General features: G+C 67.6%; 49 protein-coding genes (2 of these 49 cut by a window edge). 25 read left to right on the top strand and 24 right to left on the bottom strand.

The window, feature by feature from the left end; all coding sequences use genetic code 11:
• Positions 1 to 523, top strand: the 3' portion of a protein-coding gene (locus AC07PZ_RS22520; protein ID WP_495297369.1) for a zinc-binding alcohol dehydrogenase family protein. It extends 488 nt beyond the left edge of the window; 523 of the gene's 1,011 nt are visible here — the last part of the coding sequence; its start codon lies off the left edge, out of view; its stop codon occupies positions 521 to 523.
• Between the two features lie 16 nt (positions 524 to 539).
• On the opposite strand, the gene AC07PZ_RS22515 is transcribed toward AC07PZ_RS22520, so the two are convergent.
• The 4 genes from AC07PZ_RS22515 to AC07PZ_RS22500 all read right to left on the bottom strand — a co-directional run bounded on the left by AC07PZ_RS22515 (position 540) and on the right by AC07PZ_RS22500 (position 7,978).
• Positions 540 to 2,126, bottom strand: coding sequence for a sensor domain-containing diguanylate cyclase (locus AC07PZ_RS22515; RefSeq protein ID WP_495297368.1), 1,587 nt, complete (start codon positions 2,124 to 2,126; stop codon positions 540 to 542).
• Between the two features lie 69 nt (positions 2,127 to 2,195).
• Positions 2,196 to 5,231 carry a bifunctional diguanylate cyclase/phosphodiesterase gene (locus AC07PZ_RS22510; protein ID WP_495297367.1) on the bottom strand — a complete coding sequence of 1,012 codons (3,036 nt, stop codon included), beginning with the start codon at positions 5,229 to 5,231 and terminating at the stop codon, positions 2,196 to 2,198.
• Positions 5,228 to 6,262, bottom strand: a complete 1,035-nt coding sequence (locus AC07PZ_RS22505; RefSeq protein WP_495297385.1) for a TRAP transporter substrate-binding protein — start codon at positions 6,260 to 6,262, stop codon at positions 5,228 to 5,230. The genes AC07PZ_RS22510 and AC07PZ_RS22505 overlap by 4 nt, the downstream gene beginning before the upstream one ends.
• 135 nt (positions 6,263 to 6,397) lie before the next feature.
• Complete coding sequence (locus AC07PZ_RS22500) at positions 6,398 to 7,978, bottom strand: phospholipase D family protein (protein ID WP_495297366.1); 1,581 nt, start codon at positions 7,976 to 7,978, stop codon at positions 6,398 to 6,400.
• A 255-nt stretch (positions 7,979 to 8,233) separates the two neighbouring features.
• On the opposite strand from AC07PZ_RS22500, the gene AC07PZ_RS22495 reads away from it, so the two are divergent.
• The 3 genes from AC07PZ_RS22495 to AC07PZ_RS22485 are packed head-to-tail and all read left to right on the top strand — an operon-like array spanning position 8,234 to position 11,820.
• On the top strand, positions 8,234 to 9,412 hold the full coding sequence (locus AC07PZ_RS22495) for a PepSY-associated TM helix domain-containing protein (RefSeq protein WP_495297365.1): 1,179 nt from the start codon (positions 8,234 to 8,236) through the stop codon (positions 9,410 to 9,412).
• On the top strand, positions 9,409 to 9,603 hold the full coding sequence (locus tag AC07PZ_RS22490; protein WP_495297364.1) for a hypothetical protein: 195 nt from the start codon (positions 9,409 to 9,411) through the stop codon (positions 9,601 to 9,603). Before AC07PZ_RS22495 ends, AC07PZ_RS22490 begins: the two co-directional genes overlap by 4 nt.
• Before the next feature lie 48 nt (positions 9,604 to 9,651).
• Positions 9,652 to 11,820, top strand: a complete 2,169-nt coding sequence (locus tag AC07PZ_RS22485) for a TonB-dependent receptor domain-containing protein (protein ID WP_495297363.1) — start codon at positions 9,652 to 9,654, stop codon at positions 11,818 to 11,820.
• A 21-nt stretch (positions 11,821 to 11,841) separates the two neighbouring features.
• Here the strand turns inward: AC07PZ_RS22485 and AC07PZ_RS22480 are convergent, their stop codons facing one another.
• From AC07PZ_RS22480 to AC07PZ_RS22435, 10 genes are all read right to left on the bottom strand, one after another.
• Entirely contained in the window at positions 11,842 to 12,561 is a 720-nt protein-coding gene (locus AC07PZ_RS22480; protein ID WP_495297362.1) for a type 1 glutamine amidotransferase, read from the bottom strand.
• Complete coding sequence (locus tag AC07PZ_RS22475; protein WP_495297361.1) at positions 12,558 to 13,295, bottom strand: ABC transporter ATP-binding protein; 738 nt, start codon at positions 13,293 to 13,295, stop codon at positions 12,558 to 12,560. Before AC07PZ_RS22475 ends, AC07PZ_RS22480 begins: the two co-directional genes overlap by 4 nt.
• The gene (locus AC07PZ_RS22470) at positions 13,285 to 14,103 is read right to left on the bottom strand and encodes an ABC transporter ATP-binding protein (protein ID WP_495297360.1); all 819 of its coding nucleotides are present in this window, start codon (positions 14,101 to 14,103) and stop codon (positions 13,285 to 13,287) included. Before AC07PZ_RS22470 ends, AC07PZ_RS22475 begins: the two co-directional genes overlap by 11 nt.
• Positions 14,100 to 15,080 (bottom strand): branched-chain amino acid ABC transporter permease, encoded by a 981-nt coding sequence (locus AC07PZ_RS22465; protein WP_495297359.1) that lies wholly within the window; start codon positions 15,078 to 15,080, stop codon positions 14,100 to 14,102. The genes AC07PZ_RS22470 and AC07PZ_RS22465 overlap by 4 nt, the downstream gene beginning before the upstream one ends.
• Positions 15,077 to 15,940 carry a branched-chain amino acid ABC transporter permease gene (locus AC07PZ_RS22460; protein ID WP_495297358.1) on the bottom strand — a complete coding sequence of 288 codons (864 nt, stop codon included), beginning with the start codon at positions 15,938 to 15,940 and terminating at the stop codon, positions 15,077 to 15,079. The genes AC07PZ_RS22465 and AC07PZ_RS22460 overlap by 4 nt, the downstream gene beginning before the upstream one ends.
• Before the next feature lie 13 nt (positions 15,941 to 15,953).
• A complete protein-coding gene (locus tag AC07PZ_RS22455; RefSeq protein WP_495297357.1) occupies positions 15,954 to 17,153 on the bottom strand; it encodes an ABC transporter substrate-binding protein in 1,200 nt (399 codons plus the stop codon).
• 62 nt (positions 17,154 to 17,215) lie between these two features.
• On the bottom strand, positions 17,216 to 18,478 hold the full coding sequence (locus AC07PZ_RS22450) for an NAD(P)/FAD-dependent oxidoreductase (protein ID WP_495297356.1): 1,263 nt from the start codon (positions 18,476 to 18,478) through the stop codon (positions 17,216 to 17,218).
• Positions 18,478 to 18,801, bottom strand: coding sequence for a 2Fe-2S iron-sulfur cluster-binding protein (locus tag AC07PZ_RS22445; RefSeq protein ID WP_495297355.1), 324 nt, complete (start codon positions 18,799 to 18,801; stop codon positions 18,478 to 18,480). The genes AC07PZ_RS22450 and AC07PZ_RS22445 overlap by 1 nt, the downstream gene beginning before the upstream one ends.
• Before the next feature lie 11 nt (positions 18,802 to 18,812).
• The gene (locus AC07PZ_RS22440) at positions 18,813 to 20,252 is read right to left on the bottom strand and encodes a glutamine synthetase family protein (protein ID WP_495297354.1); all 1,440 of its coding nucleotides are present in this window, start codon (positions 20,250 to 20,252) and stop codon (positions 18,813 to 18,815) included.
• A 17-nt stretch (positions 20,253 to 20,269) separates the two neighbouring features.
• Positions 20,270 to 21,601: an aromatic ring-hydroxylating dioxygenase subunit alpha gene (locus AC07PZ_RS22435; RefSeq protein WP_495297353.1), complete on the bottom strand. Its 1,332-nt coding sequence runs from the start codon at positions 21,599 to 21,601 to the stop codon at positions 20,270 to 20,272.
• Between the two features lie 297 nt (positions 21,602 to 21,898).
• Between AC07PZ_RS22435 and AC07PZ_RS22430 the strand changes: the two genes are divergently transcribed.
• Complete coding sequence (locus AC07PZ_RS22430; protein ID WP_495297352.1) at positions 21,899 to 22,630, top strand: GntR family transcriptional regulator; 732 nt, start codon at positions 21,899 to 21,901, stop codon at positions 22,628 to 22,630.
• A gap of 734 nt (positions 22,631 to 23,364) precedes the next feature.
• On the opposite strand, the gene AC07PZ_RS22425 is transcribed toward AC07PZ_RS22430, so the two are convergent.
• Positions 23,365 to 24,279 (bottom strand): LysR family transcriptional regulator, encoded by a 915-nt coding sequence (locus tag AC07PZ_RS22425; RefSeq protein ID WP_495297351.1) that lies wholly within the window; start codon positions 24,277 to 24,279, stop codon positions 23,365 to 23,367.
• 118 nt (positions 24,280 to 24,397) lie between these two features.
• Between AC07PZ_RS22425 and AC07PZ_RS22420 the strand changes: the two genes are divergently transcribed.
• Genes AC07PZ_RS22420 through AC07PZ_RS22400 form a run of 5 tightly spaced genes read left to right on the top strand, consistent with a single transcriptional unit; the run spans position 24,398 to position 30,696 of the window.
• The gene (locus AC07PZ_RS22420; RefSeq protein WP_495297350.1) at positions 24,398 to 25,636 is read left to right on the top strand and encodes an NAD(P)/FAD-dependent oxidoreductase; all 1,239 of its coding nucleotides are present in this window, start codon (positions 24,398 to 24,400) and stop codon (positions 25,634 to 25,636) included.
• Entirely contained in the window at positions 25,633 to 27,639 is a 2,007-nt protein-coding gene (locus AC07PZ_RS22415; protein ID WP_495297349.1) for a hydantoinase/oxoprolinase family protein, read from the top strand. The genes AC07PZ_RS22420 and AC07PZ_RS22415 overlap by 4 nt, the downstream gene beginning before the upstream one ends.
• Entirely contained in the window at positions 27,636 to 29,240 is a 1,605-nt protein-coding gene (locus AC07PZ_RS22410) for a hydantoinase B/oxoprolinase family protein (RefSeq protein WP_495297348.1), read from the top strand. Before AC07PZ_RS22415 ends, AC07PZ_RS22410 begins: the two co-directional genes overlap by 4 nt.
• Positions 29,241 to 29,282: 42 nt before the next feature.
• Positions 29,283 to 30,296: a tripartite tricarboxylate transporter substrate binding protein gene (locus AC07PZ_RS22405; protein ID WP_495297347.1), complete on the top strand. Its 1,014-nt coding sequence runs from the start codon at positions 29,283 to 29,285 to the stop codon at positions 30,294 to 30,296.
• Positions 30,297 to 30,300: 4 nt separating this feature from the next.
• On the top strand, positions 30,301 to 30,696 hold the full coding sequence (locus tag AC07PZ_RS22400) for a RidA family protein (protein WP_495297346.1): 396 nt from the start codon (positions 30,301 to 30,303) through the stop codon (positions 30,694 to 30,696).
• A 365-nt stretch (positions 30,697 to 31,061) separates the two neighbouring features.
• On the opposite strand, the gene AC07PZ_RS22395 is transcribed toward AC07PZ_RS22400, so the two are convergent.
• The 3 genes from AC07PZ_RS22395 to AC07PZ_RS22385 are packed head-to-tail and all read right to left on the bottom strand — an operon-like array spanning position 31,062 to position 33,807.
• Entirely contained in the window at positions 31,062 to 31,931 is an 870-nt protein-coding gene (locus AC07PZ_RS22395; RefSeq protein WP_495297345.1) for an ABC transporter permease, read from the bottom strand.
• 23 nt (positions 31,932 to 31,954) lie between these two features.
• Entirely contained in the window at positions 31,955 to 32,761 is an 807-nt protein-coding gene (locus AC07PZ_RS22390) for an ABC transporter ATP-binding protein (RefSeq protein WP_495297344.1), read from the bottom strand.
• 2 nt (positions 32,762 to 32,763) lie between these two features.
• Positions 32,764 to 33,807 (bottom strand): ABC transporter substrate-binding protein, encoded by a 1,044-nt coding sequence (locus AC07PZ_RS22385; protein ID WP_495297343.1) that lies wholly within the window; start codon positions 33,805 to 33,807, stop codon positions 32,764 to 32,766.
• A gap of 183 nt (positions 33,808 to 33,990) precedes the next feature.
• Between AC07PZ_RS22385 and AC07PZ_RS22380 the strand changes: the two genes are divergently transcribed.
• Positions 33,991 to 34,665 carry a response regulator gene (locus tag AC07PZ_RS22380; protein ID WP_495297342.1) on the top strand — a complete coding sequence of 225 codons (675 nt, stop codon included), beginning with the start codon at positions 33,991 to 33,993 and terminating at the stop codon, positions 34,663 to 34,665.
• Between the two features lies 1 nt (position 34,666).
• Positions 34,667 to 36,082: a sensor histidine kinase gene (locus tag AC07PZ_RS22375; protein WP_495297341.1), complete on the top strand. Its 1,416-nt coding sequence runs from the start codon at positions 34,667 to 34,669 to the stop codon at positions 36,080 to 36,082.
• Between the two features lie 192 nt (positions 36,083 to 36,274).
• Here the strand turns inward: AC07PZ_RS22375 and metK are convergent, their stop codons facing one another.
• Positions 36,275 to 37,456: a methionine adenosyltransferase gene (gene metK, locus AC07PZ_RS22370; protein ID WP_495297340.1), complete on the bottom strand. Its 1,182-nt coding sequence runs from the start codon at positions 37,454 to 37,456 to the stop codon at positions 36,275 to 36,277.
• A gap of 216 nt (positions 37,457 to 37,672) precedes the next feature.
• On the opposite strand from metK, the gene AC07PZ_RS22365 reads away from it, so the two are divergent.
• Entirely contained in the window at positions 37,673 to 38,563 is an 891-nt protein-coding gene (locus tag AC07PZ_RS22365) for a lysophospholipid acyltransferase family protein (protein ID WP_495297339.1), read from the top strand.
• A complete protein-coding gene (locus AC07PZ_RS22360; RefSeq protein WP_495297338.1) occupies positions 38,560 to 39,444 on the top strand; it encodes an LpxL/LpxP family acyltransferase in 885 nt (294 codons plus the stop codon). The genes AC07PZ_RS22365 and AC07PZ_RS22360 overlap by 4 nt, the downstream gene beginning before the upstream one ends.
• A 14-nt stretch (positions 39,445 to 39,458) precedes the next feature.
• On the opposite strand, the gene AC07PZ_RS22355 is transcribed toward AC07PZ_RS22360, so the two are convergent.
• Both AC07PZ_RS22355 and yihA read right to left on the bottom strand, forming a co-directional pair.
• Positions 39,459 to 40,370 (bottom strand): alpha/beta fold hydrolase, encoded by a 912-nt coding sequence (locus AC07PZ_RS22355; RefSeq protein WP_495297337.1) that lies wholly within the window; start codon positions 40,368 to 40,370, stop codon positions 39,459 to 39,461.
• A 70-nt stretch (positions 40,371 to 40,440) separates the two neighbouring features.
• The gene (gene yihA / locus AC07PZ_RS22350; RefSeq protein ID WP_495297336.1) at positions 40,441 to 41,133 is read right to left on the bottom strand and encodes a ribosome biogenesis GTP-binding protein YihA/YsxC; all 693 of its coding nucleotides are present in this window, start codon (positions 41,131 to 41,133) and stop codon (positions 40,441 to 40,443) included.
• Between the two features lie 93 nt (positions 41,134 to 41,226).
• On the opposite strand from yihA, the gene AC07PZ_RS22345 reads away from it, so the two are divergent.
• The 5 genes from AC07PZ_RS22345 to msrQ all read left to right on the top strand — a co-directional run bounded on the left by AC07PZ_RS22345 (position 41,227) and on the right by msrQ (position 47,246).
• Entirely contained in the window at positions 41,227 to 41,901 is a 675-nt protein-coding gene (locus AC07PZ_RS22345) for a c-type cytochrome (protein WP_495297335.1), read from the top strand.
• A 137-nt stretch (positions 41,902 to 42,038) separates the two neighbouring features.
• Positions 42,039 to 44,177: a cytochrome c biogenesis protein ResB gene (locus AC07PZ_RS22340; RefSeq protein ID WP_495297334.1), complete on the top strand. Its 2,139-nt coding sequence runs from the start codon at positions 42,039 to 42,041 to the stop codon at positions 44,175 to 44,177.
• The gene (gene ccsB, locus AC07PZ_RS22335; protein WP_495297333.1) at positions 44,174 to 45,490 is read left to right on the top strand and encodes a c-type cytochrome biogenesis protein CcsB; all 1,317 of its coding nucleotides are present in this window, start codon (positions 44,174 to 44,176) and stop codon (positions 45,488 to 45,490) included. The genes AC07PZ_RS22340 and ccsB overlap by 4 nt, the downstream gene beginning before the upstream one ends.
• Positions 45,491 to 45,573: 83 nt before the next feature.
• Positions 45,574 to 46,569, top strand: a complete 996-nt coding sequence (gene msrP / locus AC07PZ_RS22330) for a protein-methionine-sulfoxide reductase catalytic subunit MsrP (RefSeq protein WP_495297332.1) — start codon at positions 45,574 to 45,576, stop codon at positions 46,567 to 46,569.
• A 14-nt stretch (positions 46,570 to 46,583) separates the two neighbouring features.
• On the top strand, positions 46,584 to 47,246 hold the full coding sequence (msrQ, locus tag AC07PZ_RS22325) for a protein-methionine-sulfoxide reductase heme-binding subunit MsrQ (protein WP_495297331.1): 663 nt from the start codon (positions 46,584 to 46,586) through the stop codon (positions 47,244 to 47,246).
• On the opposite strand, the gene lysA is transcribed toward msrQ, so the two are convergent.
• Positions 47,224 to 48,507, bottom strand: a complete 1,284-nt coding sequence (gene lysA, locus AC07PZ_RS22320) for a diaminopimelate decarboxylase (RefSeq protein WP_495297330.1) — start codon at positions 48,505 to 48,507, stop codon at positions 47,224 to 47,226. The genes msrQ and lysA overlap by 23 nt on opposite strands.
• Positions 48,504 to 48,728: an LPS translocon maturation chaperone LptM gene (gene lptM / locus AC07PZ_RS22315; protein WP_495297329.1), complete on the bottom strand. Its 225-nt coding sequence runs from the start codon at positions 48,726 to 48,728 to the stop codon at positions 48,504 to 48,506. Before lptM ends, lysA begins: the two co-directional genes overlap by 4 nt.
• Positions 48,729 to 48,744: 16 nt before the next feature.
• Between lptM and cyaY the strand changes: the two genes are divergently transcribed.
• Positions 48,745 to 49,074, top strand: a complete 330-nt coding sequence (cyaY, locus tag AC07PZ_RS22310; protein WP_495297328.1) for an iron donor protein CyaY — start codon at positions 48,745 to 48,747, stop codon at positions 49,072 to 49,074.
• Between the two features lie 34 nt (positions 49,075 to 49,108).
• Here the strand turns inward: cyaY and AC07PZ_RS22305 are convergent, their stop codons facing one another.
• Positions 49,109 to 51,517 carry a penicillin-binding protein 1A gene (locus AC07PZ_RS22305; RefSeq protein WP_495297327.1) on the bottom strand — a complete coding sequence of 803 codons (2,409 nt, stop codon included), beginning with the start codon at positions 51,515 to 51,517 and terminating at the stop codon, positions 49,109 to 49,111.
• Between the two features lie 235 nt (positions 51,518 to 51,752).
• Here AC07PZ_RS22305 and AC07PZ_RS22300 point away from each other — a divergent pair, with 235 nt between their 5' ends.
• The 5 genes in view from AC07PZ_RS22300 to AC07PZ_RS22280 are tightly spaced (at most 4 nt apart) and all read left to right on the top strand, a layout consistent with a single transcriptional unit that may run on beyond the window.
• A complete protein-coding gene (locus AC07PZ_RS22300; protein WP_495297326.1) occupies positions 51,753 to 52,832 on the top strand; it encodes a pilus assembly protein PilM in 1,080 nt (359 codons plus the stop codon).
• Positions 52,829 to 53,443 (top strand): PilN domain-containing protein, encoded by a 615-nt coding sequence (locus AC07PZ_RS22295; protein ID WP_495297325.1) that lies wholly within the window; start codon positions 52,829 to 52,831, stop codon positions 53,441 to 53,443. Before AC07PZ_RS22300 ends, AC07PZ_RS22295 begins: the two co-directional genes overlap by 4 nt.
• A gap of 4 nt (positions 53,444 to 53,447) precedes the next feature.
• Positions 53,448 to 54,131 (top strand): type IV pilus inner membrane component PilO, encoded by a 684-nt coding sequence (locus AC07PZ_RS22290; protein WP_495297324.1) that lies wholly within the window; start codon positions 53,448 to 53,450, stop codon positions 54,129 to 54,131.
• On the top strand, positions 54,128 to 54,667 hold the full coding sequence (locus AC07PZ_RS22285) for a pilus assembly protein PilP (protein ID WP_495297323.1): 540 nt from the start codon (positions 54,128 to 54,130) through the stop codon (positions 54,665 to 54,667). The genes AC07PZ_RS22290 and AC07PZ_RS22285 overlap by 4 nt, the downstream gene beginning before the upstream one ends.
• Positions 54,664 to 56,510: the 5' portion of a type IV pilus secretin PilQ gene (locus tag AC07PZ_RS22280; protein ID WP_495297322.1), read on the top strand. The gene runs 304 nt beyond the window's last position; only the first 1,847 of its 2,151 coding nucleotides appear in the window; its start codon is at positions 54,664 to 54,666; the stop codon falls past the right edge of the window. Before AC07PZ_RS22285 ends, AC07PZ_RS22280 begins: the two co-directional genes overlap by 4 nt.

Here is a 56,510-nt window from a genome sequence, read left to right as displayed (position 1 = left end):
GCTCACGCAGCTGGCGCGCCAGCTCACCCGGCTCACGGTGATCGGGACCGCCTCACGGCCGGAAACCGTCGAATGGGTGCGCGCGCTGGGCGCGCATCACGTGCTGGACCACAGCCGGCCGCTGGCGGCCGAACTCGCGCAAGCCGGCCTGCCGCCCGTCGACATGGTCGCGAGCCTCACGCAGACCGATCGGCACTATGCGCAACTGATCGAGGCGCTCAAGCCGCAAGGCCGGTTCGCGCTGATCGACGACCCGGCGGTGCTCGATGCGCGGCCGTTGAAGTCCAAGAGCCTGTCGCTGCACTGGGAACTGATGTTCACGCGTTCGAGCTTCGAGACACCCGACATGCAGCGCCAGCACGAGCTGCTCGAGCGGGTGTCGGCGCTGGTCGACCAGGGTGTGCTGAAGACCACGCTGGGCGAGGACTTCGGCACGATCAACGCGGCCAATCTGCGGCGTGCCCATGCGCTGGTCGAGAGCGGCCGTGCGCGGGGCAAGGCGGTGCTGGCGGGTTTCGCCTGAGCTGGCTTCAGGGACCTCAGGGCGTTTCGGCTTCGTCGAGCGCCAGGCTCACGCGGTAGTCGACCCAGCCCCAGTAGTGGTCGAGCGTGCGGCGCTCGGCCAGCGCCCTAGCCCACATCTCGCGGGTGATCGTGGGGTGTTCGCCGGGCCCGTTCTCGTACTTCGCGCGCAGTTCCGCGGCGTCGAGACCGCTGTCCTCCTGCAGCGCTGCAACCAGTTCGATGCCGATGTCCTGCTCCTCGGGGGCATCGGGCTGGGCTGCGGCTTCCGGAGAACGTTCGGCCAGGACACGGTTGCGGCCGGCGTTCTTGGCTTCGTAGAGCGCCATGTCGGCCTGTCGCAGCGAGACCGTCGGCTCGCGCAGCACGGTGAGCGCGGCCAGGCCGATCGAGCAGGTCAGCGTGACCGAGGAACTCCCGACCGCAAAGGCCTGCATGCTGAGCGCCGCGTTGAGCTTGTGGGCCGCAGTGGTCGCCTCCGGCAGCGTGGCGCGCCGGAAGATGATGCCGAACTCCTCGCCGCCGAGCCGCGCCAGCACGTCGCCGGGCTCCATCGCCACATTGAGCCGCTTCGCCATCTCGACCAGCACGGCATCGCCGGCCTCGTGCCCGAATCGGTCGTTCACCGACTTGAAGTGGTCGAGGTCGAGCAGCCCGACCGCGCACGGCGCGCCGTTGCGCACCAGGGCTTGCGCCTCGGCCAGTGCCGCATTGAAACGGCGCCGGTTGGGCATGCCGGTGAGCGCATCGTGTTCCGCCATGTCCAGCAGGCGGTTGTTCAGCACCATCAGCTCGGCGTGCGCTGACTTGAGCGCGTTCTCGCGCATCATCAGCTCGGTCACGTTGGTCCAGACCGAGGCGATGCCTTCGTTCCACAGCTGTTCCTGGATGCGATAGAACTTGCCGGTCCTGGCGCGCAGGATCACCGGCGTCTTCAGGGGGCCGTAGCCGCTGTCGGTGCGCAGTGCGCTGTATTCGGGGCTCTCCTCGAAGATTTCTTCGAACCGGCGCCAATAGTCGCCGCGTTCGTGGCGCAGCTTGATGTCGGGGACGGCGGTGATCAGTCCCAGGAAGTTTTCCGAGAAGAACCGGGAGTTGATGTAGAGCAGCTTGCCGTCCGCGTCGTGCAGCGTCAGCCCGACGTTCACCACGGTCATCAGGCCGAGCAGCTGGCTGCCGTCGGTGCCGGGTGCGAGTTCGGCGCTGACGTCCTGCCACAGCTTGATGCGCGAGCCATCGGGCTGGGGGAACATCCTCAGCTCGACCCAGCGGCCGTCGGCGCGCTGGTACTGCAGCGGCCCTTCGTCCGTTCGGTGCCGGTGAACGGCACTGTCGATCGCGGCCGGAAACTCGTGCGCCGGCGCCTGCGGATGCTGGATCGCCAGAAACGGCTTCACCGTGTCGACGAAGGGCAGGCCGACCCGGATGATCGGTTTCACTTCCGGAAAGAACTCGAGGTAGCGGGCGTTCCAGCGGACCACACGGTCCTCCGCGTCGTAGACACAGACGGCGGAGGCGCCGTGCTGCATCAGGAGCGCCGCAAGCGCCGTGTCCAGCGGGGCCGGATGCTGCAGGTCGGCAGCGAAGTCTTGCGTGGATTCCATGGTGTGGTGTGTGGCGTCAGCGGGCTCGTCACCCGCATTGTCATCGCGCGATGCCACTCCGGCCTGACGTCATCCCACCGTTTCGCCATTCAATTGCGCTTCGAAGGCGGACAGGGGCATCGGCCGGCCGAACAGGTAACCCTGGCACAGCGAGCAGCCGTGCCGTTCCAGGAATTCGCGCTGGGCATGCGTCTCGACGCCCTCGGCGACGATTTCCAGCTCGAGGTTGTGCGCCATGCCGATGATGGTCTGGATGATGAGCTCGACCTTCGGGTTGAAGCCGATGCTGTGCACGAAGAACTTGTCGACCTTGATCTGGTCGAGCGGCAACTGGGTCATGTAGGAGAGCGAGGAGTAGCCCGTCCCGAAGTCGTCCATCGAGAAACGGATGCCGGTGGCCGCGAGTTCGTTCATCTTGACGATCGTGTCGGCCACCTTGTCCTGCAGCAGGCTCTCGGTGAGTTCGAGCTTGAGCTTGGTCGGGTCCGCGCCGGTCCGCTCGAGCACGTCCCGGATCTGGTCGACGAAATCGTCCCGGCGGAACTGGCGGGCGCTCACGTTGACCGACAACTGCAGGTCGCGCCGCTGGGGATGGCGGCTCCACTGCGCGAGCTGGCGGCAAGCGGTTTCCAGCACCCAGAGCCCGATCGGCGTGATGAGACCGGTCTCCTCGGCCAGGTCGATGAAACCCACCGGCTGCACCAGCCCGCGCTTCGGATGCTGCCAGCGGATCAGCACCTCGGCGCCGACGATGACGCCGTCGGCGCGCACCTGGCTCTGGTAGTACAGCGTGAACTGTTCGTTGGCCAGCGCGGCGTGCAGTTCGTTCTCCAGCGTCGCGCGTGCCGTGATGGTGGTCTGCATGCCCGCTTCGAAGAAGCGCATCGCATTGCCGCCCGCCGTCTTGGCGTAGTACATGGCGATGTCGGCCTGCTTGAGCACTTCCTCCATCGAGCGCTGCTCGGCGTTGAAGAGCGCCGCACCGATGCTGCAGGTGTTGTGGTACTGCTGGCCGGCCAGCATGTAAGGCCGGTTCAGGCGCGCGAGGATCGCTTCGCCCATGGCCTCCGTCTGCATCGCCGCCAGCGCCGTCTCGATGCTGAGCTCTTCCAGCATCACCACGAACTCGTCGCCGCCGAGCCGCGCCACGGTGTCGCCTTCGCGCAGGCAGGACTTGAGCCGTTCCGCCACCTGCTTGAGCAGCACGTCGCCCATGTCGTGGCCGAGCGCGTCGTTCAGCGTCTTGAAATTGTCGAGGTCGAGGAACAGCACCGCGCCCTGGCGCGAGCGCCGCACGTTGGCGTTGATCGCCTGCTGGAGCCGGTCGAGCAGCAGCCGCCGGTTCGGCAGGCCGGTGAGGATGTCGTAGAAAGCCAGGTTCTCGATCTCGCGTGCCGCCAGCTTGCTTTCGGTGATGTTGCGCAGGATCACGATGAAGCGCGCGTCCATGCCGCGGGAGCCGCTCTTGCGGGAGATCGATATCTCGAACCACGCCTTGTCGCGCGAACCGCGGCGTTCGAACTGGCGGCCCTTCGAATAGCCGGTCGCATAGGCCTCGCGCAGCGCGGCCATCACTTCGGCCGCCGCATCGGCCGGCAGCAGGTCGGCGAGCAGCCGCCCGACCGGGTCTTCGACCTCGATGGCGGGCAGCGGGATGCGCGGCGAGTGGTAGCCATGGCATCGGCCATCGAGCCCGACCTCCAGCAGCAGGTCGGGCAGGGCGTCCAGCGTCGCCTGCAACTGCGCGGTGCTCTCGACGATGTCGGCGACATAGCGCTTCTTCTCGGTCACGTCCTGGTAGACGCAGACCAGGCCGCCGTCGGGCGTGCGGTTCTTGGTGCTGCGGATCACCTGGCCGCCCGGCAACGGCAGCTCCTGCTCGCCCTGCGGCGCTTCGTGCAACGCCAGGTGATTCGCCATCCACGCCGTGCGCTCCGCGTCGCCGCCTTCGACCGCCACGTGCTGTCCGGTCATGTCGAGGATGTGGTCGAAGGGCAGTTGCGGCCGGATGTCGGCGGCGGCCCACGGAAAGATGTCCAGGAAGCGGCGGTTCCAGGTGACGACCCTGTCGTCAGGGTCGAGCAGCACGAAGCCGTCGACCATGGATTCGAGCGCCTGGTCGAGCGTGGCCTTGGAGCGCACGAGTTCGGCGCGTGCCCGCCATTGGCGCAGCAGCTGCAGATAGGTGAAGCGCGCGACCGCGATGATCAGCAGCGAGAAGGCCAGCGTCACGCCGAGGATGGAATTGCGGCCGCGCCGCCAGTCCTCCAGCGCTGCGTCCAGGGGAATGCTCGCCACGATCAACAGGTTGCGATGCAGGGTGGGCCGAGCCACGACGATGGCCGGCTGGCCGCTGAGCCGCGCCGCCATGTACAGCGGCCGGCCGTCGCTGGTGGTCTCGCTGAGCGCCGGCATGATCGGCGCGCCGGCCAGGTCGTCGCGTGGCGGCATGCTCGTCAGCATCGGCCCGTTGTCGCGCTCCAGCGTGATTTCCAGGCCCTTGATGTCGGCGCTCTGCGTGAGGATCGTGGTGAGCAGCGACAGCTGCACTTCGGCGACGGCGACGATCCGGCTGCCGTCCGGCATCTGCAGCGTCCGTGCAAAGTAGAGCACCTTCTGCGAAGTCGACAGGCTGGTTGCCGGCGGGCTGATGGCGAGCGAGGACACCGGCTGCGCGAGCACCGCGCCGAGAAATCCTTCCGGCAGCAGAACCTCGAGTTGTGGCCCGCGCCGGTCGGACGATGCCAGCACGCGGCCGTCGGGCGTGAGAAATGCGACATAGCGCACCAGCAGGCTCTGGCGCACCACGTTGTCCATCACCAGCGCGGTCTGCGGCCGGCGGGCGACGCTTTCGGCCGTCTCGCCTTCGCCGGGCAGCAGCAGGTCGCCCATGCCGGCCAGCAGCATGTCGATGCCCAGCAGGCTGCGGTTGAGCGCGGCCTCGGAACCGCTGACGAAGCGCACGGCCTGCTGTTCGCTGTCGGTGATCGAGCGGTCGCGCATTTCCCAGACGATCAGGGCCGCGATGGCCCAGACCGCGACCAGGAACAGAAGAGCGATCCCGTAGACGGAGGCGGTGATCCGCCGGGGCAGGGCGTTCGTCACTTCGTCGCCGGTGCCCGGGTTCCGACCACGGGGCCGACCGTCTGGTTCCAGACGTCGGCGCAGATCGGGCCGCAGCGCTGCACCCAGCCGGTGAGCACCCGTGTGGTGAGGATCTCCTGCCGGCGGCGCTGGTCTTCGGCCGACGGCAGGACTTCGATCATCGTGCCCTTGCTGCCGCGTCCGCAGCTGTCGGCACCGGTGTTGCAGGCGACGCCTTCGCCGGTCTCGCGTTCGGACTCGGCCCACACGGCGGTCTCCAGCTTGGGGAGCTCGCTGTGCAGCAGCGTGCGCAGGTCGGCGGGCAGTGCGTTCCAGGTGTCGCGGTTGGCGGCGAAGGCGGCCAGGCCCCAGCTCAACGGCATGCTGTAGATGTAGTGGGTCACGGTATGGAGACCCAGCGTGTTGCCCGACATCGTGCCGGTCACCGCGCACTCGGTATTGCCCGATTTCATGTTCGACATCAGTTCCGAGAATTCGGTGAAGACCGGCGTGCCGTTGAGCGCGCGGATGAAGTCGCCCTGCGTCGACCCCGACACGCGCACCCGCCGGCCGGCGATGTCGGTCAGGCGCGTCATCGGTTTCTGGCAGAACAGGACCTGCGCCGGATACACGTAGATCGCGAGCAGCTCGACGCCATGGCGTTCGCGCAGCGTCTTTTCGAGGTACGGCCGGAACGAGGCCACCACGCGGCGCAGCGTGCCCATGTCGGGGCTCAGGCCGGCCATGTCCGGCGTGCCGAGTTCGGGATATTGCGTGGAGACCTGGCTCAGCAGTGCGGTGCCGAAGGGCACCACGCCGAGCTTCAGGAGGTTCAGCATTTCCTGGCCCGGCACGCCCGCGCGGTCGAAGGGAACGATGCTCGCGGTATAGCGGCCACCGCTCAGGCGGGCGAGCTCCTTGGTCCAGAACTGTTCCTCGTGCCGCGTGTACTGGTTGATCGCGGCCAGACCGCCGACGATGCGCAGCCGCTCCACCGGCGCGGCTTGCGCGCCGGCCTGCATGGGCAGTCCGAACAGGACCGCGATGTACATCAGCAGGATGTAAGTCCGAACCATGACGACCTTGCAGATTTCAGCAACCCCACATCATCGTGTCGATGTGTGGTGCATGTGTCAATTTCGCACGAAAGGTTGCAATCAGTGACATTTGAGGGGCGGCCATGCTCGTCAGAGTTGATCGGTCGGTACAAACCATGAGAAGAGAAGCAGCTGCAGGCGCGTCAGGAGGCTCGAGTCGGGCTCGTCGTCCAGCACCTCGTTCTCGACATCGCCCGTTCCCACCCATTCGACGGTGCGGCCATCGGGCTTGAGCCGCACGCGGTAGACGCCTTCGACGTGGTCCATCTGGAAAGCGTAGATCAGCGCCTGGGCCAGTTCGTAACTGGCGACCCGCACGCCGATCTCGGTATTGAGCCGTTCCGAGCGTGGGTCGAGATTCATCGAGCCGAGCAGCACCATGCGCCGGTCGATCAGCGCGAGCTTCGCGTGCAGCCGCCCGCGCGCCTGGCGCAGCAGCCGGCGCATCTCGCCGCTGCGCTTGAGCTGGGTGGTACTGACCTCGAGCAGTTCCACGCCGATCTGCAGCAGCGCGACGCGGTAGCGGTTGTAGTTGATGTTGACCAGCGGCTCGTCGCTGTCGGCCAGCGAGTTGGTCGCGACCGTGACGTGGATGCCGCGCTCGCGCGCCACCCGCAACCGCTCCATGCCGGCTTCGCCTGGAATGAAGTAGGGCGAGACGACGGCGATCTCCCTGCGTGCTTCGCCGATGATCTCCCGCACGTGTTCGGCCAGTGACAGGTTCGAATCGACGCCGCCGGCGCTGCCGCCACCCAGCGCCTTGTCGGGGCTGTCGGCCATGGCCTCGGCCTCGGCGCGGATCCACGGCAGGTTGCCGCTGCGCAACTGCTCGCCCAGGGGCGGGTCACCGAACAGGTCGTTGCCGACCGGCGTTTCGGGCACCGGGGTGCCGCTGGCCGAGGTCGCCGCCTCGAAATCGGCACGCAGGCTCTCGGGCGAGGCGATCGGCAGGACCAGGCGAGCCAGCGGATAGACGATGTCGCTGTTCCAGTAGGCGTCGAAGATGTGGGCCAGCTCGGGCACCACGGGGCCGGCCATCAGCAATTCGAAATCGATGAAGTTGGCGCCCTCGGCCCGCAGGAAGTACTCGTCGGCCAGATTGCGGCCACCGGCGATCGCCATGGCGCCGTCCGCCACGAAGAGCTTGTTGTGCATGCGGTGATTGAGCCGCCGGAAGTCCGTGAAGAAATCGAGCCAGCGCGTGGCCGTGTGCTCGCGGCCGTTGACGAACGGGTTGAACAGGCGCACCTGCACGTTGGGCTCGGTCGAGAGCGCGAGCAGCAGGCGTTCGACAGGGGCGGTATAGAAATCGTCCAGCAGCAGCCGAACGCGCACGCCCCGGCGGGCGGCGTCGCGCAGTTCCCGCAGGATCAGCCGGCCGGTCTTGTCGTTGCCGAGCAGGTAGGTCTGGACGTCGAGCGACACCTGCGCCCGGCGCATCAGTTCGAGTCGCGCATCGAGTGCGAAATCGGCCTGCGTGAGGGGGCGCAGCGCCGAGAGGCCGTCGTGTACGGAGTCGAGGCTGGCGGCCGCGCGGCCCAGCGCCGTCGACTCGGACGGCGCGATTCCGCGCTGCGGCGGTTCCGGCTGGCGCGGCGGCAGGCCCGCGCAGGCGCCCAGCAGGCAGGCCAGGACCAGCATCACGCAGCGCAGCAGGGTGGTCGCAGCCAAGGGTCGGTCGTGGGACATGGAGGTTGGAACCGCAAAAGTACCGGGCCGGCGCCGATGCTAGCGGCGATGGCGTCCGGGCCGCGTCCGCCAACAGCGCTTCCAGGCGTTTGTCGGGAAAAAGCCGCACGCGCCGCCCGGATGCCGCATCGGACCCGGCAGGCGGCACCTTTAAAATGAAACTGATTCTCAATTGCGGCCCATGACACGTGGCCGCGCACCCATATTCCAGCCTCGCCAGTCCAGAACCTCCGCACCATGAACAGCCGACAGATCAAGACCTGGGCCTGGGTCCACAAATGGAGCAGCCTGGTCTGCACCGTGTTCATGCTGCTGCTGTGCCTGACCGGGCTGCCGCTGATCTTCCATCACGAGATCGGCCATCTGCTGGGCACCGAGATCGAGTCGAAGCCGATGCCCGCCGGCACGCCGCGTGCCAGCCTCGACCGGGTGCTGGAGGCCGCGAAAGCACGCTTCCCCGACCGCATGGTGCAGTTCGTTTCGCAGCCGGAAGACGACGACGGGCTCTGGTTCGTCACCCTCACGCACACACCGGACCCGACGGACGACTACAAGTCGATCGCGGTCGACGCGCGCACCGCCGAGGTGGTGGGCCAGCCGCCGACCGACGAAGGCTTCATGAACCTGATGTTCCGCCTGCACATTGACCTGTTCGCCGGCCTCCCGGGCAAGTTGTTCCTTGGCTTCATGGGTCTCCTGCTGCTGGTGGCCATCGTCACCGGCGTGGTGCTCTACGCGCCCTTCATGCGCAAGCTCGACTTCGGCACGGTGCGGCGCGACAAGCGGCCGCGCCTGAAGTGGCTCGACCTGCACAACCTCCTGGGCATCGTCACGCTGGTGTGGGCCTTCGTGGTCGGCGGCACCGGGATGATCAACACCTGGGCCGACCTGATCGTGCAGTACTGGCGCTACGACCAGCTCGGCGCGCTGCTGGCGCCCTACAAGGGCCAGCCTATCGTGCCGGCCGCCGAGCGCGCGCCGCTGCAGGCGTCGCTCGATGCAGCGCTGGCGCGCGCGCCGGGCATGAAGCTGAGCTTCATCGCCTTCCCCGGCACGTCCTTCTCGAGTCCGCATCACAACACCGTGTTCCTGCGCGGCAACGAGCCGATGACCTCGCGCCTGTTGAAGCCGGTGCTGGTCGACGCCAAGACCTCCGAGGTCACGGCCAGCCCGCAGCTGCCGTGGTACCTCACCGGGCTGCTGGTCTCGCAGCCGCTGCACTTCGGCGACTACGGCGGCATGCCGATGCAGATCATCTGGGCGCTGCTCGACATCGCGACCATCGTGGTGCTGGGCAGCGGTCTCTACCTGTGGCTCAAGAAGGCGAAAGGCGCGCCGGCCGCTGCCGCGGCGCCGGCGGCGCATGAGACGCACGGCCTGTCGGAACCGGCGCCTGCCGCGAAGGTGCAAGCATGAAGCCCTCGAAGACGAAGCATGCCTTCTGGCATCTCTGGGGCTGGCCGATCGCGCTGGGCGTGATGACGGCAGTCGGTCTGGTCTCTGCGCTGTTCAGCGACGGCGGCTTCGGCGATGCGCTGGCCTGGGTCACGCTCGGCATACCGGTCGGCGTCTGCGTCTGGTACGGCTGGCTTCGCCGCACGCGCTGAGCCCGGTGGCGGGACGGGGCTAAGGACGGCCGTCGACAATCGGCGGCAATGAATGTCCTGAATCCGATAGCTTCCGCCTGCCTGTTGTGCGCCGCATTCGCTGCGCAGGCCCAGAATTCCAGCCCCGCCACCGACACGGCCGGCACGCCCGGCACGGCGGTCGTAGCGCCGACCGTCGCCGGCACCTTGCGCGAGGTCACCGTTTCCACGCCGCGCGGCGACGTCGTCCCGTTCGAGGCCGCCGGCTCGGTCGACCGCGTCGAGGGCGCCGACATGCGCGACGGCCGCATGCAGGCGCAACTGTCCGAGAGCCTGGGTGGCGTGCCGGGCCTGCAGGTGCAGAACCGGCAGAACCTCGCGCAGGACCTGCAACTGTCGGTGCGCGGCTTCGGCGCGCGTTCGACCTTCGGCGTGCGCGGCGTACGGCTCTACGTCGACGGCATTCCGGCCACGTTGCCCGACGGGCAGGGCCAGACATCGAACATCGACATCGGGTCGGTCGACCACGTCGAACTGCTGCGCGGGCCGTTTTCCGCGCTGTACGGCAATTCGTCGGGCGGCGTGCTGCAGGCCTTCACGGAGACGGGCGAGGGCAAGCCGCAGCTGAGCTATTCGGTCGCGGGCGGGAGCTATGGCACCTGGCGCCAGGGCCTGAAGCTCACCGGCTCGCAGGGCGCGGTCGATTACGTGCTGAGCACCAGCCGCTTCCAGACCGACGGCTACCGCGAGCACAGCGCCGCACGGCGCGACCTGGCCAACGGCAAGCTCGGCATCGCGCTGGACAACGGCGACCGGCTCACGCTGGTCTTCAACAGCGTGCACCTCGACGCGCAGGACCCGCTCGGCCTCACGGCCAGCCAGTACGCGTTGTCGCCGCGCAGCGCGCCGCTCGCCACGCAGTACGACACGCGCAAGTCGGTCGACCAGAACCAGGCCGGCGCGCTGTACGAGCACCGCATCGACGCGAACAACGCGCTGCGCGTGATGGTCTATGGCGGCGAGCGCAAGACCACGCAGTTCCAGTCGATACCGCCGGCCTCGCAGGTGAGCGCGACCAGCGCCGGCGCGGTGATCGGCCTGAAGCGCGACTACGCCGGCATCGACCTGCGCTGGACCTCGTCGCTCGAATTCGCGCAACGGCCCTTCGAGATCGTCGCGGGCCTCGGCTACGACACCCTGAAGGAAGACCGCACCGGCTACGAGAACTACACCGGCAGCCTGGCCGCACCGGTGCTCGGCGTGCAGGGCCGCCTGCGCCGCAACGAGCAGAACGAGGTCTGGAACCTCGATCCGTATGCGCAGGCGAGCTGGCGCTTCGCCGACCAGTGGACGCTCGAGGCCGGCGTGCGCCGCAGCAGCGTGCATTTCGACTCGCAGGACCGCTACATCGTCGGCGCCAATGGCGACGACAGCGGCAGCGCGACCTACAGCAAGGTGCTGCCGGTCGCGTCGCTGCGCTACCAGGCGACGCGCGATCTCGCGTTCTATGGCTCGATCGGCCGCGGCTTCGAGACCCCGACGCTCAACGAGCTGTCGTACCGCCCCGATGGCCTGGCCGGGCTGAACTTCGCGCTGCAGCCGTCGGTGAACGACAGCGTCGAGCTCGGCGCCAAGGCACGGCTCGCGGGCGGCCTGCTGACTGCGGCCGTGTTCCAGACGCGCACCGACGACGAGATCGTCACCGCCACCAGCAGCGGCGGCCGCACGACCTACCAGAACGCCGGCCGCACGCGCCGCGAGGGTGTCGAGATCGGCTGGCAGCACGAGAGCGCCGGCCACTGGCGCACCGAGGTCGCCTACACCTGGCTCGACGCGCGCTACCGCGACGGCTTCTGCTCGCCGTCGCCGTGCGCCGCGGGCAATGCCGTGGCGTCGGGCAACCGCATTCCGGGCATTGCCGAGAACGCGCTGTTCCTGGCCTACGGATGGGCGCCGCCCGAGGGCTGGCGCGCGGGCGCCGAGCTGCGCGCGCTGAGCCGCATCCAGGCGAACGACCTGAACACCGCCAGCGCGCCGGGCTATGCGGTCGCCGCACTGCACGCGGGCTACGTCAAGCGCTGGCAAGGCTGGGAGCTGAACGCCTTCGCGCGTGTCGACAACCTGTTCGACCGCACCTATGCGGGCTCGGTGATCGTCAACGAGAGCAACAGCCGGTACTACGAGCCCGCGCCCGGCCGCAACTGGACGGTGGGCTTCGGCGGGGCGTATCGGTTCTAAGGCCTGACGGGATGGTCACCCTCAACCGCAGCGCTGCACCCAGCGCACGTAGAGCTGCCGCAGCAGCGCATGCATGCGCTGCGTGCGTGCCGGCAGGTCGTTCAACGCGTCGTCGAAGGCGCTGACCGCCGGGTTGGTGAGCCCGTTCTGGCGTTGCATCTGATGGCCGTTGCGTGCCAGCGAGAGCTCGACCAGCGCGGGCGTCATCTCCAGATGCGATTGCACCATCAGGTGCATGCCGTGCAGCACGAAGACCTGGTTGCCGCAGAAGGGCGCGTCGGCGATCTGCACCGCGCCGACCGGCGGCTCGAAGGTGTCGCCGTGCCACTGGAAGGTCTGCAGCACCTGGCCGGCGTAGGGGCCCCACCAGTCGTCGGCTTCCGGGCCGGCGTGCGACGCGATCTCGCACCAGCCGATCTCCGGACGCGTGTGCGCATGCACCTGGCCGCCGAGCGCCAGCGCGACCAGCTGGCTGCCCAGGCAATGGCCGGCGACCGGTATGCCGCGCGCGTCGGCGTCTCGGATCAGCGCGAGCTCCTGCGCGATCCAGGGCAGCGGGTCGTGCACGCTCATGTAGCCGCCCATGAACACCAGCCCGCCGAAGGCCGCGGCGCTCTGGGGTACCGGCTCGCCGTCGACGATGCGGATCGTCACCACCTCGCGGCCGAGCGATTGCAGGATGGGCACGACCGCGCCGGGCGCGCCGACCTCGGTGTGCTGGAAGACGGCGATCGGCTTCATGCGCTTTCCGTGCTGTCCGCACTCTCCGAGATACCGACGCCGAGCAGCCCGTCGAGCAGCGACGGATCGTCCGCCAGGTCGGCGCTCGGCCCCGCGTGCACGACGGTGCCGCGCTCCAGCACGATGGCCCGGTGCGTCATCTCGAGCGCCAGCACCGGATGCTGTTCCACCACGATCGACGCCAGGCCTTCCTGCTCGCAGAGCCGGCGGATCGAGGCGGCCAGTTCCTCCACGATGATCGGCGCCAGGCCTTCCATCGGCTCGTCCAGGAGCAGCAGCTTCGGGTTGGTCATCAGCGCACGGCCGATGGCCAGCATCTGCTGTTCGCCACCGGAGAGCTGGTTGCCGTAGTTGCCGCGGCGCTCGCGCAGCCGCGGAAAGAAGGTGTAGACACGCGCCAGGTTCCAGCTCCCGGGCCGTGCGATCACCGTGAGGTTCTCTTCCACCGTCAGCGAAGGGAACACCTCGCGCTCCTGCGGCACCCAGCCGAGGCCCGCGCCCACGCGGCGGTGCGACGGCGAGCGCGTGATGTCCGCACCTTGCCAGCGCACGGCGCCGCGCATCACGCGGGTGTTGCCCATCAGCGTTTCGAGCAGCGTGGTCTTGCCCACGCCATTGCGTCCGAGCACCGCCAGGCTCTCGCCCTGCGCGAGCGAGAAGCTCAGGCGGTCGAGCACCACGGCATTGCCGTAGCCTGCGACCACGCTGTCGAAGGCCAGCATCTCAGACGGCATGGACGGCTCCTGAAGTGCGGCCTTCGATGTGGCGTTGCGCCTGCCGCTGTGCATGGCCGTGGCCCAGATAGACCTCGCGCACGCGCGGGTCGGCGCCGATCTCGGCGGGCGTGCCCTCGGTCAGGATCTGCCCGGCCACCAGCACCGAGATGCGGCGCGAGAAGCGGAACACCAGGTTCATGTCGTGCTCGATGAAAAGAATGCTGATGTCCTGCGGCAGCGTGTCGATCACCTCGAACAGCTCGCCGCTTTCGTCCTCCGGCACGCCGGCCGCGGGCTCGTCGAGCAGCAGGATGCGCGGCCTGGCGGCCATCGCCAGCGCGATCTCCAGCAGCCGCTGCTTGCCATAGGGCAGCTCGCCGACCGGCACGTCGGCCAGCGCGTCGAGCTTCAGCCGGCCGAGCAGCGCGTGCGCCTCGTCGAACACCGCGGTCTGGCCCGCCAGCGGCCGCCAGAAGACCTTGCCCAGGCCTTCGCGCTCGCTGATCGCGAGCACCACCGACAGCAGCGGTGTGAGGCTCGGAAACAGCGTGTTGATCTGGAAGGTGCGCGCCAGGCCGAGCCGTGCGCGCTTGTCCGCGGAGAGCCCGGTGAGGTCACGCTCGCCCAGGTGGATGGTGCCGGCCGTGGGCTTGAACACGCCCGTCAGCAGGTTGATCAGCGTCGTCTTGCCGGCGCCGTTCGGTCCGATCAAGGCCTGGCGTGCGCCGGGCTCCAGCGTCAGGTCGACGCCGCTGACGGCACGGAACGCGCCGAACGAGATGCCGAGGCCGCGCGTGCGCAGCGTGTGATTCGTCGAAACGCTCATGCCCGCCCCCCGGTCTTTCCGGTCTTCCCGGTCTTCACCAGGCGCGCCAGCGCGCCCATGATGCCGCCGCGGCCGACCATCACGGCCGCGATCAGGAAGATGCCGAGCCAGAACATCCAGTACTGCGGGTTCATGTCGGCGAACCAGTCGTGCACCAGCATGTAGACGATCGCGCCGATCAGCCCGCCATAGAGCCGGCCGGTGCCGCCGAGCACCAGGATGATCAGCACTTCGGCCGAACGGTTGAAGCCGATCGACTCGATGCCGACGAACTGCGTGGTCTGCGCCAGCAGCGCGCCCGCCACGCCCGCGACGCCGGCCGACAGCGCGTAGGCCATGCGCAGGCGCGACGCCACCGGCGAACCGATCGCGAGCATGCGCTTGCGGCTGTCGTGGATGCCGCGCAGCGCCAGCCCGAAGGGCGAACGCAGCACCAGCCGCACGCCCAGGAACACCAGCAGCACCATCGCATAGGCATAGATGAAGGCCGTCTTGCCGAACAGGTCGAAGTCGAACAGGCCGAGCACCGGCGCGATGACCACGCCCTGCAGGCCGTCGGAGCCGCCGGTGATCGGCGCGAGCCGGTTCGCCAGCTCGGCCAGCAGCACGCAGACGCCGATGGTGATCATCAGCCGCGTGAGGTCGGCACCGCGCACCACCAGGTAGCTCAGCGCGTAGCCGAGCGCCACGCACACCAGCAGCGCGAACAGCAGGCCGCTGAAGGGCTCGCTCCAGCCGTACTTGGCCAGCAGCCCGGCCGCGTAGGCGCCGGCGCCGAAGAAGGCCGCATGCCCGACCGTGAGGATGCCCGCGTAGCCGAGCGCCATGTCGAGCGACACCGCGAACAGCCCGAAGATCATGATCTGGCTCATCAGCGTGAGCTGGTCGGGCAGCAGGAAGAAGCTCGCGGCCAGCGCGAGCCAGAAGGCGATTTCCGCGCCGCGCAGTTGCGCGGGCGAGAGCGTGATCGGCTTCATGACGTGAGGCCCTTTCGCGGAATGATCCCGTTGGGGCGGAACAGCAGCATGACGATCATCACGACGTAGATCAGGAAGGCGCCGGCCTCGGGCAGGTAGTACTTGCCCGCCATGTCGACGATGCCGACCAGCAGCGCCGCGACGAAGGGCCCGGTGACGGTGCCGGCACCGCCGACACACACCACGATCAGGAAGTACACCAGGTACTTGAGCGGAAAGGACGGCTCGAGCCCGAGCATGCCCAGGCTCAGCGCGCCGCCCAGGCCCGCAAGGCCGCAGCCCAGCGAGAAGGTCAGGAAGAACAGGCGCTGCACATGGATGCCGGTGCCGCGCGCCACGCGCTGGTTGTCGACGGCTGCGCGCACCATCGCGCCGTAGCGCGTCTTGCCCAGCACCAGCAGCAGGGTCACGAGGACGGCCACACCGCAGAGGATCAGGAACAGCCGGTAGCGGCCGACCTCGAGCCCGAGCAGCGACACCCGGCCGTCGAGCAGCGGCGGCAGCGCGAAGGGCTGCATCGTCGGGCCGAAGAACCAGGTGAAGACCGCGATCGACACGAACACGATGCCGATCGACAGCAGCACCTGGTCGAGCGGATGGGCCTTGTACAGCCGCCGGTAGAACAGGAACTCCAGCAGCGCGCCGACCAGCGCGGCGGCCACGAAGGCCGCGATCAACGACGGAAAGAAGCCGACGCCCAGGCGGTTCATCAGCACGCTCGCGGCGTAGCCGCCGACCATCGCGAACGTGCCGTGCGCGAGGTTGACGAAGTTCATCAGCCCCATCGTGATGGACAGGCCCACCCCGATGAGGAACAGGAGCATGCCGTAAGCCACTCCGTCGAAGACAACGATGCCCATGGAACTGCCCGAATTACTTCGCGGCTTCCTTGGCCGGGTCCTTGACCTTGTCGAACTTGTCGAACTCGACGTTCACCAGCTTGCCGTCGACCTTCTCGGTCTTGCGGATGTACACGGTCTGCACGATGTCGCGCGTGACCGGGTCGATCTGGATCTGGCCGCGCGGGCTCTCGAAGCTCAGGCCCTTGAGTGCGTCCATCACCTTGTCGCCGCCGACGTCGCCCTTGGTCTTGGCCAGCGCGAGTTCGATGGCCTGCATCGCGTCGTACGCGGTCACGGCGAAGTAGCTCGGGCGCATCGAGGTGCCGAACTCGGCGACGAAGTCATTCACGAACTTCTGGTTCTTCGGCGACGGGTGCGCGTACGAGTAGTGGTGGCTGGTGATCAGGCCGAGCGCCACGTCGCCGGTGGCGTCGAGGTAGCTGTCGTCGGTGGCCTCGCCGGTCGCGAAGAGCTTGATGCCGGCCTCTTCCATGCCGCGTTCCTTCCAGACCTTCAGGAAGGCCGGCGGCATCACGCCCGAGGGGAAGAAGAAGAACACGGACTGCGGCTTCGCGTCCTTGATGCGCTGCACGTAGGCCGAGAAGTCGGGGTTGTTCATCGGCGTGCGCAGTTCGCCCACGACCTTGCCGCCGCTCTCCTCGAAGGCCTTCTTGAAGGCGGTGAGCGAGTCGGTGCCCGACGCGTAGTCGGCCACCACGACGTAGGCTTCCTTGGTGCCGTTCTTGGCCATCCAGCGCGCCATCGGATCGGACACCTGCTGCACCGTGAACGACAGCCGCGCGACGTAGGGCGAGCTGGTCGTGATGGCCGACGACGAGGCGTTCATCACGATGGTCGGGATCTTCGCCTGCGTCGCGATGGCCGCGACCGCGTAGGCGTTCGGGCTGAAGTCGAGGCCGGTCAGGATGCTGACCTTGTCGCGCACGATCAGCTCCTGCGCGATGCGCTTGGCGGCATCGGGTGCCGGGCCGGCGGTGTCCTTCTTGATGACTTCCACCGTGCGGCCGGCGATCTTGCCGCCGTGCTCCTTCAGGTACAGCGCGACGCCGGCGTCGAACTGGCGGCCGTAGTCGGCATAGGGGCCGGAGTAGGTCGCGATCATGCCGATGCGCAGCGGCTCGTCGGCAGCTTGGGCGGTGCCCATCGCGCCCAGCGCGCCGAGGCAGGCCAGCGTCAGCGTGGCGAGCAGGTTTCTCTTGTTCATCATCATGGAGCTCCGTTCAGGGGGAAGCCGGTGGACCGGCGGAAGGGTGGGTTGAAGAATGCGCGGCGTCAGGCCGCGGCCGCGGGCAGCGGCACGCGCTTGAGATCGAAGGATTCGTCGGCCAGCTCGGCCGCGGTGAGCTGCACGCGGGCGCCGATCAGCTTGCGGCTCTGCATGTGCTCGGCCGGCCTGTTGACGGTGTGCGCAGCGACCAGCGTGCCGTGCCGCAGATAGAACACGCTGAAGCGGTCGCTCGTCATGTCGCCGCGCAGCACGACGTCGTCGCCGTGCGCGGGCAGGCCGGCCATCTGGAACTTGAGCTCGAACTGGTCGCTCCAGAACCAGGGCACGGCGGTGCACGGCTGTTCGCGCCCGACCAGCAGCGAGGCCGCTGCGCGCGCGCCGTCGTTGGCGGCCTGGATCGATTCGAGCCGCATGCGCGCGGGTGCACCCGGCGCGGCCGGCAGCGCCATGTTGGCCACGTCGCCGGCCGCCAGCACCTGCGGTGCCGACGTGCGGCCGAGCATGTCGACCACGACGCCGTTCTCGACGGCGATGCCGGCCTGCTGCGCGAGCTCGGTGTTGGGCAGCACGCCGATGCCGAGCACGACCAGGCCGCAGTCGATGCGCCGTCCGCCTTCGAGTTCGACCGCGGTGACGCGCCCATGCTCACCGTGCAGTGCGCGCACGCCGTGGCCGGTCAGCAGCTCGATGCCGCGGCGCCGGTGGGCGTTCTCGACATAGGCCGACATGGCCGGCGGGAAGCTGCGCGTCAGCAGGTGCGGCTGTGCCTCGACCACCGTGACCTCGATGCCGCGCGAGCGCAGCGCGGCCGCGACCTCGAGCCCGATGAAGCCGCCGCCGATCACGCAGGCGCGCCGCGACGTCGCCGTCAGTGCCGCTGCCGCGGCCTCGACGCGCAGCGCGTCGTCGAGCGTGCGCAGGTTCAGCACGCCGTCGAGTTCCGCGCCGGGCAGCGTGAACGGCCGGCAGCGTGCGCCGGTCATCAGTGCCAGCCAGCCATAGCCGAGCGTGCCACCGTCGTCCAGCGTCAGCGTTTGCGCGCCCGCATCGAGCGTGGTGGCGCGGCGGCCGAGCAGCAGCTCGATGCCGTTCTGTTCGAAGAAATCGGGCCCGCGCAGTGCGAGCTTGTCGACCGTGGTCTTGCCGGTCAGCAGGCCCTTGGACAGCGGCGGCCGCTGGTAGGGCGCGTGCGTCTCGTCGCCGATCAGCACGATGCGTTCCTCGAAGCCGAGTTCGCGCGCGCTCGCGGCGAGCTGCACGCCGGCGTACGACGCGCCGACGATCACCAGGGGCTTGCCGGCGCCCATCAGATCTGCGTCTCGGGCACGCGCACCTTGAGGCCGTCGAGTTCGGCCGTCACCGTGAGCTGGCAGCTCAGCCGGCTGCCGGGCAGCCGTTCGGCCGCGACCATGTCGAGCATCTCGCTCTCCATGTCGTCGGGCGGTGGCAGCAGGTCGATGAAGCTGTCGTCGACGTACACATGGCAGGTCGCGCAGGAGCAGCTTCCGCCGCACTCGGCATCGATGCCGCGGATGTTGTGGCGGATGGCGGTTTCCATCACGCTGGCGCCGGCCTTGGCGTCGACGTCGCGGGACGTGCCGTCCTTGAGGATGTAGTGGATCGTGGGCATGGTTGTCGTGTTCAGAACATGTCGAAATATTCGCGATGTTCCCATTCGCTGACGTCGAGGTTGAAGCGCGCGATCTCCGCTTCCTTGATGTGGCAGAGGTAGTCGACGAAGACCTTGCCCATCTGCTCGTTGAGCATCTCGTCCGCACGCAGGCAGGCCAGCGCGTCGCCGAGCGAGCGCGGCAACTGTTCGGCCGGCGTCTCGTAGGGCGCATCGGCGGACGGGCCGGGATCGAGTTCGCGGCGCATGCCGTCGAGCCCCGAGAACAGCTGCGACGCCAGGTAGAGGTAGGGGTTGGCGGTCGGCTCGCCCACGCGGTTCTCGATGCGCGTCGCGTTCTGGCCGACGCCGCCGAGCACGCGGAGCATCGCGCCGCGGTTGTCGCGCGCCCAGATCGCGCGGTCCGGCGCGAGCGAGAAGGGCCGGTAGCGGCGGTAGCCGTTGATCGTCGGGCTGGCGAGCGCGGCGGCACCCAGGGCATGCGCCTTCAGGCCACCGAGGTAGTGCAGGCCGATGTCGCTCAGGTCCTGGCCGGCGGTCGACGGGATGAAGGCATTGACGCCATCCGAGGTGCGCCGCAGCGACTGGTGCAGGTGCCAGCCGCTGGACATCACGTTCGGGATCTTCGGCCGGCACATGAAGGTCGCGTGGTAGCCGGCGCGCTGGCAGATCTGCTTGATCGCGCTGCGCAGCAGCACCATGGTGTCGGCCGGCAGCACGCCCGCGGTCGGGCCGAAGGTCAGCTCGAACTGGCTCGGGCCGTATTCGATCTCGAGCGAGCGCAGCGGCAGGCCGAGCGCGACGAGGTTGCTGCGCAGCAGTTCCATCACCGCGTCGACGCGGTCGTAGCGCAGCTCGGTCAGGTACTGGTGGCCGTGCGACAGCAGCGACACGCGGGGCGGTTCGCCGGGCTGGCCCGAGTCGGCCAGGCCCATGCGCGGGTCGTCGAGCTTGAAGACGTGGAATTCGACCTCCAGGCCGGCGATGAACTCCATGCCCATCTCGTCGAGCTGGCGCACCGCGCGCTGCAGGATCTGGCGCGTGGCGTAGGGCACCGGCCGGCCGTCGGCCATGTAGGCGTCGCACAGCACCCAGCCGGTGCGCGGCGCCCACGGCAGGATCTTGAAGGTCGACGGGTCGGCCACGACGGTGAAGTCGGCGCCGCCCTGGAAGCCCTCGATGGCAAAGCCGCCGCCCGCGGCGAACACCGGGAACACGGTCTTGTGCGAGGTGTCCTTGGCGAGCAGCGTGGAGGTGAGGTTGACGCCGTCCCACAGCGCGGCGCGGGCCTCGCCGGCGACCAGGGTCTTGCCGCGCAGCAGGCCGTGCTGGTCGGGCCATGCGAAGCGGACCACGTCGACTTCGCCGAGGTCGATGCGCCGCACCAGTTCATGCGCCTGCTTCAGCTGGTCGTCCGACCAGAGGGCGTGGCGGTCTACGAAGGAGCTCATGTCGTGCCGTCGCTCGTTCAGGCGGCGCTCTGCGCCAGGCGGGCCGAGGCCCAGTCGGACTTCAGGCGGCGCTCGTGGTCGGCGGTCTGCCAGTAGCTGTCGGTGTTGCCCGCGTTGCCGATGCCGTCGATCGACGGCGGGCCGGTCAGGGCGCTGGCCTGCGCGGCGTCGATGATCATCGGCGCGGTCTCGCCGGCCAGCGTGCTTTCGATCGCCTTCACCAGCATGCGGCGGTAGGCAATGATCCCCTTGTCGGTGGTGCCGAGATGCTCGCGCGTGCGGTCCTGGATCGGGCCTTGCGACTCGACGGCCCACTGGTCGTGCACGTTGATGTCGTCGCCCATGCCGGTGTAGGTCTGGGTCAGCTGCTCTTCGACGTTGTAGCCGTAGTCGTTGCGCTTGTTCTTGCGCGAGGTGTAGTCGGGCAGTTCGTAGAGCTTCAGGCGCTGGTCGCGCATCTGCTGCTTGTCGACCGGGCCGGTGAAGCTGGTGAAGATGGCGTACCAGTAGCAGTGCGTGTCGTCGACCGGCACGTGCCATTGCGAGATGGTCATCTCGGCGCTCATCGGGATCACGAAGGCCTGCGGAAACACGACGTTGGTCACGCGCACATGGGTCGTGTCCTCGGTCAGCTTGCGCAGTGCGGTGAGGCGCATGCCGTAGTCGGTGTTGACGACGTTGATCTCGGGGCAGTCGTATTCGCGCAGCACCTTGGTGATGGCGACGTCGGAGTCGGCAGAAGCGCCGCGGAACTGCTTGCCGTAGCTCTCGGACGTGTCCTCGTCCTCGAAGAAGCGATGCAGGAACGACGCGTGTGCCGGGTCGATGCCGACTTCGAGCGCCTGCAGCCAGTTGCACTCGAACAGGCCCTTGAAGGCGAAGGTGTGCGAGTCGGGCGCGACGAAGCAGTCGAACTCGGGAAAGGCCGGCGGCTCGCCTTCGCCGATGTACGCAAAGATGGTCCCGGCACGCTCGACGACCGGGTAGGCGGCCTGCTTGATGCGGCTGCACAGCTTGCTGCCCTTGGGTTCGGCGGGCGTTTCGAGGCAGTTGCCCTTGGCGTCGAACAGCCAGCCATGGAACGGGCAGCGGATGCCGCCGTCCTCGAGCCGGCCGAAGGCCAGGTCGGCGCCGCGGTGCGGGCAGTCGCGGTCGAGCATGCCCAACTGGCCTTGCTCGTCGCGGAACAGCACGAAGTGCTGGCCCATGAGCTTGACGGGCCGCACGGGGCGCGGGCCGGCCAGTTCGTCGCTCAGCGCCACCGGCTGCCAGTAGCGGCGCAGCAGGGTGCCCGCAGGCGTGCCGGGGCCAACCCGGGTGATGAAATCGTTCTGTTCGGCGCTGATCATGGGTGCTCCATCGAGGTTTTGCGGACTTCACATGCATTGCATGCAATTGCATACATTGTCGAATCCGTCCTTGGCCTTGGTCAACTTCTTTCCGAAAAATAGCGAGTGATTTGCTTTGGTATTGCGAAAAATCAGCGTCAAGTACGAAGAAATGCCGCACCGAGGCAGTGCACGTGAATCGATTGAATGCACCGTTCTGTGGATGCATGCAACAACCGGACCAGTCGTCGAGAACTGCGTGCAGTCGAGGGTCGGATCATTAGAATCGGGGCTGTTCTTCTGCCCTTGGACATCCTGATGGACTCCCAACAATCCCGCGTGCTGGTTCAGTTGCGCGACCTGATCCTCAAAGGCGAATTCGTGCCCGGCGAGCGGCTGGCCGAGATACCGCTGGCCGAGAAACTCGGCGCGTCCCGCACGCCGGTCCGGTTGGCGCTGACGAGCCTGGAGCACGAAGGCCTGATCGAACAATCGCCCAGCGGCGGCTACCAGATGCGCCGCTTCACGTCCCAGGAGATCGCCGACGCGATCCGCGTGCGGGGGCTGATCGAGGGCTTTGCGGCGCGGCTGATCGCCGAAGACGGTGCGCCGCGCCAGTTGCTGCGCGAGCTGCACGAGTGCCTGGACGACGGCGACAAGGCGGTCAACAAGCCGGACATGGACATCGACGACTACGCGGCCTATGTCGAGATGAACGACCGCTTCCACAAACTCATCATGCAGGGCTCGGGCAACCTGGCGTTGCAGCGTGTGATGGACATGCTCGACGGCCAGCCTTTCGCGTCGCCCAGCGCAATGCTGCCGATGCAGTCGTCGATGGAGGAGGGCCACGTCTGGATGAAGCAGGCGCATCGCACGCACCACGCGCTGGTGCAGGCGATCGAGCGCGGCCAGGGTTCGCGCGCGCAGGCGCTGGGCGAGGAGCATGTCGAGATCGCGCGGATGAATCTCGACTACGCGCTGGAGCGGCCTGAGCTGGCGGCGGAGCTGATGCCGGGGATGCGGTTGGTGGCGGGGAAGACGCGCTGATCGTTGGTTGCTGTTTGTTTGCGGTTTGCTTGACGTTTGACGTTTGACGTTTGACGTTGTTCGTTGACGTTGGTGGGACGCGCCCGGTACGCGGTGTGGGCCAGGCGACCCGCTGCACCGGCCCTTCGGGCTCCCTTGCGGTGCTCGCTTCAGGCGGGGTCCGCAGAACTCGCTCCGGCTTCGCCTCCACTCAAACAGCTGCGGCCCTGATCCGCCTGAAGCTGCGCTCCTCAGCGGCGCAGAAGGGAATCGCCTGACCCACACCGCATACCGGGCGCTTGGGGTGTTCGACGGTTGTGTGCACCTCAAAGGGAACAGCCAGAGCCGCGCGTCCTGGTTGAGCAGCGGTTCGCGAAGGCTCATCGTTGGAAGCGAGCGCGGATGGGTGTTCGGCTTTCGGATGCACAAAGGCCGTGTCGGGCGTCGGTGGGTGGGATGGCTTTGGGCGGCTGTTGAGGCTCCGGCGAGCACCGCAGCGAAAGGCGGATCAGGGCCGCAGCTGTTTGAGTGGAACGCAGTGGAGCGAGTTCTGCGGACCCCGCCTTTCGCGAGGAGCAGCAGCGAAGTCCGAAGGACCGGAGACGTCTGCCGCCCAAAGGCATCCCACCTACCGACGCCACCCCATCGCCGAAAAACGCTCCTGCTGAACTGCTGAACTGCTGAACTGCTGAACTGCTGAACTGCTGAACTGCTGAACCAGCAACCGACAAAGAGCAACCAGCAGCCAGCAAAACCTACACAACCACCTTCGCCCCCACAGCCCCCAGCCCCACCCGCTTCCGCATCATCGCAATGAACGCCTCCGCCGCAGGTGACAACGCCATCCCGCGCCGCTGGTAGATGAAGAACTGGCGCCGGATCTCCGGCCCGTGCAGCGGTACGAAGCGGACGTCGAAGTTGCCCGCGAACATGCGCGCGTAATCGGGCACCGCTGCCAGCCCGGTGCCGACTCCCACCAGCGCAAGCGCCGTCGTGAGGTAGCCCACCTCGGCGGCAGTCTGCATCGACAGCGACGCATCGTGCGACTGCAGGATGCGCTCCAGATGCCGGTTGAATTCGCTCGAGTAGATCACCCAGCGCTCGCTGCGCAGCTCGTCCCACGCCACCGCGCGGCGCTCGGCCAGCGGATGGCGCGCGGCGCAGACCATGCGGATCGGCACGTCCATCAGGAAGGTGCGCGTCACGTCCTCGCCCGTCGAGCGCTCGGGGCCGACGCCCAGCTCCACTTCGCCGCGTCGCACCGTGCCCACCACGTCATCGGTGGTCGCGTCCAGGACCCGCAGGCCGATCTCCGGGTGCGCGGCCTCGAACTCGCCGAGCACGGACGAGATCCAGGTGCAGGCCAGCATCTGCGGTGCCACCACCCGCAGCATCCCGCGCCGCAGCGTGCGCAGGTCCGATGCACCTTCGATCACCTGGTTCAGGTCGTCCAGGATCCGTCGCGCCAATGGCAGCAGTTGCTGGCCCGCCTCGGTCAGCGTGACCGCGGCACCGCGGTCGAACAGCTGGACGCCCAGCGAGTCCTCGAGCTGCTGCACCAGCATGCTCACCGCCGACTGCGTCAGGTGCAGCTGGCGCGCCGCCGTCGTGAAGCCGCCGGTGCGCGCGACCGCCGAGAAAGCCCGCATCTGCCGAAAACTGATGTTCATCGCTGCACCACCTTGGGAAGCCGCCAAAGCGGCGGTGCATGGATTATCAAAATTTCTGATGGGCACATCAAAACAATTGGCTTGCCTGATGTGCAGGCGCTTCCCAGAATCCGCCGCCATGCACATTGCCGTCATCGGAACCGGAATCGTGGGCGTCTGCACTGCCGCCTGGCTGCAGCGCGACGGTCATCAAGTCACCTTCATCGATCCGCTGGAGCCGGGCGAAGCCTGCTCCTTCGGCAACGCGGGCTCGCTGTCGCCCAGTGCCTGCCTGCCCGTCGGCATGCCGAAGATGTGGAAGAAGGTGCCGCGCTGGCTGCTCGATCCGCTCGGCCCGCTCACCGTGCGCTGGGGCTATGCCCCCGTCGTGCTGCCCTGGCTCGTGCGCATGCTCCAGCATTCGAGCCGCGAGGAAGTCACGCGCATCGCCACTGCGCTGCGCAGCCTGCTCGAACCCATTTTCGATTGCTACGACCCGCTGCTGGCCGAGGCCGGTGCGCAGTCGCTGGTGCGCCGCAGCGGCTGCCTCTATGTCTATTCCTCGCGTGAAACGGCCGCGCAATGGCAGTGGGGCATGAACCTGCGCCGCTCGCTGGGCGTCAAGCTGGTCGATGTCGAGCGCGACGAACTCGAACACCTGGAGCCCGACCTCAAGGGCCGCTTCCGCTTCGGCATCCTCGCGCCCGACAACGGGTCGACCAGCGACCCGTCCGCGCTCGTCAAGGCGCTGCATGCGCACTGCGTGGCGCTGGGCGCACGCACCGACCGGCGCCGGGCGACCGGCTTCGAGCGGCAGGGCGGACGCGTCACCGGCGTGCGCTTCGACAGTGGCGAGCCGCTCGCGGTCGACGGCGTGGTCGTGGCCGCGGGCGCCTGGTCGGCGCCGCTCGCCGCGCAGCTCGGCAGCCGCGTGCCGCTGGAGACGCAGCGCGGCTACCACGTCACCGTGCGCAGCTCGAACCTCGGGCTGCGCCACACCGTGATGGCGGTCGAGCACAACCTGATGGTCAACCCGATGGCCATGGGCTTGCGGCTCGCCGGCACGGTCGAATTCGCCGGGCTGAAGGCGCCGCCGAACTACGCCCGCGCCGACGCGCTGCTCAAGCAGGGGCAGCAGCTGTTTCCGCATCTCGACACGTCCGAGGTCACGCGCTGGATGGGCCACCGGCCGTCGATGCCCGACAGCCTGCCGGTCGTCGGCCGCGCGGAGAAGGCCGAGAACGCCTGGCTCGCCTTCGGGCACGGCCACATGGGCATGTGCATGGGCGCCAGCACGGGCCGCGAAGTCGCGCACCTCGTCGCCGGACGGCCGACGCAGGTCGACCTGGCACCGTTCGCGCCGGGCCGCTTTCGATGAACGCCGCCGCGCACGCCCACGGCGTCGACCGCACGCGCTGGTCGATCGGTGTCGACATGGGCGGTACCTTCATCGACGTGGTCGCGGCCGGCTCGGACGGCCGTCTGCTGAGCCTCAAGCACCCGCGCGTGGCGGGCCAGCTCGCGGCGCCGGTGCTCGCCGGCATCGACCGGCTCTGTGCGGAGAACGGCATCGCGCCCGGCGAGGTGGCCCGCATCGTGCACGGCTCGACCGTGGTCACCAACCTGCTGCTCGAACAGAACGCGCCGCCGATCGCCGTCGTCACCACGGCCGGCATGCGCGACGTGCTTGCCCTCGCGCGCCAGGACCGGCGCGCGCTGTATGCGCCGGTGATCGCGCCCGCGGTGCCCGAGGCCGCGCTGTTCCCCGCGCACCTGCGCTTCGAGATCGCCGGCCGCATCGATGCGCAAGGGCGCGAAACGGCAGCGCTCGACCTGTCGGGTGTCGATGCCATCGCGCAGGCGATCGCCGATGCGGGCGTGCGCGCGATCGCCGTCTGCCTGCTGTTCGCGCACCGCAACGCCGCGCACGAGCAGCACGTGGCCGACGCCTTGCGGGCGCGGCTGCCCGAGGTCTTCATCTCGTGCTCGTCCGAGGTCGATCCGAAGCCGCGCGAGTTCGAGCGCTTCCTCACGACCGCGCTCGACGCCTACTGCAATCCGATGGTCAGCGACTACCTGCGCGAGCTGGCCGCGGCGCTCGCGGTGCGCGGCCTGCCCGAACCCTTTCTGATGCGCTCCGAAGGCGGCACTGGCGCCTGGCGCGATGTCGCGGCACGGCCGGTGAGCCTGGCGATGTCCGGGCCCTGCGCCGCGCTGCAGGGCGTGGCCGCGAGCCTGCAGGGCCAGCCCGGCCTGCCCGCGTCGCTGCTGGCCATCGACGTCGGCGGCACCAGCACCGACATCGGGCTGGTCGAGCACGGGCGGCCGGCCTTCGCCGAGACCTTGCAGTGCGGCGATCTGTCCCTGCGGCTGCGCTGCGCCGATGTCGACTCGCTGTCGGTCGGCGGTGGCAGCGTGGTGCAGGTGCTGGCCGGCGGCGCGTTGCGGCTCGGCCCGCGCTCGCAGGGCGCCTGGCCCGGCCCGGCCGCGTACGGGCTCGGCGGCGACCGCGCCACGCTGACCGACGCGCTGTGCCTGCTCGGTCGGCTGCCCGCCAGGCTGGCCGGCGGCGTCGCGCTCGACCGGGATGCGGCCGAGGCCGCGATCGTGCGCGACGTGGCTGCGCCGCTCGGCATCGCGGCGCAGGTCGCTGGAGCGTCGGTCGTGCGCACCGCGGCGGCGGCGATGGCCGAGGCGCTCAAGATGCGCAGCTTTCAGCGCGGACTCGATCCGTCCGATGCGCTGCTCGTCGCGGCCGGCGGCGGTGGCGCGCAGCACGCGGCGGAAGTCGCCGAACTGGCCGGCATCACGCAGGTCCGCGTGCTGCCGCAGGCCGGCGTGATCGCCGCGCTCGGCATGCTGTGCGCGCTGCCCACGCGCACGCTCGAACGCACCTGCGAATGGGCCTTCGATGGCGCCGGGCTGCAGCGTGCGGAGCAGCTCGCCGCCGACCTGGTGCCCGTCGACGCCGCCGTCACCGTGCGCTGGGACCTGGCGCTCGGCAATGCGGGGCAGGAGTTCCCGATCGACGTGCCATGGCAGCCCGGCGTCGACACCGTCGACATGCTTCAACGGCGCTTCGAGGCACGGCACACCCAATTGCGCGGTGCGGCGCCTGGCGGCCATGCGGTGCAGGTGCGGCTGCTGCGCGCCGTGATCGAGCAGCCGCTGCCGCAGCCCGCGCCCTTCGATGCCGATGCCGTTTCGGCCGCGCCGGCCGTCAGCGCCTGGCAAGGCCTTGCGCCTTCCGGACGTGGTCCGCAGGCGCTGTTCGCGGCGATGACCACGGTCTGGGTGCCGGCCGGCTGGCAGTGGTCGCGGCTGGACGACGACTCCCTGTCGCTCACACCGCTTCATGCGGTCGGGGAGAGCGAGGCATGAACACGATGCACGCCACGACCTCGGTCGCCGCCCACATGGAACCCCTGCGCCTCGCGCTGCAGGGCGTGGTCGATCGCATGCAGAGCGGCATGATGCGCGCCGCCTATTCGTCGATCGCCCGCGAGGGTGGCGACTGCGCCGCGGCGCTGTTCCTGCCCGATGGCCGGCTGCTGGCGCAGGCGCGCTCGCTGCCGCTGCTGCTGGGTTCGCTCATACCGGCCGTGGCCGGCGTGCTGCGGCGCTTTCCGGCGCACGGCATGGCCGAGGGCGACGGCTACCTGATGAACGACCCGTGGTCGGGCGGTACGCACCTGCCGGACCTGATCGTCTTGCGGCCGGTGCTGCACGGCGGCACGGTCATCGCGCTGGCCGCGACCTGCCTGCATCACCAGGACGTCGGCGGCATGGCGCCCGGTTCGATTCCGCCGAACGCGACCGAGATCTACCAGGAAGGCCTGCGCCTGCCGCCGCTGCGCTGGCGCAGTGCCGTGGGCGTCGACGAAGGCATCCGCAGCATCCTCGAAGCCAACAGCCGCACGCCGGTCAACCTGCAGGGCGACCTGGCCGCCCAGTGGTCGGCCGTGAGCCTCGGCGCGCGCGAGCTCGCCGCGCTGGCTGCGCGTACCGGCGAGGTCTTCGCCCCGACCTGCGACGCGCTGATCGCACAGGCCGAGCAGATGACGCGCGCCGCCCTGCGCGCGGCGCCCGACGGCGAATGGTCGTGGCAGGACCAGCTCGACGGCGACGGCATCGACGCCACGCCGGTGCGCATCGCGGTCACGCTGACCAAGCGCGGCGACGCGATCGCGATCGACTTCACGGGCAGCTCGACGCAGGTGCGCGGGCCCATCAACGCGTCGCCGGGCAGCGTGCTGTCGGCCGCGCTCTTCTTCATGCGAACGCTGGCGCCCGATGCGCCCAACAACGCAGGTTGCCTGGCGCCGCTCACGCTGCACCTGCCGCCGGGCAGCGTCGTCAATCCCGACCTTCCGGCTGCCGTGAACGCGCGCACCGCGACCGTCAAGCTGGCCTGCAACGCGATGCTCGGCGCCTGGTCGCAGGCCGGCACGGGCGTGTCGGTCGCGCCGCATGCGGGCGTGGCGACGGTGATGTCGATCAGCGGCACGCGCGACGACGGCCGGCGCTGGATGCTCACCGAAATCATCGCGAGCGGTGCCGGCGCGAGTGCGCTCGGCGATGGCCGCTCGGGCGTGTCGACCGACATCGGCAATGCGCGCAACACGCCGGTCGAAGTGATCGAGAGCGAGGCGCCGCTGCAGGTCGAGTGCTACGCGATCCGCGACGGCTCCGGCGGCGCTGGGCTGCACCGCGGCGGCGGCGGCGTGCGGCGCGTCTACCGGCTGCTCGAAGGCCGCGCGCTGCTGTCGTACCGCGGCGAGCGCCACGTGAGCCAGGCCCGCGGCGCGCAGGGCGGCGGCCCGGGCGCCTCGGCCGTGGCGCAGATGTTGCGCGCCGACGGAAGCATCGAAACCCTGGGCGCGCGCGCCCGCGTCGACTGGCTGGCCGGCGACCGCCTCGTGATCGAGACGGCCGGTGGTGGCGGCTGGGGCGCAGTGCCGGACGCGCCCGCCGCGTTCTGAAACTTTGTCCATGAACCCCACAGCGAACCAAGGAACGAACCGATGAACTCCACCCACGCCTTCAGGACTCTGAAGAACATCAGCAAGCGCGCCGCGCTGAAGGGCGCCGTCGCCGCTGCCGCGCTGGCCTTGCTGCCCGCATGGGCCGCCGCGCAGGCCTATCCCAACAAGCCGATCCGCATCGTCGTGCCCTTCCCGCCTGGCGGCAGCACCGACCTGCTGGCGCGCCGCATCGGCGAGAAGCTCGGCGCGGTGTGGGGCCAGCCCGTGATCGTCGACAACCGCGCCGGTGCCGGCGGCACCATCGGTTCCGACTACGTCGCCAAGTCGGCGCCCGACGGCTACACGCTGCTGATGGGCGTGACCGGCACCAATGCGATCAGCGCGGCGCTCTATCCCAAGCTGCCCTACGACGTGGTGAAGGATTTCGCGCCGGTGTCGCTGGTGGTGTCGTCGCCGCTGGTGCTGGTGCGCAACCCGAATTTCGCGCCGAAGACGGTGAAGGAACTGGTGGCCGCGGCCAAGGCCAAGCCGGGTTCGATCAGCTATGGCTCGCCGGGCAACGGCACCTCGATGCACCTGACCGGCGAGATGTTCAAGCTGGCCGCCAAGGTGTCGATGCTTCACATCCCGTACCGCGGCAGCGCGGGCGCGCTGACCGACCTGATGGGCGGCCAGATCGACACCATGTTCGGCGACTTCCTGGTGGTGTGGCCGCAGGTCGAGGCGGGCAAGGTGTTGCCGATCGCCGTGACTTCGGCGCAGCGCCACAAGATGCTGCCCAATGTGCCGACCATCGCCGAGAGCGGCTATCCGGGCTTCGAGGCGCTGTCGTGGCAAGGTCTGTTCGCGCCGGCCGCCACGCCGCCGGCGATCGTGGAGCAATTGAACCGCGAAGTGAACAAGGCGCTTGCGAGCCCGGACATCCAGGAATACTTCGGCTCGCGCGGCTTCACGCTGGGCGGCAGCAGCCCGGCGGAGTTCAAGACCTTCATCCAGGGCGAGGCCGTGAAGTGGGCGCACATCGTGAAGGCCTCGGGCGCGACGGCGGACTGAGCCGATGGACGCGATCACGCATGTCGGTCCGCCGGTGGTGCGGGCTGGCCTGACGCAGCCGATCTCGCCAGCGGTGGTCGCCGATGGTCCGCTGGTCTTCGTGTCGGGCCAGGTGCCGATGCGCGACGGCAAGCCCGCGGCGCCGGACATCGCAGGCCAGACGCATGTGGCGCTCGACATGATCGAGGCGATCCTCGTGCGTGCCGGCTGCACGCTGGCCGACGTGGTGAAGACCACCGTGTGGCTGGTCGACGGTGCGGACTATCCGGCCTTCAACGCGGCGTACGGCGAACGCTTTGCACCGGAAACGGCACCGGCGCGATCGACCGTCATTTCGGGGTTGATCGCGCCGGTGCTGGTGGAGATCGAGGCTGTGGCTGTGATGCGCCGTAACGCCTGATGCCGTTTGAAGACGGTGACGTGATGCGGTGACTTGGTTGGCGGGCCCGAGGGCGATGGGTAACCCCTTCCGCTCATGTCCCCCGGATCGGACTGCGTCCGCTCCTCCTCCTTGACTTCGCTGCAGGGGTCACCCATCACCCTCGGGCCTGGGAGGCGCCGTGTCGCGCAGCGCGATCACCCACTGTCGTTACCAGGCTCGGGCCGGTGGGGTGTACTCCGCAGCGAAATCAAGGAGGAGGCCGCAGGCCGGGGGACATTCGCGGAGGAGTGCACCCCGCCGGCCCGAGCCGCCGCCCAGGCTGCCCGCGCATGCTTGCATGCACCCGCAGCGCTGAGCGACTCGAAGGACCCAGAGCCGTGGCATCAGAACGTCGCAGGCCGCCACTTCAACAGCCGCTTCTCGATCCGGCTCAGCAGGAAATCGGCAGCCAATGCAACCACGGCCAGCACGATCATCGCGGCGAACACGCCGCTCGCGTTGAACGCGCCCTGAGCCGTCGAGATCAGCAGGCCGATGCCTTCCTTGGCGCCGAGAAATTCGCCGACCACTGCGCCGACCAGCGCAAAGCCGAAGCTCACATGCAGGCTCGCCAGGATCCAGGACATCGCCGACGGAATCACCACCGCCGTGGTCAGCTGGCGCGGCGACGCACCGAGGATCTGCGCGTTGGCGATCATGTACTTGTCGGCTTCACGCACGCCCTGGAAGGCGTTGCCGAAGACCACGAAGAACACCATCACCACCGCCAGTGCCACCTTCGACGCCATGCCCAGGCCGAGCGCGATCACGAAGATCGAGCCGAGCACCACGCGCGGGATCGAGTTGGCGATCTGGATGTAGAGGCTGAACACGTCCGACAGCAGCTTGTTGCGGCCCAGCAGGATGCCGCACACCACGCCGGCGACCGAGCCGATCAGGAAGCCGATGACCGTCTCCTCGAGCGTCACCAGCACCTGCGTCCAGAGCGGGCCTTGCGACGTGCCGTCGCGCATCCATTCGACGATCTGTTCCCAGATCATCGACGGCATCGAATAGAAGAACGGATCGATCAGCTTGTAGCGCGCCGAGATCTCCCAGCCGCCGAGGATGACGACCAGCACGATCAGCCGCAGGGCGATGATCATGCTGCGACGGCGGCGGATGGCGGCTTGCGCGATCTCGGATTCGCGCGCGAGCGCTTCGTCGCTGAGCGAAGCCGGCAGCGCGTTGGTCTGCGGAGAAAGGGTGGACATGGCAGGGTTCCGTGGGGACGTGTTCATGCGATGACGACCTCTTCGCGCAGGTCGTTCCAGATGTGCTTGGAGAGCTCGACGAAGTTCGGGTCGTAGCGCACTTCGGACATCACGCGCGGGCGCGGCAGGTCGATCTCGTAGACGCGCTTGAGCGTGCCGGGGCGCGCCGACAGCACGAACACGCGGTCGGCCAGCGCGATGGCTTCTTCCAGGTCGTGGGTGATGAAGACCACCGAGCCGCCATTGCCCGACCACAGCTGCAGCAGCTCGTCCTGCATCAGCGTACGGGTCTGCATGTCGAGCGCCGAGAAGGGCTCGTCCATCAGCAGGATCTCCGGGTTGTTGATGAAGGTCTGGGCCAGCGCCACGCGCTTGCGCATGCCGCCCGACAGCTGGTGCGGGTAGTGCTTGCCAAACTTGGCCAGGCCGACGCGATGGATCCATTCCTGCGCGAGCGCCATGGCTTCCTTCTTCGGCTTGCCGCGGAACATCGGGCCGGCGGCCACGTTGTCTTCCACGCTGCGCCACGGGAACACGGCGTCGGCCTGGAACACGAAGCCGATGCGCGGGTCGATGCCCGTCACCGGCTGGCCCATCACCTGCACCTCGCCCACGGTGGGCTTGAGCAGGCCGGTGATCATGTTCAGCGTGGTCGACTTGCCGCAGCCCGTCGGGCCGACGATGGCGACGAACTCGCCGCGCGCCACCGACATGCTGAAGTTGCGCAGCGCCACGGTGGCGTTGCCGTCCTGCGAGATGAAGCGCAGCGACACGTCGCGGAATTCGATGGCGGACGTCGTGGTCCGGCCTGCGGGGGCTCCGTCTCGCATGGTCACTTCGCCGCCGCTGCCAGGTAGGCGTTGCTGTAGGTCTTCGACAGGTCGATGTTCTTGCTCTTGATCGACGGCTTGTTGGCGGCCAGCACCTTCAGCACCGTTTCCGGGCCGCCTTCGGGCATCTTGCCGTCGGTGGTGAACATCGGCAGCGAAGCCTTCAGCGCCTCGACGTACAGCGCCTTGTCGTTGCCGTAGTAGTCGCGCGGCACCTTCTCGGCGATCTCCGCCGCGCTGTGGGTGTGGATGTATTCCATGGTGCGCGCGAAGGCGTGCGCCAGCTTGGCGGCTTCGGCCTTGTGCGCGTCGGCCCAGGCGTTCTGCACGTACAGGCTGGCCGCGGGGTACACGCCGCCCAGCGCCTTGACGGTGTCGGCTTCGGTGCGCAGGTCGACGAGCACCTTGGCGTCGCCGGTCTTGAGCAGTTCGGACACGGTCGGTTCGGTCGTCATGCCCGCCTGGATGCGGTCCTGCTTGATGGCCGCGATGAAGGTGTTGCCCGCGCCGACCGGCAGCAGCGAATACTCCTTCGACGCCACGCCTGCGCGATCCGCCAGGTAGCGCGTGAGGAAGTCGGTGGACGAGCCCAGGCCGGTCACGCCGAGCGTCTTGCCGCCCTTGGCATCGGCCATCGACTTGAAGCCGGCGTCGGACGCCTTGGTCGACACCATCTCGACTTCGCCCGGCACCTTGCAGAACACGGCGATGGCTTCGATGTCCTTGCCCTTGCTCTGCAGGTCGATGGTGTGGTCGTAGAAGCCGACCACGCCCTGCACGGCGCCGGCGATCAGCTGGTTCTCGGCATCGACACCGGCCGGTTGCGACTGCAGCTCGACGTTCAGGCCTTCGTCCTTGAAGTAGCCGAGCGCCTCGGTGAGCTTGGCGGGCAGGTAGATGATCTTGTTGATGCCGCCGACCATGATGGTGATCGGCGCTTCGGCGGCCTGGGCGAAGGGTGCGGCGGCGGCCATGGCGGTGCAGATGGCGGCGGCGAGCAGGGTGCGGCGCGAAGCGAGGCGTGCGGTGCGGATGAACGTGGACATGGTCTCGGGTCTCCTGGCGGGATGTGTTGTATGGACGTCCGGCGCCATTGCCGCTGGACGGAGCCAGTCTAGAAATCGGCATCCTTCGGCCAGCTTTCGCTGCGCTGCGGAAATCCTCATGGTTATCCCTAGGGCAGCGCGCATGCGAAAGGTCTTCCTAGAATCCATCACCGCCAGACCCCCATGAAGCTGCTGCTCATCGAAGACAACCCGCAACTCGCCCACTGGCTGTCCAGCCTGCTGCGCGAGCAGGACTTCGTGGTCGACCATGTGGAGAACGGCGATGCGGCCGACCGGTTGCTGGCGCAGGCGCGCTACGACGTGGTGCTGCTGGACCTCAACATTCCCCAGCTGTCGGGCAAGGCGGTGCTGCGCCGCCTGCGCGAGCGCGGCGACGAGGTGCCGGTGATCATCCTCACGGCCACGGCATCGCTCGACCAGAAGGTGCTGTGCCTGGAGATCGGTGCCGACGACTACCTCGTCAAGCCCTTCGAGATCCGCGAACTGGTGGCGCGCATCAAGGTGCTGGTGCGTCGGCAGATGCCCGGCAAGGCCAACGACATCGCCTGCGGCGACCTGCGCTACGACCTGCGCACCCGCCAGTTCGTGCTCGCCGGCGACGACCTCGCGCTGCCGCCGCGCGAGCGCACGCTGCTCGAGACGCTGATGCTCAAGAACGGCAGCACGGTGTCGAAGCAGGCGCTGATCGATGCCATGTTCGGGCTCGACGACGAACCCAGCGCCGACGCGGTCGACATCTATATCCATCGCCTGCGCAGGAAGCTCGAGGCCAGCCAGGCGACCATCATCACCTTGCGCGGCGTCGGCTACCTGCTGCGGACACGGCAGGAGGACTAGCGTGCTGGCCAGCCTGCGCATCCGCCTGGCGATGTGGCTGCTGCTGCCCTTGTCGCTGTTCGTCGCGGTCTGCGGCTACCTGAGCTGGCGCAATGCGGCCGACGTGGCCGACTACGTGCAGGACCGCGACCTGCTGGCGTCGGCCAAGGTGCTGTCGGACCGGTTGATCTGGGAGGGCGACAACGTGCAGGCCAGCGTGCCGCCGTCGGCGCTGAGCCTGTTCGTCTCGCCCGAGCACGACCGCGTGTTCCTGAGCGTGATCAGCGCGTCCGGCGAACTGCTGGCCGGCTCGCCCGACTTCCCGCTGCCGGCGGTGCGCAGGCCCGAGGGCGCCGACCGTGCGCAGTGGTACGACACGCGCTTTTCCGGCTTCGACCTGCGTGCCGTGGTGACCACGCGCTCGATGTTCGACGTGGCCGGCGCACGCGACATCACGATCGCGGTCGGCAAGACCACCGGCAGCCGCGACCACATGCTGCGCGCGCTGTGGTGGCCGTCGGTCGACTACCTGCTGATCGCGCTGGTGCTCGCCGTGGTGCTGACCACCGTCGCGCTGACGCTGGAACTGCGGCCGGTGCTGCGCCTGAGCCAGCAACTGGCCGAACGCGATCCGATGCACCTCGACCTGGTGGTCGACACGCGTGCGCTGCACACCGAGCTGCGGCCGGTCGCCGACACGATCAACCGCTTCGTGCGCCAGCTGCGCGCGCATTCCGAAGCACAACGCCGCTTCATCGCCGATGCCGCCCACCAGCTGCGCACGCCGCTCGCGATGCAGGCCTCGCAGATCGAGTACGCGCGCTACACGCGCCAGCATCGCCAGGACTGGGACACGCGGCGCGCCGACATGGACGCGATGTGGGTCGAGATGCAGACCAGCAACCGGCGCCTGGTCGCGGTCACGAACAAGCTGCTGCTGCTGGCGCAGGCCGAGCACGGCGACGCGCACACGGGGCTGGAGCCGGTGGACCTCGCCGGGGTCGCGCTGCGCTGCGTCGAGCAGCTGGCCGCGCTGGCCGATCGCCGCGACATCGATCTCGGCCTGGATGCGCCCGACGCGCCGGGCGCCGCGCGGGTCATGGCGCAGCCCGCGCTGCTCGACGCGCTGGTGGCGAACCTGCTGGACAACGCGTTGCGCTACACGCAGGAGGGCGGCCGTGTCACCGTGGGCGTGCGCACGGTTGCGTCAGGTGTCGAGCTCACGGTCGAAGACAACGGCCCGGGCATCCCGGCCGAGGTCCGGGAGCGCGTGTTCGAGCGCTTCTATCGCGTGTCGCAGGACACCGAAGGAACGGGCCTGGGCCTGGCGATCGTCCGCGAGATCGCGCGGGCCTTTGATGCGGACGTGGCGCTTTCGGCGAATCCCCGGGAGTCCCATGGGCTGCTGGTGACGGTGCGCTTTCCCGGGGTCGCTTGATCGGTGTTCGGAGCGTGCCCAGGCCGAGGGTGGTGGGTGACTCCTGCAGCGAAGTCGAGGAGGAGGCCGCACGCCGGGGACATGAGCGGAAGGAGTCACCCATCGCCCTCGAGCCCGTCCACAAGCCCCGAACCCAAGAAAGCAAAAAGCCCGCGGCCGTCGAAACGGGCGCTGGCTTTCAGGCGACGCGGATCAGAGACCGGCCGAGGCGCGCAGCGCAGCCGCCTGCGTCGTCGCTTCCCAGGTGAACTCGGGCTCTTCGCGGCCGAAGTGGCCGTAGGCGGCGGTCTTCTGGTAGATCGGGCGGAGCAGGTCGAGCATCTGGATGATGCCCTTCGGGCGCAGGTCGAAATGCTCGCGCACCAGCTCGGCGATCTTGTCGTCGGGGATCACGCCGGTGCCTTCGGTGTAGACCGTGATGTTCATCGGCTCGGCCACGCCGATCGCGTAGGCGACCTGGATCTGGCACTGGCGCGCCAGGCCGGCGGCCACGATGTTCTTGGCCACGTAGCGTGCGGCATAGGCGGCCGAGCGGTCGACCTTCGACGGGTCCTTGCCCGAGAACGCGCCACCGCCGTGCGGGCAGGCGCCGCCATAGGTGTCGACGATGATCTTGCGGCCGGTCAGGCCGCAGTCGCCTTGCGGGCCACCGATGACGAAACGGCCGGTCGGGTTGATCAGGTAGCGCGTGTTCTGCAGCCATTCCTTCGGCAGCACCGGCTTGATGATCTCCTCGATCACGGCTTCGACGAACGAGGCCTTCATCTTGGTCGAGGTCTCGCTCTGGTCGGGATGGTGCTGCGTCGACAGCACGACGGTGTCGATGCTGTGCGGCTTGCCGTCGACGTAGCGCATCGTGACCTGGCTCTTCGCGTCGGGACGCAGGAAAGGCAGGCGGCCGTCCTTGCGCAGTTGCGCCTGGCGTTCGACCAGGCGGTGCGCGTAGTAGATCGGCGCGGGCATCAGCTCGGGCGTCTCGTCGCAGGCATAGCCGAACATCAGGCCCTGGTCGCCGGCGCCGGTGTTCAGGTGGTCGTCGGACGCATGGTCGACGCCTTGCGCGATGTCGTTGGACTGCTTGTCGTAGCAGACCATCACGGCGCAACCCTTGTAGTCGATGCCGTAGTCGGTGTTGTCGTAGCCGATGCGCTTGATCGTGTCGCGCGCGACCTGGATGTAGTCGACGTGCGCGTTGGTGGTGATCTCGCCTGCCAGCACGACCAGACCGGTGTTGGTCAGCGTTTCGGCGGCCACGCGGCTGCGCGGGTCCTGCTCGAAGATGGCATCGAGAATCGCGTCGGAAATCTGGTCGGCGACCTTGTCGGGGTGGCCTTCGGAAACGGATTCGGAGGTGAAGAGGAAATCGTTCGCCATTGAGATAAAAGCTCCATCGGTTCAGTTGGCGCGTTGCCAGCCTGGAGAGCTTTGGCGAACGCTTTAGCAGAATGCCGTTGCCGGCACGTGCACAATCGCCTGGCGCTTGTGCGTGTCGCCCTGCAAGTAGTTCCATAACTCAGCGACAATTTGGATTCTATTCGAGCCTCGCAAGTCCTTGCTTGCGTGCGCGTCCTGCCCCCTTCCCTTGCCTTGATGACTGTTCTCTTCCGATTGCTTGCCCGCATACCGCTGCCCCTGATGCATCGGCTCGGCGTGTGCTTCGGCTGGCTCGTGTGGTGGACGTCACCGGGTTATCGGCAGCGCTTCAAGGCCAATGCCGAGGCCGCCGGCTTCACGCCCGACCAGTACCGTCCCGCGATCGGCGCGGCCGGCGCCATGGTGTCGGAACTGCCCTGGCTCTGGCTGCGTCCGCAGGGCGAAAGCGTGCTGCCGCGCGTCGTGCGCTGGGAAGGCCTGGAGGCCTTCGAGGTCGCCATGGCCGAGCGCAAGGGCGTGATCTTCATCACCCCGCACCTGGGCAGCTGGGAGATGTACGCGCAGGCGATGGCCGAGCGCTATCTGGACGCCTACGGACCGCTGACCGCGCTGTTCCGGCCGTCGCGCAAGGCCTGGATCGCCGAGCTCGTGGCCGGCGCGCGCGACCGCGCCGGTCTGCAGACCCTGCCGACCAGCGTGGTCGGCGTGCGCGGGCTGATGCGCGCCCTGCGCAACGGCGGCTACACCGGGCTGCTGCCCGATCAGGTGCCACCGCTGGGGCAGGGCGTCTGGGCGCCGTTCCTGGGCCGGCCGGCCTACACGATGACGCTGCTGCCACGCCTGGCGCAGCAGACCGGTGCCAAGGTCTTCCTGGGTGTCTGCGAGCGCCTGCCCGGTGGCAAGGGCTACGCGATCCGTTGCGAGCCATTCGACGGCACCGCGCTGAACGATCCCAAGGCCACGCCGGAGGCTGCGGCTGCCGCGATGAATGCGGGCATCGAGAAGTTGATCCGCAGCCTGCCGGGCCAGTATGTCTGGGACTACGCGCGCTACAAGGAGCCGAAGGCCGAGCGCATCCACGCGCCCGTCGACGGAGGCGGGCGATGAGTTTCGGGTCGCGCCTGGGCATTCGCTTCATGCAGTCGCTCTCGCACCTGCCGCTGCCGGTGGTGCGCGGACTCGGCGTGGCGCTGGGTCGCGTGCTGTACGTGGTCGCGGTGCCGCGGCGGCACGTGGTCGCGACCAATCTCGCGCTGTGCTTTCCAGAGAAGTCCGCCGAAGAGCGGCACCGCATCGCGCGCGAGACCTTCGTGCTCGCGGCCCAGTCGTGGCTCGATCGGGCCTGGTTGTGGCACGCACCCGAAGCGCTGGTGAAGCGGCGCTTGCGGGTGGTCGGTGCGGCGCCGGAGATCGATGAGATCGCCCACGGCGACGCGCCGATGATCCTGTTCGCGCCGCATTTCTACGGCCTCGATGCGGCGGCCACGGCGCTGACCATGCACACCGCGCGCGCATCGACCACGATCTATTCGACACAGAGCGATCCGGTGGTCGACGCCTGGATCCGCGAGGGGCGCAAGCGCTTCGGCAACGTCGTCACGCTGAACCGCAGCGAGGGCATCAAGCCGATCGTCGCGGGGCTGCGCAAGGGCGGCCTGCTCTATCTGCTGCCGGACATGGATTTCGGTCGCGAGCAGACCGTGTTCGTGCCGTTCTACGGCGTGCAGGCGGCCACCGTGCCGTCGCTGTCGCGCTTTGCGCGGCTTGGCCGGGCGAAGGTGGTGCCGGTGGTGTCCAGGCTCACGCCCGAAGGCTACGACATCGAGGTGCTGCCGGCCTGGCAGAACTTCCCGAGCGACGACGCCACGGCCGACACCGCCCTCATGAACGAGCGGCTGCAGGGCTACATCGACCGGATGCCGTCGCAGTACTACTGGGTGCACCGGCGCTTCAAGACACGGCCTGAAGGCGAACCGACGGTCTACTGACCACCGGGCCGGGCTCAGCGGCGGTGCTGAAAGGCCTCGATCTCCGCAGCGATGAAGGCGGGGCGCTCATGGATGATCCAGTGGGTCGCGCCGGGAACCTTGTGGATCGTCAGGTCCTTCACGTAGTCGTCCAGCCCGTCGAGCAGTCCGGGCAGCAGCGCCGCATCGTCCATCGCCCACAGCACCAGGGCCGGCACGTGGACGGTCAGACGTTCGCGCGGCGGGATGGCGATGTCGGGGGCGCCGTGGCCGGGCATGGCGGGTTTGAGCGGCGTGACGCGGTACAGATTGCAGCCGCCCGTCAGGCCGTGGCGCCAGAGTGCGCGGTACTGGTCCTTCACCGGCTCGGTGAGCCAGCCGAAGCCGTCCGCACCCGCCTTCATGCCTTCGAAAAACGGCCAGAGACGGCGGAAGTCGTCTTCGGCAAGCAAGGCCTCGGCATCGGGCCGGGCCAGGAAGTTCATGTACGCGCTTGCTTCCCGCTGCGCCGGGTTGTCGCGGAGTTCGCGTGCAAAGGTGCCCGGGTGCGGCGAGTTGATGATCACCAGCCGGCCGACCTGCGCGCCGAAGGCGTTGGCATATCCCCAGCCGAACGCGCCGCCCCAGTCGTGCGCGACCAGCGTGGCGATGGTGCCGTCGGTGCTCTCGGTCGCGACCAACTGCTGGATGTCCTGGAGCAGCAGATGCGCCCGATAGGCCGGCACCTCGGCCGGTGCGCTCGAGGCCTCGAAGCCGCGCAGGTTCGGCGCCACGCAGCGGTAGCCGCCGTGCGCCGGCTGCGCGAAGTGCGCGAGCAGCTCATCCCAGATGAAGGCGCCCTCGGGAAAACCATGAAGAAACACCATCAGCGGACGGCCGGGTGTTCCGCTGGCGCGGCAACTGAGCGTGGTGCCGTTGGGCAGCACGCGCTGGAAGGTCTCGATCATCTGTCTTGTCTCCTGATGCCATTCGGCGTGGGACGGTGCCCTGACAGGACGGTCGACGAGACGAGTCCGTTCAGGGCGCGTCGGGGTGGGCCCAGCGATGGAGCAGTTCGGCAGCTTCTTCGACGCCCTGCTTCTTCAGCGCGGAGAACAGTTTGACCTCACCGCCACCGGCCTGCAGTCGCATGATCGACAGCGCCTTGTTCGCATCGGCGCGCGTGAGCTTGTCGGCCTTCGTCAGCAGCACCAGGAACTTGAGGCCTTCCGTGACGCGGGGACGGATCACGTCCAGCAGGATCTCGTCGAGCTCGGTCAGGCCGTGGCGCGGATCGCACATCAGCACCACGCCGCGCAGGCTCTGGCGGGTGATCAGGTAGTTGCCCATCACGCGTTGCCAGCGCAGCTTCGCTTCCTTCGGCACGGCGGCGTAGCCGTAGCCCGGCAGGTCGGCCAGCACCGCGTCGTCGATCTTCTGCTTGCCGACACCGAACAGGTTGATGTGCTGGGTGCGGCCGGGCGTCTTCGACGCGAAGGCCAGGCGCGTCTGCTGCGTCAGCGTGTTGATGGCCGTCGACTTGCCGGCGTTCGAGCGGCCGACGAATGCGATCTCGGGCAGGTCGAGCGCGGGCAGGTGTTCCAGCTGGGGCGCGCTGGTGAGGAAGTGCGCGGTGTGGAGCCAGCCCATCGCAGTGCGGGCCCGGTCGGGGGCGGCAGCCGTCGTGGTGGGCGGCGTCGCGGGGGCCGGTGAGGGCGTTGGGGAGGTCATCAAAGAGGCTTTCGGAACGGGCTGCCATTGTAGAATCGCGCGGTTTTGCGCCATAAATCCAAGTCCCTAGCGCCATAAATCCAAGCCCCCGATATGAAGTTGTTTGCCAAATTTATGCTTGCAGCCCTCGTGGGCATGGCCTTCAGTGCCAGCTACGCAGCCGATGAACATGCAGCGGCTCCAGCCGCAGCGGCGGTGGCCAAACCGGCCAAACCCGATCCCGCGAAGGGCGACACTGTCTTCAATGCGACACCCGCCAACAGCCAGAGTTGCGCGTCCTGCCACAACGCGGACGGCAATTCGGCGATCGCAAGCAATCCGAAGCTGGCGCAGCAGCATCCCGAATACATCCTCAAGCAGCTGCAGGACTTCAAGTCCGGCAAGCGCAAGAGCGCGATCATGAAGCCGCTGGCGTCCGCGCTCTCCGACGAAGACATGCGAAACATCGCGTGGTTCGTGGGCTCCAAGAACGTCAAGACCGGCTTCTCGAAGGAGAAGGACCTGGTCGCACTCGGCGAGAAGATCTACCGCGGCGGCATCGCCGATCGCCAGATCGCCGCCTGCGCCGGCTGCCACAGCCCGAACGGCGCCGGCATCCCCGCGCAGTACCCGCGCCTGGGTGGCCAGCACGCCGACTACACGACGGCGCAGCTCGTGGCCTTCCGCGACGGTGTGCGCCTGAACAGCCCGCAGATGACGGGCGTGGCCGCCAAGCTGAACGACCGCGAGATCAAGGCCGTCGCCGACTACATTGCCGGTCTCCGTTGATACAGCGCAAGCCTTCGCGCACGGCGTGTCGCGAGTGGCCGTGAAGTTGAACTAACCGCCCATAAACACACCCAACAAGGCGGGCCGATCCGAAACAGGATGGCCCGCTTTTTTGTTTCCAGCGACCGCCAGATTCAATGTCAGTGTCCACCCACGGCCTTCGTGTCCGTCGCGGCCCGCAAGTGGTTCGCGCGGCCGTCGAGCTGTTTTCTTCGATGCGCTTCGCGATCGCGCTGCTCACCGTCATCTGCATCGCGTCGATCATCGGCACCGTGCTCAAGCAGCACGAGCCGCTCGGCAACTACATCAACCAGTTCGGTCCGTTCTGGGCCGAGTTCTTCCGCGTCGCGCGGCTCGACGCGATCTACAGCGCCTGGTGGTTCCTGCTGATCCTGCTGTTCCTGGTGATCAGCACGTCGCTGTGCATCTCCCGCAACACGCCGCACATCCTTCGCGACCTGAAGAACCTCAAGGAAGGCATCCGCGCCCAGAGCCTCAGGGCTTTCGGACAGCGGGCCGAAACTTCGCTGGAAGAGGCGCCCGAGGCTGCCGCGCAGCGCATCGGTGCGTTGCTTGCCGGCGGAGGCTGGAAGGTCAAGCTGCAGCAGCGCACTGCGGGGCAGGCCGGCTGGATGGTCGCGGCCCGCGCCGGCGGGGCGCACAAGCTGGGCTACATCGCGGCGCACAGCGCGATCGTCCTGATCTGCCTGGGCGGTTTGTTCGACGGCGACCTGGTGGTCCGTGCCCAGACCTGGTTCAACGGCAAGAGCGTGTTCACTGGCGGCGGCATGATCGCCGACGTGCCCGCCGAGCACCGGCTGTCGCCGAGCAACCCGACCTTCCGCGGCAACATCCTGGTGCCCGAGGGCGGGCAGTCCAGCGTCGCGATCCTGAACCAGTCCGACGGCGTGCTGCTGCAGGAATTGCCGTTCTCGATCGAGCTCAAGAAGTTCATCGTCGACTACTACTCGACCGGCATGCCGAAGCTGTTCGCCAGCGAGGTCGTGCTGCACGATCGCGCGACTGGCGAGCAGGTGCCTGCGCGCATCGAGGTCAACCATCCGGCGAGCTACAAGGGCGTCGAGATCTACCAGTCCAGCTTCGATGACGGCGGCTCGAACGTGAAGCTCAAGGCCGTGCCGATGGCCGCAGCGGCCAAGCCGTTCGAGGTCGACGGCACGATCGGCGGGAGCACCGAGATCAGCAACGGCGCCGAGAAGCTCACGCTCGAATATGCGGCATTGCGCGTGATCAACGTCGAGAACTTCGCGGACGGTGCCAACGGCGCGCTCACCAGCGGCGCCGACGTGCGCAAGGTCGACCTGCGCCACAGCATCGAATCGCGGTTCGGTGCGGCCAACAAGACCGACAAGCCGAAGACGCTGCGCAACATCGGGCCGAGCATCGGCTACAAGCTGCGCGATGCGGCGGGCCAGGCGCGCGAGTACCAGAACTACATGCTGCCGGTGGACACCGGCGACGGACAGCCCGTGTTCCTGCTGGGCGTGCGTGATCGGCCCGAAGACCCGTTCCGCTACCTGCGTGTTCCGGCCGATGCGCAAGGCTCCATGGACGGTTTCGTGCGCATGCGTGCAGCGCTGGGCGACGCCGACCTGCGCGCGCGCGCGGTCGAGCGCTACATCGCGCGCGCGACCGACCCGAAGCGTCCCGACCTCGCGGAGCAACTGCGCGTCTCGGCCACGCGCGCACTGGCGCTGTTCGCGGGCTCCGAGCGCGCCCGGCCCGATGCGCAGAGCGCGGGCGGCTGGCAGGCGATCGCCGAGTTCATGGAGGCCAACGTGCCCGAGAGCGAGCGCGAGCGCGCTGGCGGCGTGCTGGTGCGCATCCTGAACGACGTGCTTTTCGAGGTGCTCAACCTCAGCCGCGAATCGGCGGGCCTGGCCGCGCTGCCCAGCGACGAGAGTTCGCAGGCCTACCTGACGCAGGCGGTGCTCGCCATCAGCGACGCGCATTTCTATCCGGCACCGGTCGCGATGATGATGACCGACTTCAAGCAGGTCCAGGCCAGCGTGTTCCAGGTGGCGCGTGCGCCCGGCAAGAGCGTGGTCTACACCGGCTGCCTGTTGCTGATCGTCGGCATTTTTGCGATGCTGTACGTGCGCGAGCGTCGGCTGTGGATCTGGCTCGAACCCCATGACAGCGGCAGCGATGCGACGATGGCCTTCTCCGTGAACCGCCGCACCATCGACAGCGACCGCGAGTTCGGCAACCTCAAGGACAAGCTGCTCGCGCTCAGGAACAACACAAAGCCATGACCACCACGACCCTCACGCTCAACGACGGCTGGCTGTCGCGCCGCAATCTCTTCGACTGGATCTTCGCCGCGCTGGTGCTGGCCGGTGGCGTGTTCGCCTTCTCGCGCTACGGCGGGTCGATGGACTACTACGAGAAGCCGATCCTGGTGGCCGCGCTGACCTGCGTGATCTGGCTCGGCTGGTTCTGGCGTCCGTTGCGGGTGCTGGCCATCGTGGTCACGGCCGCGTCGCTGCTGGCGGTGAGCTCGTACCAGGCCGATCTGGCGCGTGCGGACACCGTGTTCTGGCTCAAGTATTTCCTGTCGAGCCAGTCGGCCATCCTCTGGATGAGCGTGCTGTTCTTCATGAGCACGATGTTCTACTGGCTCGGCCTGTTCGGCGGCAAGCAGGGCGACGCGATGGAGCTGATCGGTTCGCGCATCGCCTGGGCCGGCGTCACGATGGCGCTGATCGGCACCATGGTCCGCTGGTACGAGAGTCATCTGCTCGGCCCCGACATCGGCCACATCCCGGTGAGCAACCTGTACGAAGTCTTCGTGCTGTTCTCGTGGCTCACCGCCGCGTTCTATCTCTACTTCGAGTCGCGCTACGGCACGCGCGCCATTGGTGCCTTCGTGATGCTGGTGGTCAGTGCGGCGGTCGGCTTTCTGCTCTGGTACACGCTGGTGCGCGACGCCCACGAAATCCAGCCGCTCGTGCCTGCGCTGCAGAGCTGGTGGATGAAGCTTCACGTGCCAGCCAACTTCATCGGCTATGGCACCTTCTCGCTGGCGGCCATGGTGGCCTTCGCCTACCTGATCAAGGAGCAGGCGAACGAGACGCGCTGGCACCGGCTCACGCCGATCTGGCTGCTCGGCGTGGCGCTGTGCTTCGTTCCGGTCGCGTTCCGCCAGCGCGTGCAGGAGGCTGGCGGCAGCTACTGGGTCGGTTATGCGGCCATCTCGGCGCTGATCGCCGCGGGCATCCTGCTGGGCCGCAAGCGCATTGCGGCGCGGCTGCCGGCCAACGAGGTGCTCGACGACGTCATGTACAAGGCGATCACCGTCGGCTTCGCCTTCTTCACGATCGCGACCGTGCTCGGCGCGCTGTGGGCGGCCGACGCCTGGGGCGGCTACTGGAGCTGGGATCCGAAGGAGACCTGGGCGCTGATCGTCTGGCTCAATTACGCGGCCTGGCTGCACATGCGGCTGGTCAAGGGGCTGCGCGGCACGGTGGCGGCCTGGTGGGCGCTGGCCGGGCTGGCGGTCACGACCTTCGCCTTCCTGGGCGTCAACATGTTCCTGAGCGGCCTGCACAGTTACGGGACACTTTGAAACCGGAATGCGCCGGTGTGCGTAACCTCTTGAGGTTATGCAACGAACTACGGTGAACATCACCAGCGATCGAAAGGCGCGTCATGCTGATTCATTCCAGGGACAACGGTTTCGTCCATCCGGCTTCCAGCGAAATCACGCCGCAAAGCGCGTACGAAGGCCGGCGCGACATGCTCAAGCTGCTCGCCACCGGCGTGGCCGGTGCAGCGATGGCCTCGTGGGCGGCGCGTGACGCGCTCGCCCAGGCGGCACCCGGCAAGCTCGCCGCGCTGAAGGGCGCCAAGTCGGCGGTGCCTGGCGCGCAGACCATGGAGAAGGTCACCGAGTACAAGGACGCGACGACCTACAACAACTACTACGAGTTCGGCACCGACAAGGCCGACCCGGCCAAGAACGCCGGTACCTTGAAGACGCAGCCGTGGACCGTCGAGGTCGAGGGCCTGGTCAAGAAACCAGGCAAATATGGCATCGAAGACCTGATCAAGCTCAGCGCGCAGGAAGAGCGGATCTACCGCCTGCGCTGCGTCGAGGGTTGGTCGATGGTGATTCCCTGGGTCGGCTATTCGCTGGCCGAGCTGATCAAGAAGGTCGAGCCGCAGGGCAACGCCAAGTATGTGGAGTTCCTCACGCTGGCCGACCCGAAGACCATGCCCTTCGTCGGCTCCCGCGTGCTCGACTGGCCCTATGCGGAGGGCCTGCGCATGGACGAAGCCATGCACCCGCTCACGCTGCTGACCTTCGGCATGTATGGCGAGGTACTGCCGAACCAGAACGGCGCGCCGGTGCGCATCGTGGTGCCATGGAAGTACGGCTTCAAGAGCGGCAAGTCGATCGTCAAGATCCGCTTCGTCGAGAAGGAGCCCGGCACGGCCTGGAACAAGGCTGCGGCCAACGAATACGGCTTCTTCTCCAACGTGAATCCGAACGTCGATCACCCGCGTTGGAGCCAGGCGACGGAACGCCGCATCGGCGACGGCGGCGGGCTGTTCGCCAAGCGCCGCAAGACCGAGATGTTCAACGGATATGAAGCGCAGGTCGGGCAGCTCTACGCTGGCATGGACCTGAAGAAGTTCTATTGAACCCGGTTGCGCGCATGAACAAGCTGCTGCTGCACCCGGCCGCGAAGCCGCTGGTGTTCGTGCTGTGCCTGCTGCCGTTCGCGTGGCTGGTCTATGGCGCGTTCACCGACGGATTGGGCGCCAATCCGGCCGAGTACCTGATCCGCTCCGCCGGCGACTGGACGCTGCGCTTCATCTGCATCGTGCTGGCGGTCACGCCGCTGCGCGTGATGACCAAGCTCAACGGCCTGGCGCGCTACCGGCGCATGTTGGGGCTCTTCGCGTATTTCTACGTCGTGGTCCACCTGCTCGCATACAGCTGGTTCGACATGGGTTTCGACATTCCCGAGATCGCCAAGGACATCGCCAAGCGGCCCTTCATCCTGGTGGGCTTCGCGGCTTTCGTCCTGTTGACGCCGTTGGCTGCGACCTCGTTCAATCGCGCCATCAAGGCGATGGGGCCGAAGCGCTGGCAGTTGCTGCACAAGCTGGTCTACCTGATCGCCGGCCTGGGCCTGCTGCACTTCTTCTGGCTGCGTGCCGGCAAGAACAACTTTGCCGAAGTGTCGGTCTACGCGGCCATCATCGCTGCGCTGCTGCTGTGGCGCGTCTGGAACTTCGTGCGTCGCAAGCGCGCGCCGCAGCCGCGTGTGCAGCCGGGGCGCGTGCAGGCGCCTAAGCCGCGAAGCGCTCGGTGAGCAACTGGTCTTCCAGCGTCTCGCGGCGGCGGATCAGCGTCGCGCGATCGCCGCTGACCAGCACTTCTGCAGCACGGCCGCGCGTGTTGTAGTTGCTGGACATGGCCATGCAGTACGCGCCGGCCGACAGCACGGCCAGCAGGTCGCCCGATGCGACCGAGAGCTCGCGGTCGCGGCCGATCCAGTCGCCGCTCTCGCAGATCGGCCCGACCACGTCATAGGTGACGGGCAGCACGCCGCTCGCCGAGGCGACCGGCACGATCTGGTGGAAAGCCTGGTACATCGCGGGCCGCGGCAGGTCGTTCATCGCTGCATCGACGATGCAGAAGTTCTTGTCCTCGCCAGGCTTCGTGTAGAGCACTTCCGTCACGCAGACACCGGCATTGCCGACCAGCGAGCGGCCGGGTTCGACGACCAGCCGGCGATCGCCGAAACCGCGCGCGTCCAGCCGTGCGAGCAGTTGCTTCCACAGCGCATCGGCTGCGGGCGGTGTGTCGTTGTTGTAGTCGATGCCCAGGCCGCCCCCGAAGTCGAGGTGATGCAGCGGAATGCCGGCCTTCTCGATCGCCTCCACCAGGTCGAGCACACGCTCGAGCGCATCGAGGTACGGCGAGGCTTCGGTGATCTGCGAGCCGATGTGGCAGTCGATGCCGAGCACGCGCAGGCCCGGCAAGGAGGCCGCATGCTGGTAGGTCGCGAGTGCATGGTCGTGCGCCACGCCGAACTTGTTGCCTTTGAGCCCCGTCGAGATGTACGGGTGCGTCTTCGGGTCGACGTTCGGATTGATGCGGATGCTGACGGCTGCGCGATGGCCTTCTTCAAGCGCCACCTCGTTGAGCACTTCGAGTTCGGCGTCGCTCTCGACATTGAAGCAGGCGATGCCGGCAGCCAGGGCCTGGCGCATCTCGGCGCGCGTCTTGCCGACACCCGAGAAGATCACCTTGGCGGGATCGGCGCCGGCAGCCAGCACACGCACCAGTTCGCCGCCCGAGACGATGTCGAAGCCGCAGCCGGCTTCGGCGAACACGCGCAGCACGCCCAGCGAGGAATTCGCCTTCATCGCATAGCAGACCAGGGCGTTGCGGCCCTCGAAGCCGCGCTGGTAGGCGGCGAGTGCGTCGAGCATCCATTGCTTCGAGTAGACGAAGAGCGGCGTGCCGTGTTCGGCGGCCAGCGCAGCGAGCGACACGCCTTCGACGTGCAGCGCGTCGCCCGTGCGTGCGATGTGCGGGTGGCCTGGGAGAGTGCGAACGGCCGTCACTTGGCGGCTCCTGCGGGCGCGGACGCCGCGGCGGCCGGTGCGGCTGCTGCTTCCGGTGCGCCACCGACGGACGGCGTGAGCACCTGCGGCAGTGTGGCGCGCTTGCTCGCGACCGGATCGGTCGGCAGATACAGCGGACCCTTGAGACCGCAGCCGCTGAGGCCGACCCCTAACGCAGTGAGGCTTGCGCCGATCACTAGAATTTGACGAACATTCAACATGGTAAAATTAATTGTAATGACGGACCCCGAGTACATGGACCGCGCGGAGGCGGCGCTGGCCGCCATCGAGCGATGCTGCGACCGCCTCAACGAGACGACCGATGCGGACATCGACAACCAGCGCGTGGGCGGCATGATCACCATCGTTTTCGGCAACGGCAGCCAGATCATCGTCAATCTGCAGAAGCCGTTGCATGAAATCTGGCTCGCGGCCCGCAGTGGCGGGTACCACTACCGCCACGACGGCGATGCCTGGGTCGACACCAAGACGGGGGAAGAGTTCTTCGGCAACCTGTCGCGGGAAGCCAGCCGGCAGGCGAGCCAGCCGCTGGACTTCCACGCTTGAACTGAGTGAGCGGCCGTTCCGGCCGCTTCACGCTTCAATTCCGGAACAGATCGAGGATCTTGTTGCGTTCCTCTGGCGCCGGGTTCGGTGCGACCGGGGCACCCGTTATCGCCTCGGCCGGCTGCACCGGCGCAGTGTCCAGGCCCAGGCTGGCGACACCGCGGCCAGGCGCGTAGTCGTCGAAGTACCACTCGCCGCCCACGTTGACCACGCCGGCCGGCGGGCTCGCCACGAGGTCGGTCACCGGCACACCCTTGAGCGCCGTCTGCATGTAGTCGATCCAGATCGGCAGGCTCAGTCCGCCGCCCGTTTCACGATCGCCCAGCTTGCGCGGCGTGTCGTATCCCATCCATGCGATGGCGGTCCGGGTCGGCTGGAAGCCGGCGAACCAGGCGTCGAGCGAATCGTTGGTGGTGCCGGTCTTGCCGTAGATGTCCGGACGCTTGAGCGAGGCCTGCGCCTTGGCCGCCGTGCCACCGCTCGCCACCGATTGCAGCAGGCTGTCCATGATGAAGGCGTTGCGCTGAGGAATGGCGCGCATCGTCTCGTTGAGCAGCGGTGGCTGCGTTTCGACCAGCACCTTGTCCTTGTGATCGGTGATCTTGGTCACGAGGTACGGATTGACGCGGTAGCCGCCATTGGCGAACACCGAATAAGCGGTGGCCATCTGCATCGGCGTCACCGAACCCGCACCCAGCGCCATCGGCAGGTAGGCGGGATGCTTGTCGCGCTCGAAGCCGAAGTTGGTGATCCAGTCCTGCGCGTAGCGCGTGCCGATCGATTGCAGGATGCGCACCGACACCAGGTTCTTGGACTTCATCAGCGCGCGGCGCATCGACATCGGGCCTTCGAAGCCGCCGTCGTAGTTCTTCGGCTCCCAGGGCTGCCCGCCGGTGGTTGCCGCATCGAAGAACAGCGGCGCGTCGTTGATCACCGTGGCCGGCGAGAAGCCCTTTTCGAGCGATGCCGAATAGATGAAGGGCTTGAAGCTCGAGCCCGGCTGGCGCCAGGCCTGCGTGACGTGGTTGAACTTGTTCTTGCTGAAGTCGAAACCGCCGACCATCGCCTTCACTGCGCCGTCGCGCGGATCGAGTGCGACGAACGCGCCCTCGACTTCCGGCAGCTGCGTGATTTCGAGGTTGTTCTTGGCGCCACGCGCCACGCGGATCACGGCGCCGCGGCGCAGCTTGATGTTGGGTGGTGCCTTGTCGGACAAGCCGGACTGCGCCGGTTTCAGTCCATCGCCGGTGATCTGCAGCACTTCGCCGTTGCCGCGCACGGCGACGACTTCCTTGGGGCTGACCTTCAGCACGACGGCCGCCATCACGTCGCCGTTGTCGGGGTGATCCGACAGCGCATCGTCGACGGCCTCGTCGACCTCCTTGGCCGAGTTCGGCAGCTCCACGAACTTTTCCGGGCCGCGGTAGATCTGCCGCCGCTCATAGTCCATGATGCCGCGCCGCAACGCCTTGTATGCGGCGGCCTGGTCGGTCGAGACGATCGACGTGTAGACCTTGAGTCCGCGCGTGTAGGTGCTGTCGCCGTACTGCGCATACATCAGCTGGCGGACGGTCTCGGCGACATACTCGGCATGCAGCCGGTCCGGATCGGCCGGGTCGCGCAGATGCAGTTGTTCCTGCTTGGCGTCGGCCGCCTGTTGCGCGGTGATGAAGCCGGAGTCTTCCATGCGGTCGATCACATACAGCTGGCGGGCGCGGGCGCGGGTCGGGTTGTTCACCGGATTGTTCGCGCCGGGCGCCTTCGGCAGTCCGGCCAGCATTGCCGCCTGCGCAATCGTGATGTCCTTCAGCGGCTTGCCGAAATAGGCTTCGGATGCGGCCGCAAAACCATAGGCGCGATTGCCGAGGTAGATCTGGTTCAGGTAGATCTCCAGGATCTGGTCCTTGGTCAGAAGATGCTCGAGCTTGAAGGTCAGCAGGATTTCGTAGATCTTGCGGGTCAGCGTCTTCTCGGAGCTCAGGTAGACGTTGCGCGCGACCTGCATCGTGATGGTCGACGCACCCTGGCTCTTCACGCGGTTCATGTTGGCAAGGCCTGCGCGAACCATGCCCTTGTAGTCGACGCCGCCGTGGTCGTAGAAGCGGGCGTCCTCGGCGGCGAGCACGGCATCCTTCATGACCTTGGGAATCGTGGCGATCGGCGTGAGGTTGCGGCGTTCTTCGCCGAACTCGCCGATCTGCACGCCGTCAGCGGAGAAGACACGCAGCGGCAGCTTCGGGCGGTAGTCGGAAAGGTCGGAGATGTCGGGCAGATTGGGGTACGCGACGGCGAGTGCGACAGCGATCACGCAGATCACCGACAGAACGCCTGCCGCAGCAATGCCGAAAGCCCAGAACACCAGACGCATCAACCAGGTTAGCCAGACCGGGCGTTGGCTTGCAGGTGCCTTGTCGGGCTTGGAAGGGGGGGAGGATTCGGGCATGGAGGGTGGGAGAGTCACCGCGCATTATAAAAACCGGGGGGCATCGGCGCTCGGGTTTCCGCCACCTGCGAGGACGAAGCCCGGTGTCTTGCGACGCAAATTGCATCTGCGTACGTTTGCGTCGGCTTTTTGGCAACGATCGCCGGTGACTGATCAGCGGACTCGTGGGTAGTTGCTGCTAGCATGCAACCATATGCATGTTTTTCGAATAGTTACAAATAGATAGGGTGCCGGATTGATCGCTCTGGGTTCGCTGTTTCGCCAACAGCCCGCGTCGCTGATCGGGCTGGACGTCAGTTCGTCGAGCGTGAAGCTCGTCGAACTGGGGCGCGAGCCGACGGGCCTTCTGTCCCTGGAGCGATGCGCCATCGAGCCGCTGGAACCTGGCTGGATCGTGGACGGCAACATCGAGAAGTTCGATGAAGTCGCCGAGTCGCTGCGCCGCGTCGTGCGCAAGAGCGGTTCGCGCGCGCGCCACGCGGCGCTTGCGTTGCCGTCGTCGGCGGTGATCACCAAGAAAATCGTGTTGCCGGGCGGCTTGAGCGAAAGGGAGCTCGAATTCCAGGTCGAGTCCGAGGCCAGCCACTACATCCCTTTTCCGCTGGACGAGGTGAGTCTCGACTTCTGCGTGCTGGGCCCGAGCAAACAGATCCCCGCCGATGTCGAGGTGCTGATCGCCGCTTCGCGCAAGGAAAAGGTCCAGGACCGCGAAGGCCTGGCCGAAGCGGCCGGGCTGAAAGCCGTGGTCCTGGATGTCGAGTCCTACGCTTCGCGGCTCGCCGCGGCACGGCTCATCGCGCAGCTTCCGGGCAACGGTCGCGAGCCCGTGGTCGCGCTTTTCGAGGTCGGCGCTTTCACCACCAGCATGCAGGTGCTGCGCGACCAGGAAGTACTTTACGACCGCGATCAGGCCTTCGGCGGCGCGCAACTCAGCCAGCTCATCGTGCGGCAGTACGGCTTCTCGGCCGACGAAGCGGAATCGAAGAAGCGCAATGGCGATCTTCCGGACGACTACGGCGCCCATGTGCTCAAGCCCTTCGTCGCCAGCCTGGCGCAGGAAATCGGGCGCGCATTGCAGTTCTTCTTTGCGAGCACGCCGCACAACCGTGTCGACTATGTGTTGCTGGCCGGCGGCTCGGCCGCGCTGCCCGGTCTGACCAGCGCCGTGATGCGCCATACCTCGTTTGCCTGTTCTCTTGTCAATCCGTTCGACGGAATGGCCATCGGGCCTGCAGTCCAGGAGAAAAAGATGCGGCGCGAGGCCCCGTCGTACCTGACCTCCTGCGGCTTGGCGATGCGGAGATTCCAGCAGTGATCCTGATCAATCTTCTCCCGCATCGCGAAGCCGCGCGAAAGCGCCGCCGCGACAACTTCCATGTGTTGCTCGGTGCCTGCGTGCTGGGCGGACTGGCGATGGCGGCTGCCGCCTATGGCGGCTATCAAAGCCAGATAGCGACCCAGCAGGCGACCAACGGCTATCTCCAGGCCGAGATCGGCAAGCTCGAATCGGAGATCAAGGAAATCTCGGCACTGCAGTCCGAGATCGCCGCCTTGCGCGCCCGGCAGCAAGCGGTCGAGGATCTTCAAGGCGACCGGAACCTGCCCGTGCATCTGCTCAACGAATTGGCGCGCCAATTGCCCGACGGTGTCTACCTGACCAGCATGCGGCAGGAAAACCAGCGGGTCACCCTGCAGGGCACCGCCCAGTCCAACGAGCGGGTGTCCGAACTGCTGCGCAATCTCGGCAGTGCAGGATCCTGGCTGACCCGGCCCGAACTGGTCGAGATCACCTATGGCACCGTCGCGATGACGCCGCGGGACATCCGACGGGTATCGAATTTCACGATGCGCGTCGGCATCGAGCGCCCTGCGGCCGCTCCCGCCAGGCCGGCGGCGGCCGCGGCCGCGACGGCAGCGAAAGGCTGAGCCCATGCCGGACTCCCGCACTTCGCGCGCATCGCCCGTCAGCCTGCAAGTGGCATTGCGCCGTGCCGTCGCGCAGTTTCGCGACCTGAACACCAGCGAGCCCTGGTCCTGGCCCGCATTGCCGCGCCTGGCCCTGTTCGCCGCCATCGTGTGCCTGGTGCTGATGTTGTCGTGGCTCCTCTGGCTCACGCATGCGAATGACGAACTCGAGCGCGAGCGCAGCCGTGAGCGCGTGCTGCGCGCCGACTATCAGAAGAAAGCCGCGCAGGCTGCAAACCTCAATGCGCTCAAGAGGCAGCGTGAGCAGGTACAGCAATATGTGACGCTGCTCGAGAAGCAACTGCCCAGCAAGGCCGAGATGGATGCGCTGCTGTCCGATATCAACCAAGCCGGCTTGGGGCGCAGCCTGCAGTTCGAGCTGTTCCGGCCCGGGCAGGTGGTGATCAAGGACTACTACGCCGAGCTGCCCATCGCGCTGCGCGTGACCGGCCGATACCACGACATGGGTGCCTTCGCGGCCGACGTGGCGAACCTGTCGCGCATCGTCACGCTGAACAACCTCGCGATCACGCCGCAAAAGGACGGAAGTCTGGCGATGGACGCAACGGCGCGCACCTTCCGCTACCTCGACGAGGAAGAACGTGCGGCGCAGAAGCGCGCCAATGTCGCAGGGGTGCGCAAGAAATGAAACGGCTGTGTGCGGCATGCATCGCCGTGTCTGCTGCCTGCTTGAGCGCGTGCGGCAATTCCGACCAGGACGAGCTGCGGCAATGGGTTGCGGAGCAGCGCGTGCAGGTGCGTTCCGCCGTCGCGCCCATCATCGAGCCCAAGCGATTCCTGCCGCAGCCTTATGCAGATGATGGCCGGCTGGAGCCATTCGACCTCTTGAGGCTCACGCAGGCGCTGCGCCGCGATGCCGTGCAACCCCAGGCTTCCGCGCTCCTGGCCCCGGAACTCGTTCGCCGCAAGGAGGCGCTCGAGAGCTTTCCGCTGGACACGATGGCGATGGTCGGCAGCCTCAGTCGAGGCGGCCAGCCCGTGGCGTTGGTCAGCGTCGACAAGCTGCTCTATCAAGTGCGCGTCGGCAGTTACCTGGGACTCAACTACGGCCGCGTCAATCGCATCACCGAATCCGAGGTGTCATTGCGCGAAATCGTGCAGGACGCCGCGGGTGAATGGGTCGAACGCATGGCAACGCTCCAGTTGCAAGACAGATCGAAATGAACCAAGAAAAATCATCGGCTGGGCGATGGGTGCGCACCGCCGGCCTGTGCGTTGCGGCCATGTTCGCTGCCTTCGCTCACGCGCAGAACGCGCTGGAAGCCGTCACGAGCTCGATGCAGTCCGGTGCCGAAGTCGTTCGCATCGATCTGTCGCAAGAGCCGGCCGTGCTGCCGACGGGCTTCGTGATCCAGTCGCCGCCGCGCATCGCATTCGATTTCCCTGGTGCCTCGAATGCCATCGGCCGTTCTGTCATCGACATGAACCAGGGCAACCTGCGGTCGGTCAACGTGGTGGAGTCCGGTGGACGAACACGTCTCGTGCTGAATCTGAAGCAGCCCACGGCATACCGGACCGAGATCCAGGGGCGCTCCGTGGTGGTCTCGCTGGAACCGGCTGTTCGTCCCGCGCTGTCCACGTCCGCGTCGGCGGGCTTTGCGGAGAATCGCAACCGCGACGCATTGCCCCTGCGTGACGTCGACTTTCGCCTGGGCCGTGAGGGCGCCGGCCGCGTGATCGTCGACCTCGCCAATAGCCAGGTCGGCGTGGACATCCGGCCGCAGGGCAAGGCCCTGGTGGTCGAGTTCACCAGGTCGACGCTGCCGGAAGGCCTGCGCCGCCGGCTCGACGTGTCCGACTTCGGGACGCCAGTCCAATCGATCGGCATGCAGCAGCTGGGCGATCGCGTGCGCATGACGATCGAACCCAAGGGCGAATGGGAGCACAGCGCCTACCAGAGCGACAACCAGCTGGTGGTGGAAGTCCGGCCGCGCAAGATCGATCCGACCAAGCTGACGCAGGGCGCGGGCTACAACGGCGAGAAGCTGTCGCTCAACTTCCAGAACATCGAGGTGCGGTCGCTGCTGCAGGTGATCGCGGACTTCACCAACTTCAACGTGGTCACTTCCGATTCGGTCACCGGCTCACTGACGCTGCGGTTGAAGGACGTCCCGTGGGACCAGGCGCTCGACATCATCATGCAGGCCAAGAACCTGGGCATGCGCAAGAACGGCAGCGTGCTGTGGATCGCACCCAAGGAAGAGATCAACGCCAAGGAGAAGCTGGAGTTCGAGGCGCAGGCCGCGATCCAGAACCTCGAGCCGTTGCGCACCCAATCCTTCCAGCTCAACTACACCAAGGCGGTGATGATTGCGCAGGGCCTGACAGGCGTTTCCACGCCCGGCGCTGCGGGCGGCGGCGGCGTGTCGACCGGTTCTGGGGCTGGCTCCGGCGCGGCGGGCAATGCGGCGCGCATCCTGAGTCCGCGTGGCAGCGTGATCGCCGAGGCGCGCACCAACCAGCTGTTCGTGTCCGACATTCCGTCGCGCCTCGCGCAGGTGGCCGACCTGATCCAGAAGCTGGACGTGCCGGTGCGCCAGGTGCTGATCGAGGCGCGGATCGTCGAGGCCACCGACACCTTCAGCAAGTCGCTGGGTGTCAAGCTTGGCGGCGGCTTCCTCAACACGCGTTCTTCCGTGGGCGTGACGCCGTCGGTCACCTCGACCACCACCGATGGCGTGACTTCGTTGACCTCCACCAGTGCGTATTCCAACACCAGCTTCGTCAACCTGCCGGCCACCAGCACCTCCGGCGATGTCGGCACGTTTGCGCTGTCGCTGTTCAATTCGAGCCTGACGCGCATGCTCAACCTGGAGATCTCTGCGCTCGAGGCCGATGGCAAGGGCAAGGTGGTGTCGAGTCCGCGGGTGGTGACGGCCGATCAGACCAAGGCGCTGATCGAGCAGGGCACCGAGCTGCCGTACCAGGTTGCAACGTCCAGTGGCGCGACCTCGATCGCTTTTCGCAAGGCCAACTTGAAACTCGAGGTCACGCCGCAGATCACCCC

This window comes from Variovorax sp. GW821-FHT10B04, from assembly GCF_059415645.1.
The sequence above is the reverse complement of the archived record's forward strand: the minus strand, read 5'-3'. Positions and strand labels throughout refer to the sequence as shown.

Coding starts and splice junctions, on each gene's coding strand:
- AC07PZ_RS22305 (WP_495297327.1), bottom strand. CDS start 51,517: ATGCCCGAATCCTCCCCCCCTTCCAAGCCCGACAAGGCACCTGCAAGC.
- AC07PZ_RS22345 (WP_495297335.1), top strand. CDS start 41,227: ATGAAGTTGTTTGCCAAATTTATGCTTGCAGCCCTCGTGGGCATGGCC.
- AC07PZ_RS22360 (WP_495297338.1), top strand. CDS start 38,560: ATGAGTTTCGGGTCGCGCCTGGGCATTCGCTTCATGCAGTCGCTCTCG.
- AC07PZ_RS22405 (WP_495297347.1), top strand. CDS start 29,283: ATGAACTCCACCCACGCCTTCAGGACTCTGAAGAACATCAGCAAGCGC.
- AC07PZ_RS22340 (WP_495297334.1), top strand. CDS start 42,039: ATGTCAGTGTCCACCCACGGCCTTCGTGTCCGTCGCGGCCCGCAAGTG.
- AC07PZ_RS22425 (WP_495297351.1), bottom strand. CDS start 24,279: ATGAACATCAGTTTTCGGCAGATGCGGGCTTTCTCGGCGGTCGCGCGC.
- AC07PZ_RS22290 (WP_495297324.1), top strand. CDS start 53,448: ATGCCGGACTCCCGCACTTCGCGCGCATCGCCCGTCAGCCTGCAAGTG.
- metK (WP_495297340.1), bottom strand. CDS start 37,456: ATGGCGAACGATTTCCTCTTCACCTCCGAATCCGTTTCCGAAGGCCAC.
- yihA (WP_495297336.1), bottom strand. CDS start 41,133: ATGACCTCCCCAACGCCCTCACCGGCCCCCGCGACGCCGCCCACCACG.
- AC07PZ_RS22445 (WP_495297355.1), bottom strand. CDS start 18,801: ATGCCCACGATCCACTACATCCTCAAGGACGGCACGTCCCGCGACGTC.
- AC07PZ_RS22385 (WP_495297343.1), bottom strand. CDS start 33,807: ATGTCCACGTTCATCCGCACCGCACGCCTCGCTTCGCGCCGCACCCTG.
- AC07PZ_RS22515 (WP_495297368.1), bottom strand. CDS start 2,126: ATGGAATCCACGCAAGACTTCGCTGCCGACCTGCAGCATCCGGCCCCG.
- AC07PZ_RS22380 (WP_495297342.1), top strand. CDS start 33,991: ATGAAGCTGCTGCTCATCGAAGACAACCCGCAACTCGCCCACTGGCTG.
- AC07PZ_RS22470 (WP_495297360.1), bottom strand. CDS start 14,103: ATGAGCGTTTCGACGAATCACACGCTGCGCACGCGCGGCCTCGGCATC.
- AC07PZ_RS22400 (WP_495297346.1), top strand. CDS start 30,301: ATGGACGCGATCACGCATGTCGGTCCGCCGGTGGTGCGGGCTGGCCTG.
- AC07PZ_RS22390 (WP_495297344.1), bottom strand. CDS start 32,761: ATGCGAGACGGAGCCCCCGCAGGCCGGACCACGACGTCCGCCATCGAA.
- AC07PZ_RS22430 (WP_495297352.1), top strand. CDS start 21,899: ATGGACTCCCAACAATCCCGCGTGCTGGTTCAGTTGCGCGACCTGATC.
- ccsB (WP_495297333.1), top strand. CDS start 44,174: ATGACCACCACGACCCTCACGCTCAACGACGGCTGGCTGTCGCGCCGC.
- AC07PZ_RS22440 (WP_495297354.1), bottom strand. CDS start 20,252: ATGAGCTCCTTCGTAGACCGCCACGCCCTCTGGTCGGACGACCAGCTG.
- AC07PZ_RS22495 (WP_495297365.1), top strand. CDS start 8,234: ATGAACAGCCGACAGATCAAGACCTGGGCCTGGGTCCACAAATGGAGC.
- AC07PZ_RS22465 (WP_495297359.1), bottom strand. CDS start 15,080: ATGAAGCCGATCACGCTCTCGCCCGCGCAACTGCGCGGCGCGGAAATC.
- AC07PZ_RS22395 (WP_495297345.1), bottom strand. CDS start 31,931: ATGTCCACCCTTTCTCCGCAGACCAACGCGCTGCCGGCTTCGCTCAGC.
- msrQ (WP_495297331.1), top strand. CDS start 46,584: ATGAACAAGCTGCTGCTGCACCCGGCCGCGAAGCCGCTGGTGTTCGTG.
- AC07PZ_RS22480 (WP_495297362.1), bottom strand. CDS start 12,561: ATGAAGCCGATCGCCGTCTTCCAGCACACCGAGGTCGGCGCGCCCGGC.
- AC07PZ_RS22450 (WP_495297356.1), bottom strand. CDS start 18,478: ATGGGCGCCGGCAAGCCCCTGGTGATCGTCGGCGCGTCGTACGCCGGC.
- lptM (WP_495297329.1), bottom strand. CDS start 48,728: ATGTTGAATGTTCGTCAAATTCTAGTGATCGGCGCAAGCCTCACTGCG.
- AC07PZ_RS22505 (WP_495297385.1), bottom strand. CDS start 6,262: ATGTACATCGCGGTCCTGTTCGGACTGCCCATGCAGGCCGGCGCGCAA.
- AC07PZ_RS22490 (WP_495297364.1), top strand. CDS start 9,409: ATGAAGCCCTCGAAGACGAAGCATGCCTTCTGGCATCTCTGGGGCTGG.
- AC07PZ_RS22410 (WP_495297348.1), top strand. CDS start 27,636: ATGAACACGATGCACGCCACGACCTCGGTCGCCGCCCACATGGAACCC.
- AC07PZ_RS22365 (WP_495297339.1), top strand. CDS start 37,673: ATGACTGTTCTCTTCCGATTGCTTGCCCGCATACCGCTGCCCCTGATG.
- msrP (WP_495297332.1), top strand. CDS start 45,574: ATGCTGATTCATTCCAGGGACAACGGTTTCGTCCATCCGGCTTCCAGC.
- AC07PZ_RS22285 (WP_495297323.1), top strand. CDS start 54,128: ATGAAACGGCTGTGTGCGGCATGCATCGCCGTGTCTGCTGCCTGCTTG.
- AC07PZ_RS22485 (WP_495297363.1), top strand. CDS start 9,652: ATGAATGTCCTGAATCCGATAGCTTCCGCCTGCCTGTTGTGCGCCGCA.
- AC07PZ_RS22460 (WP_495297358.1), bottom strand. CDS start 15,940: ATGGGCATCGTTGTCTTCGACGGAGTGGCTTACGGCATGCTCCTGTTC.
- AC07PZ_RS22435 (WP_495297353.1), bottom strand. CDS start 21,601: ATGATCAGCGCCGAACAGAACGATTTCATCACCCGGGTTGGCCCCGGC.
- AC07PZ_RS22455 (WP_495297357.1), bottom strand. CDS start 17,153: ATGATGATGAACAAGAGAAACCTGCTCGCCACGCTGACGCTGGCCTGC.
- AC07PZ_RS22355 (WP_495297337.1), bottom strand. CDS start 40,370: ATGATCGAGACCTTCCAGCGCGTGCTGCCCAACGGCACCACGCTCAGT.
- AC07PZ_RS22475 (WP_495297361.1), bottom strand. CDS start 13,295: ATGCCGTCTGAGATGCTGGCCTTCGACAGCGTGGTCGCAGGCTACGGC.
- AC07PZ_RS22415 (WP_495297349.1), top strand. CDS start 25,633: ATGAACGCCGCCGCGCACGCCCACGGCGTCGACCGCACGCGCTGGTCG.
- cyaY (WP_495297328.1), top strand. CDS start 48,745: ATGACGGACCCCGAGTACATGGACCGCGCGGAGGCGGCGCTGGCCGCC.
- AC07PZ_RS22420 (WP_495297350.1), top strand. CDS start 24,398: ATGCACATTGCCGTCATCGGAACCGGAATCGTGGGCGTCTGCACTGCC.